Here is a 57,671-nt window from a genome sequence, read left to right on the forward strand (position 1 = left end):
GCACACGGCGACCGCCTCGTCGAAGTCGGCGCGGTCCTTGTCGAGCTTGGTGACGACGACGGCACGCGGCATGCCGACCGCCGCGCACTCCTCCCACAGCAGCTGGGTCGAGGCGTCGAGCCCGTCGACGGCCGAGACGACGAACAGCGCCGCGTCGGCGGCCCGCAGGCCGGCCCGCAGCTCACCGACGAAGTCGGCGTAGCCGGGTGCGTCGAGCAGGTTGACCTTCGTGCCGCGGTGCCACAGCGGCGCCAGCGCCAGCGAGACCGAGCGGTGGGTGCGCAGCTCGACCTCGTCGGAGTCGCACACCGTGGTGCCGTCCTCGACGCGCCCCGCGCGCGGCACCACCCCTGCCGCCGCGAGCAGCGCCTCGGCCAGCGTCGTCTTGCCCGACCCGCTGTGGCCGACCAGCACCACGTTGCGGACCTGCTCGGGACGTTCGGCGACCGGACCGGGTCCGGTCGCCCCAGCGGGGGCGCCTGCTCTGCTCATGACGTCAGAGCCTGCTCCGTCGCACCGCTGCGGTGCAAGGAGCCGGGCCGTCCGGCACCTAGCATGGCGAGCGCGACTGACGGACGACGACGGGACGACATGCTCAACAAGTACGCGCGGGTGGCCATCGCGCGCGTGATGACCCCGCTGGCGCGCCTGCTGGTGCGTGCCGGCATCAGCCCCGACATCGTGACGCTGCTGGGGACCCTCGGCGTCTGCGCCGGCGCGCTCGGGTTCTTCCCCCGCGGCGAGCTGTTCTGGGGCACGATCGTGATCACCTGCTTCGTCTTCAGCGACGTGGTCGACGGCACCATGGCGCGCCTGTCCGGCCGCTCGTCGGTGTGGGGCGCGTGGCTCGACTCCTCGACCGACCGCGCAGGGGACGCGGCGATCTTCGGCGGCATCGCCGTCTGGGGCGCCCACGGTGGCCACGACGACTGGGTCGCCGGCCTCGCGCTCTACGGCCTGGTCGCAGGCTCGCTGGTGTCCTACGTCAAGGCGCGCGCCGAGGGCCTGGGCATGCGGGCGAACGTCGGCATCATGGAGCGCTCCGACCGGCTCGTCACCATCCTGGTCGCCGCCGGGCTCGACGGGCTCGGCGTGCCCTACGTGCTCGCCATCGCGCTGTGGGCGGTGGCGATCGGCGCCACGCTCACCGTCGTGCAGCGCACGATCCTCGTCCGCAGCCAGGCGATCGCCCTGCCCGGGGCCGACGCCGAGCGGGCGGTCTGAGCCGGGTGCCGCCACTGCGCGAGCGCGCGGCGCTGGCCGCCTACTCGCTGGGCTGGGCGGTCACGCGACGGGCGCCGGAACGTGCCGCGTACGCCGTGTTCGACGTCGTCGCGGACCTGGCCACCCGCCGCGGCGGGAAGGGCGTCGAGCGGCTGCGCGCCCACCTGGCGCGCGCCCGGCCGGACGCAGGGCCGGCCGAGCTCGACGCGCTCACTCGCGCCGCGATGCGCTCCTACCTCCGCTACTGGTGCGACGCCTTCCGGCTGCCGGGCTGGGACCGCGCCCGGGTGCTCGACCGGGTCGTCGCCGTCAACCAGGACTTCTTCGTCGACGCGATGCGCTCCGGCGGCGGCTTCGTCGGCGCGCTGCCGCACATGGGCAACTGGGACCACGCGGGCGCCTGGGCGTGCGCTGTCGGCGGGCCGGTCGCGAGCGTCGCCGAGCGGCTGCGCCCCGAGGAGCTCTTCGAGCGGTTCGTCGCCTACCGCGAGCGGCTCGGGCTGCGCATCCTGCCGCTGACGGGCGGGGGCAACGTCGTCGCCGAGCTGCGTACGTGGCTGCGCGCCGGCAACGGCGTCTGCCTGCTCTGCGACCGCGACCTCACCGCCAGCGGGGTGGAGGTCACGCTGCTGGGGGAGCCGGCGCGGCTGGCCCCCGGCCCCGCGCTGCTCGCGCTCCAGACCGGCGCGCCGCTGCACCCGATCACCGTCGCCTACGCCCCTGGCGCCCGGGCCGGTGCGCACGGCATCGTGATCACGTTCCACCCGGAGGTGCCGGTGCCGGCCACCGGGACGACGCGGGAGAAGGTGACGGCGATGACCCAGGGCGTGGCCGACGCCTTCAGCGCGGCGATCCGCGAGCGGCCCGAGGACTGGCACATGCTGCAGCGGGTCTTCAGCGCGGACGCACCGTGAGGGTGGGGCTCGTCTCGCCCTACGCGTGGGACGTCCCCGGCGGCGTGCAGTTCCACATCCGCGACCTCGCCGAGCAGCTGCTCTCGCTCGGCCACGAGGTCTCGGTGCTGACGCCCGCCGACGAGGACACCCCGCTGCCCGACTACGCGGTGTCCGCCGGGCGCGCGGTGCCGGTGCCCTACAACGGCTCGGTGGCGCGGCTCGCGTTCGGGCCGGTCTCGGCCACGCGCGTACGCCGGTGGCTGGGTGCCGGCGACTTCGACGTCGTGCACGTGCACGAGCCCGCTTCGCCGAGCCTGTCGCTGGTCACCTGCTGGGCGGCCTCCGGCCCGCTGGTGGGGACCTTCCACACCGCCAACCTGCGCTCGCGCGCCTACTCGGCGTTCTACCCGCTGCTCTACCCGGCGCTGGAGAAGCTCTCGGCCCGCGTGGCCGTCAGCGAGGACGCGCGCCGCACCGTCGTCGAGCACATCGGCGGCGACGCGGTCGTCATCCCCAACGGCGTCTACGCCGACCGGTTCGCCGACGCGGCGCCGCGGCCCGAGTGGGCGGGCGCCGGGGGCACCGTCGCCTTCCTCGGCCGCCTCGACGAGCCGCGCAAGGGCCTGCCGACCCTGCTCGCCGCGTGGCCGGCGGTCGTCGCAGCGGTGCCGGGTGCCCGGCTGCTGGTCGCCGGTCGCGGCGACGCCGACGAGGCGCGCGCCACGCTGCCCGACGGCGTGCGCGCCTCCGTCAGCTTCCTCGGCCAGGTCAGCGAGGCCGACAAGGCGCAGATGCTGCGCACCGCCGACGTCTACGTCGCCCCCAACACCGGCGGCGAGAGCTTCGGCATCGTGCTGGCCGAGGCGATGGCGGCCGGCGCCGCGGTCGTGGCGAGCGAGCTCGACGCCTTCTCGCGGGTCCTCGACGACGGGCGGGCCGGCGTGCTCGTGCCGGTCGAGGACGCGGCCGCGCTCGCCGCCGCCGTCTGCGGGCTGCTGGTCGACCCGGCCCGGCGCGCGGCGCTGCAGGAGACCGGATCGGCGGTCGTCCGCCGCTACGACTGGTCAGTGGTCACCGGGCAGGTGCTCGCGGTCTACGAGACGGTGACCGCCGGGGCCGGGCACGTGCGGCCCGACGAGCCGCGCGCCGCCGACCGCCGGCGCGGGCGGCGCTGATGCCCGCGCTCGAGGAGCTGGCGGCGCTGGTCGTGCTGGCCGGGGTGCTCGCGTGGTACCTCACCTACACCGCCGGCCGGCTCGACCGGCTGCACGGCCGGGTCGAGGGCGCGCGGGCCGCGCTCGACGCCCAGCTGGTGCGCCGGGCGACCGTGACCCTCGAGCTCGCGGGCTCTGGGCTGCTCGACCCCGCGAGCAGCGTGCTGCTCGCCGACGCCGCGCACTCGGCCCGCGTCGCCGGCGACGCCGAGCGCGAGCTCGCCGAGTCGAACCTGTCCCAGACGCTGCGGGCGGCGCTCGACGACGACGCCGTGCAGGCGCTGCGCGAGGAGGAGGGCGGCGACGAGGTGCTCGCCGACCTCGCGGCCTGCGCCATGCGCGTACGCCTGGCGCGCCGCTTCCTCAACGACGCCGTCCGCGCCACCGGGGTCGTGCGCGCCCAGCGCGTCGTGCGCTGGGCGCGGCTGGCGGGCCGGGCGGCCGCGCCGGCGGGGTTCGAGATGGACGACGAGCCGCCCCCGGCGCTCGAGGTCTGAGCAGGCTGCGGACACCGGCGCGCGGACTACGATGGAGGCCCAGCCCCGTGCCGCCCCACCCCGGAAGGTCGTCGTCGTGACCGAGCTCAACCAGCCCTCCTCCGCCTCTCCTGACGCCGCCGGCGGGAGCGCCGAGAGCGGTGTGGGCACCGCCCGGGTCAAGCGCGGCATGGCCGAGATGCTCAAGGGCGGCGTGATCATGGACGTCGTCACCCCCGAGCAGGCCAAGATCGCCGAGGACGCCGGCGCCGTCGCCGTCATGGCGCTCGAGCGGGTGCCCGCCGACATCCGCAGGCAGGGCGGCATCGCCCGCATGAGCGACCCCGACATGGTCGAGGGCATCATCGGGGCCGTCTCCATCCCGGTCATGGCGAAGGCCCGCATCGGCCACTTCGTCGAGGCCCAGGTGCTCCAGTCGCTCGGCGTCGACTACATCGACGAGTCCGAGGTGCTCAGCCCCGCCGACGAGGCGCACCACATCGACAAGTGGGCGTTCACCGCCCCCTTCGTCTGCGGTGCGACCAACCTCGGCGAGGCGCTGCGCCGCATCACCGAGGGCGCGGCCATGATCCGCAGCAAGGGCGAGGCCGGCACCGGCAACGTCATCGAGGCCACGCGCCACATGCGCCAGATCCGCGCCGACATCCGCCGGCTCGCCACCCTCGACGAGTCCGAGCTCTACCTCGCGGCCAAGGACCTCCAGGCCCCGCACGCGCTGGTCGCCGAGGTGGCGCGGCTGGGCAAGCTGCCGGTCGTGCTGTTCACCGCCGGCGGCATCGCGACCCCCGCCGACGCGGCGATGATGATGCAGCTCGGCGCCGAGGGCGTCTTCGTGGGCTCCGGCATCTTCAAGTCCGGCGACCCGGCCAAGCGCGCCGAGGCGATCGTCAAGGCCACCACGTTCCACGACGACCCCGACGTGATCGCCAAGGTCTCGCGCGGGCTCGGCGAGGCCATGGTCGGCATCAACATCTCCGAGCTGCCGGCGGACCAGCGCTTCGCCGACCGCGGCTGGTGACCGGCGCCTCCACCTCGCGGCCCGAGATCGGCGTCCTGGCACTCCAGGGCGACGTCCGCGAGCACGTGCGCGCGCTCGAGGCGGCCGGTGCGCGGGCGGTGCCCGTGCGGCGGCCCTCCGAGGTCGAGGCCGTCGACGCGCTCGTGCTGCCCGGAGGCGAGTCGACCACCATGTGGCGGCTGGCGCGCACGTTCGACGTGCTCGAGCCGCTGCGCGCCCGCATCGCGGGCGGCATGCCGGCCTACGGCTCCTGCGCGGGCATGATCCTGCTCGCCGACCGGGTGCTCGACGGGGTCGAGGGCCAGGAGACCTTCGGCGGGCTCGACATCACCGTCCGGCGCAACGCGTTCGGCCGCCAGGTCGACTCGTTCGAGGCCGACGTCGAGGTCGACGGCGTCCCCGGCGACGCCGTTCACGCCGTGTTCATCCGGGCGCCGTGGGTCGAGCAGACCGGTCCGGGCGTGCAGGAGCTCGCCCGCGTCAAGGGCGGCGCCGCCGACGGTAGGATCGTCGCCGTCCGCGGCGGGCCCACCCAGGGGCTGGTCGCGACCTCGTTCCACCCGGAGCTGACGGGCGACCTGCGCGTCCACGCGCTGTTCGTCGACGTCGTCCGCCAGAGCCTCTAGTCCAGCAGAAGGGCCGGTGAACCCGCGCGATGAGCGGCCACAGCAAATGGGCGACCACCAAGCACAAGAAGGCCGTCATCGACGCGAAGCGCGGCAAGCTCTTCGCCAAGATGATCAAGAACATCGAGGTGGCGGCCCGCACCGGCGGGGGTGACCCCGCGGGCAACCCCACGCTCTTCGACGCCATCCAGAAGGCCAAGAAGTCCTCGGTCCCCAACGACAACATCGACCGCGCGGTCAAGCGCGGGTCGGGCGCCGAGGCCGGCGGGGCCGACTACGCGACGATCATGTACGAAGGCTACGCCGCCGGCGGGGTCGCGGTGCTCGTCGAGTGCCTCACCGACAACCGCAACCGCGCGGCCGCAGACGTACGCATCGCCTTCACCCGCAACGGCGGGTCCATGGCCGACCCGGGCTCGGTGTCCTTCATGTTCAACCGCAAGGGCCTGGTCGTCGTGCCGAAGGTCGACGGCCTGACCGAGGACGACGTTCTCCTGGCGGTCATCGAGGCCGGCGGCGAGGAGGTCACCGACGACGGCGAGCAGTTCGAGGTCGTCTGCGAGGCCACCGACCTGGTCGCCGTGCGCACCGCGCTGCAGGACGCCGGCATCGACTACGACTCGGCCGACTCGACGTTCCTGCCCACGGTCAAGGTCGAGCTCGACGAGGAGGGCGCCCGCAAGGTGTTCAAGCTCATCGACGCCCTCGAGGACAGCGACGACGTGCAGGACGTCTACGCCAACTACGACGTCTCGGACGAGGTCATGGAGGCCGTGGGCTGAGGCGACACGCCGTGCGTCGCGCGGACGGCCTCGTTCTCGTCGGCGGGCGCGCTAGCGTACGCAGTCGAACAGGCGTTCGGCTGGACGGAGAGATGGCGTGCGTGTGCTGGGCGTCGACCCCGGGCTGACCCGGTGCGGCATCGGCGTCGTCGAGGGCGTGCCCGGACGGCCGCCGGTGCTCGTGGCCGTCGGAGTGGTCCGCACGCCGCCCGACGCCGGCATCGGCGAGCGGCTGGTCCTGCTCGAGCAGGGCATCGAGGCGTGGCTCGAGGCGCAGCAGCCCGAGGCGGTCGCCGTCGAGCGGGTGTTCAGCCAGCACAACGTCCGCACCGTGATGGGCACCGCCCAGGCCAGCGCCGTGGCGATCACCGCCGCCGCCCGCCGCGGGCTGCCGGTCGCGCTGCACACCCCGAGCGAGGTCAAGGCGGCGATCACCGGCTCGGGCCGGGCCGACAAGGAGCAGGTGGCGACGATGGTGACGCGCGTGCTGCGCCTGGCGGCCGCTCCGACGCCCGCCGACGCGAGCGACGCGCTCGCGCTGGCCATCTGCCACCTGTGGCGAGGTCCGGCCCAGGCGCGGCTCGCCGCGGCGCTCGGAGGCCGGCGGTGATCGCCAGCGTCGCCGGTACGGTGTCGCGCCTCACGCTCGACTCCGCGGTCGTCGAGGTGGGCGGGGTGGGCCTCGCCGTGCGCTGCACGCCCGCGACCCTCGCCGACCTGCGGCTGGGGGAGCCTGCGCGGCTGTCCACCCACTTGGTCGTCCGCGAGGACGAGCTCACGCTCTACGGGTTCGCCGACGACGACGAGCGCGCGGTCTTCGAGACGGTGCAGACCGTCTCGGGCGTCGGCCCGCGGCTCGCCCAGGCGATGCTCGCCGTGCACAGCCCCGACACCCTGCGCCGCGCGGTCGCCGCCGAGGACCTCACCACGCTCATGCGCGTCCCGGGCATCGGCAAGAAGGGCGCCCAGCGGCTCGTGCTCGAGCTGCGCGACAAGCTGGGCGCGCCGGCCGACGCTGCCGCCCCCGTCCCCGTCGGCGCCGAGCCGGCGTGGCGGGTCCAGCTCGCCGAGGCGCTGACCGGGCTCGGCTACGCCGCGCGCGACGCCGAGGCTGCCCTCGACGCGGTGGCGCCCCAGGCCGACGAGGCGCTGGCGGAGGGCCGCACGCCCGACACCGCGGCCCTGCTGCGCGCCGCACTGCGCGGGCTGAGCCGGGCGTGAGGCGCCGATGAGCAGCGAGGAGCTGCGCCTGGTCGGCGCCTCGGCCGACGCGGAGGAGCGCGCTGCCGAGATGGCGCTGCGCCCCAAGTCGCTCGACGAGTTCATCGGCCAGGACCGCGTGCGCGAGCAGCTCAGCCTGGTGCTCGACGCCGCGAAGGGCCGCGGGCGCACCGCCGACCACGTGCTGCTCTCGGGCGGTCCGGGGCTGGGGAAGACGACGCTCGCCATGATCATCGCCTCGGAGATGCAGGCGCCGCTGCGGATCACCAGCGGTCCGGCGATCACCCACGCCGGCGACCTCGCCGCGATCCTGTCGAGCCTGGCCGAGGGCGAGGTGCTCTTCCTCGACGAGGTCCACCGCATGGCCCGCCCCGCCGAGGAGCTGCTCTACATGGCCATGGAGGACTTCCGGGTCGACGTCGTGGTCGGCAAGGGGCCCGGGGCCACGGCGATCCCGCTCGAGCTGCCGGCGTTCACCCTGGTCGGCGCCACGACCCGGGCCGGCATGCTGCCCGCGCCGCTGCGCGACCGCTTCGGCTTCACCGCCCACATGGACCTCTACGAGCCCGCCGAGCTCGAGCTGGTCCTGCGCCGCTCGGCCACGCTGCTCGGGGTCGACCTGCGTCCCGACGGCGCGCGCGAGGTGGCGCTGCGCTCGCGCGGCACGCCGCGCATCGCCAACCGGCTGCTGCGCCGGGTGCGCGACTTCGCCGAGGTGCGCGGCAGCGGCGTCGTCACCGGCCCGGTGGCGGCCGCGGCGCTCGAGATCTACGAGGTCGACGCCCTGGGCCTCGACCGGCTCGACCGCGCGGTGCTCGACTCGCTGTGCCGGCTGTTCGGCGGCGGGCCGGTCGGGCTCTCCACGCTCGCGGTGGCCGTGGGGGAGGAGCCGGAGACCGTCGAGGTGGTGGCCGAGCCGTTCCTGGTGCGCGCCGGGATGCTCGCGCGCACGCCGCGCGGCCGCATCGCGACCCCTGCCGCCTGGGCGCACCTCGGCCTGGTCCCGCCGCGGGGCACGTTCGCCGGTGCGCTGACGTTGCCCTTGGAGGAGGACGACGGGTCGCGCTGACCTAGACTCCTCGCCGGCGAGCCGCAGGCCGTCGTCCGATCGCTGCACCTCCCGGAGGCGTCCCCCTCGTGCGTGGCCTGGCCAACCTGCTTCCGCTGCTGCTGATCGCAGGCGTGTTCTGGCTGCTCGTGCTGCGCCCGGCACAGGCCAGGCGCCAGCAGGCCGCGCAGGTGCAGGCCGAGCTCGCGCCCGGCGCGCGCATCGTGACGACCTCGGGGCTGTTCGCCACCGTCCTGGCGGTCGAGGGCGACGTGATGCTGCTCGAGACGGCGCCCGGGGTGACCAGCCGGTGGGCGCGCGGCGCCCTGGGCCGGGTGCTCGACCCTGACGACTCCCTCCACCCCGACGACCGGCTCGACCCCGACGACCCGCCGCCCGACGGCGGCTGACGGCGGCTCAGGGCGCGGCGGCGTACGACGCCCCGGCGCACTGCGTCACACTGTCCTGATGTGCCCACCGGCGAGAGCCGGTGGCGAACGGTCGGCCTCGACGGTCGCGGCCGATCCCGACGACGTGCAAGGAGACGACCGGTGGCGAAGAGCCAGCAGTCGCGCAACATGAGCCCCGGACGGGCTCTCGCGCTCATGGCCCTCGTGGTCGCCGTGCTGTTCGGGGCGATCGGCATCGGGGTCGCCACGAGCGACGACCGCGGCTGGACCCCGAAGCTGGGCCTCGACCTCGAGGGCGGCAGCACGCTGACGCTGACCCCGCTGCCCGGCCAGGGCAGCAAGGTGACGACGGACAACATCAACGAGGCCGTCAGCATCATCAGCCAGCGCATCAACGCCTCGGGCGTCGGCGAGAGCGAGGTCACCAGCCAGGGCACCGGCTCAGGGCGCAGCATCGTCGTCTCGGTCCCCGGCAAGCAGAACAACAAGCTGCTCGAGGACGCCGCGCGCACCGCCCAGCTGCGCATCCGCCAGGTGCTCGTGCAGACCTCGGCCGCCGCGACGCCGGCGACGAGCACGGAGCCCAGCGCCGCGGCGACGCCCGTGCCGAGCTCCTCGGAGACCGCCGGCTCGTCCGCCTCGCCCTCGCCGTCCACCAGCACGCAGGGCCGCACCGTCTCGCAGGGCCTGCTCTCCGCGGCGGCCGCCGCGACGCCGGCGTCCTCCGCCGCAGCGACGCCCGCGTCCTCTGCCGCCGCGACGCCCGCAGCGACCCCTGGCGCGACGCCCGCGCCGTCGCCCGGGGCCACGGTGACCGCCGACGAGGTGCAGAAGGAGCTGTCGGCCTACGCAAAGCAGCTCGCGACGCAGTACGCCGCCGGCACCGACGTGACCGCGCAGCTGCAGGCCGCGCCGTGCCCGCCCGGCAACCGGATCGACCCGACGTACGACTCCGAGAACGACCCGGTCATCGCCTGCGACGGCGCGCAGAAGTACCTCCTGGCCAAGGCCGACCTGGTGGGCCGCGACATCAGCGACGCGTTCGGCGAGCCCGAGACCAACTCCCAGGGCCAGTCGCTGAGCAGCTGGCAGGTGAGCCTCAACTTCACCGGCTCGGGCTCGAAGAAGTGGAGCGCGCTGACCAAGCGCGTGGCCGCGCTCACCGGCACTGCGAAGCCGAACCTGATCTCCATCGAGCTCGACGGCGGCATCATCTCGACCGCGACGGTCGAGCAGCAGCTCTCCGACAACTCGCGCATCACCGGCTCGTTCAGCGCGTCGGAGGCCAAGACCCTCGGCCGCCAGATCAAGTTCGGCGCGCTGCCGATCTCGTTCGCGCCCGGCAACGTCCAGACGATCTCGCCGACCCTCGGCAACGACCAGCTCACCGGCGGCCTGCTCGCGGGCGGCATCGGGCTCGCGCTCGTCGTGCTCTACTCGCTGCTCTACTACCGCGGGCTCGGGCTGGTGAGCGTCGCGAGCCTGGCCTGCTCGGCGCTGGTGACCTACGGGATCATCACCTTCCTGAGCAACCAGCAGGGCCTGGCGCTGAGCCTGTCGAGCATCGCCGGTCTCATCGTGGCCATCGGCATCACCGCCGACTCGTTCATCGTCTACTTCGAACGACTGCGCGACGAGGTCCGCGAGGGCCGCACCCTGCGCGTGGCGGTCGAGACCGGCTGGACCCGCGCCCGGCGCACGATCCTGACGGCCGACTTCGTCTCGTTCCTCGCCGCCGCCGTGCTCTACGTGCTCTCGGTCGGCAGCGTCCGCGGCTTCGCCTACACCCTGGGCCTCACGACGATCGTCGACGTCATCATCGTGTTCCTCTTCACCAAGCCACTGGTCACCCTGGCTGCGCGCAGCTCGTTCTTCACCGGCGGCCACCCGTGGTCCGGGCTCGACCCGCGCAGGCTGGGTGCGAAGCCCAGGCCGGCCGCCCCCGTGCGCACCCGCCCGCGCGCCACCGACCCCAGCACCGTCCGCGGACAGGAGGCCTGACATGTCGAGGCTCGGCAACATCGGCAACGGCCTCTACCGCGGCGAGGTCTCCTACGACTTCGTCGGCAACCAGAAGCGCTGGTACGCGATCAGCGGGCTGATCCTGCTGATCACCGTCGCGGCGCTCGTCTTCCACCCCCTCCAGCTCGGCATCGAGTTCAAGGGCGGCGCGGAGTTCCAGGTCAACGGGACCTCGTCCTGCTCGGTCGCCGACGCGCGAGCCGCTGCCTCCGACGTCACCGGCACCGAGGTCATCGCCCAGCGCATCGGCAGCGGCGGCTCGGCCAGCGTCCGGGTGCAGACCAAGGAGCTCGCGACGCAGGAGCTGCGCGTCGAGGTGCAGGAGGCGATCGCCAAGGCGTGCGGCGTCCAGGCCGACGACGTCAGCAGCAGCCAGGTCAGCGGCAGCTGGGGCGCCGACATCTCCAAGAAGGCGCTGCGCGGCCTGATCGTCTTCCTGGTGCTGGTGGCCCTCTACATGGCCGCCGCCTTCCGCGAGTGGAAGATGTCGGTCGCCGCCCTCGTCGCGCTGGCCCACGACCTCGTGATCACCGCCGGCGTCTACGCGCTCGTCGGCTTCGAGGTCACGCCCGCCACGGTCGTCGGCATCCTGACCATCCTCGGCTACTCGCTCTACGACACCGTCGTCGTCTTCGACAAGGTCCGCGAGAACACCGCCGGCATCCAGGGCGGCAGCCGATACACCTACAGCGGCGCAGCGAACCTCGCGGTCAACCAGACCCTGGTGCGCTCGATCAACACCAGCGTCATCGCCCTGCTCCCCGTCGCGGGCATCCTGTTCGTCGGCGTCGGCATCCTGGGCGCCGGTGCCATGAAGGACATCGCGCTCGCGCTGTTCGTCGGCATCGCGGCCGGCACCTACTCCTCGATCTTCATCGCCACCCCGCTGCTCGCCGACCTCAAGGAGCGCGAGCCGGGGATGCGTGCGCTGGCCAAGCGGGTCGCGGCGCGCAACGCCGCCGTGTCGAAGGGCGCGCCGGCTGCGAGAGGTGGCGCGACGAGCGGCGCGGCCGCGCCGGCCCGCTCGGGCGGTGCCACGGCGCTGCTCGTCGACCCCGACGGCGAGGTGGAGCCGGTCGTGACCGACGCGGAGGCGCCCGTCGCGGAGCCGACCGCTCCGTCCGACGGTGCCGCACGCGTGCGCCGCCCGGCCTCTGCCGGCCAGCGCTCGCAGCCGCGGCGCAACGGCCCGAACCGACCGGGCAAGCGGCGCTGAGCGCGCCGGCGGGGGAGGACGCGGCCCGCCTCGCGTCGCTGGTCGCCGACTTCCCGGACTTCCCGCGCCCCGGCGTGCTGTTCAAGGACATCTCGCCGCTGCTGGCCGACGCCGACGCCTTCGCCCGCGTGGTGGCCGCGATGGCCGCGCTCGCCGAGGACGTCGACCTCGTGGCCGGCGTCGAGGCGCGGGGGTTCGTCGTCGCCGCGCCCGCCGCGCACGCGGCCGGGCGCGGCTTCGTCGCGCTGCGCAAGGCGGGCAAGCTGCCCGGGCGCACGCTGCGGGCGAGCTACGCGCTGGAGTACGCGACGGCCGAGCTCGAGGTGCGCCCCGACGTCGTGCCCGCCGGAGCTCGCGTGCTCCTCGTCGACGACGTGCTGGCGACCGGCGGCACCCTCGTGGCGGGCGCCTCGCTTCTCGAGAGCTGCGGCGCGCAGGTCGTGCGGGTCGCGGTGCTGCTCGAGATCGCGGCCCTCGGCGGGCGCGCGCAGCTGGCCGGCCGCGAGGTGCACGCGCTGCTCCAGGCCTGAGCTGTGCGGCGGTCCGACGGCCGGCTGACGCACGGGTGCAGTACACGCATAGACTGACCGCACCGGGCAGGAGGTGCGAGTGGCGGACGAGCGTGCGGTCGTCGCGGTCGAGGCAGACCGTTCGGGTCCCGCTGCGCCCCTCGAGGTCACCGACGTCCCTGCACCCGCGCCTGAGGCGCCCACGACCACGCGGATGCGCAAGCGGCTGGCCCGCCTCGGCGCCCAGCGCAGCACCAACCCCGTGCTCGAGCCGCTGTTCCGCACCGTGCTCGCCACCCATCCCAAGGCCGACCTGCGCGACCTCGAACGCGCCTACGAGGTGGCCGAGCGCTGCCACCGCGGCCAGCGCCGCCGCAGCGGTGACCCCTACATCACCCATCCGCTGGCCGTGGCGACGATCCTGGCCGAGCTCGGCATGACCACGCCGACCCTGTGCGCGGCGCTGCTCCACGACACCGTCGAGGACACCGACTACACCCTCGAGCAGGTCAGCTCCGACTTCGGGCCCGAGATCGCCGGTCTGGTCGACGGCGTGACCAAGCTCGACAAGGTCAAGTACGGCGACGCGGCGCAGGCCGAGACCGTGCGCAAGATGGTCGTCGCGATGTCGCGCGACATCCGCGTGCTGGTCATCAAGCTGGCCGACCGTCTGCACAACGCCCGCACCTGGCGCTACATCCCCGCGGAGAAGGCCGAGTCGAAGGCGCGCGAGACCCTCGAGATCTACGCCCCGCTGGCCCACCGGCTCGGCATGAACACCATCAAGTGGGAGCTCGAGGACCTCTCGTTCGCGACGCTCTACCCCAAGATGTACGACGAGATCGTGCGCCTGGTCGCCGACCGCGCGCCCAGCCGCGACGACTTCCTCGCCGGCGTGATCGACAGCGTGACCGCCGACCTGCGTGAGGCCAAGATCAAGGCGGTCGTCACCGGCCGGCCCAAGCACTACTACTCCGTCTACCAGAAGATGATCGTGCGCGGCCGCGACTTCGCCGACATCTACGACCTGGTCGGCATCCGCATCCTGGTCGACTCTGTGCGCGACTGCTACGCGGTGCTCGGCTCGGTTCACGCGCGGTGGAACCCGGTGCCCGGCCGGTTCAAGGACTACATCGCGATGCCCAAGTTCAACCTCTACCAGTCGCTGCACACCACGGTGATCGGGCCGGAGGGCAAGCCGGTCGAGCTGCAGATCCGCACGCACGCGATGCACCGGCGGGCCGAGTACGGCGTGGCCGCCCACTGGAAGTACAAGGAGGACGGCACCCGCAGCGGGACGAGCGTCGCGGAGCCCTCCGGCAGCCAGGACATGGCCTGGCTCAAGCAGCTGCTGGACTGGCAGAAGGAGACCTCCGACCCGGGCGAGTTCCTCGACTCGCTGCGCTTCGACCTCTCGAGCGCCGAGGTCTACGTCTTCACCCCCAAGGGCGACGTCGTCTCCCTGCCGGCGGGCTCGACCCCGGTCGACTTCGCCTACGCCGTCCACACCGAGGTAGGCCACCGCACGATCGGTGCGCGGGTCAACGGCCGGCTCGTGCCGCTCGAGAGCAAGCTCGACAACGGCGACGTCGTGGAGATCTTCACCTCCAAGGCGGCGACCGCCGGCCCGTCGCGCGACTGGCTCGGCTTCGTCGCCTCGCCCCGCGCCCGCAACAAGATCCGCCACTGGTTCTCCAAGGAGCGGCGCGAGGAGGCCATCGAGCACGGCAAGGACTCCCTCGCCCGCGCGCTGCGCAAGCAGGGCCTGCCCCTCCAGCGCATGCTCTCGAGCGAGATCCTCACCGCGCTCGCGGCCGAGCTGCGCTACCCCGACATCTCCGGGCTCTACGCCGCGATCGGCGAGGGCCACGTCAGCGCGCAGTCCGTGGTCAGCAAGCTGGTGCAGTCGTTCGGCGGCGAGGAGGGCACCTCCGAGGACCTCGCCGAGGCGACGGTCCCCAGCTCGGCACGGCTGGCCCGCGGGCGGGCCCGCCCGGGCGGCGACCCCGGCGTCATCGTCACCGGAGCGCCTGACGTCTGGGTGAAGCTGGCCCGCTGCTGCACCCCGGTGCCGGGCGACCCCATCGTCGGGTTCGTGACGCGCGGCAACGGCGTCTCGGTGCACCGCGGCGACTGCGTCAACGTGGCTGCGCAGGGCCTCGACCCCGAGCGCATGGTCGGCGTCGAATGGGCGCCCACCGCGTCCAGCGTCTTCCTCGTCGCGATCCAGGTCGAGGCGCTCGACCGCTCGCGGCTGCTCTCCGACGTCACGCGTGCGCTGTCCGACCAGCACGTCAACATCCTCTCGGCCTCGGTCACCACCACCCGCGACCGCGTGGCCGTCTCGCGCTTCACCTTCGAGATGGGCGACACCAAGCACCTGGGCCACGTGCTCAAGGCGGTGCGCAGCGTCGAGGGCGTCTTCGACGTCTACCGGATCACCAGCGCCGCACCCGCCCTGGGCTAGCCTGCAGCTCCCCACCTCCTCGAGCAGGGACGGCCACATGTCCACAGCCCCGACGTCGGCGGCCTCGCGGATCAGCGGTGTCGAGGTGCGCAGCATCGACTACGTGCCGCTCGACGAGCGGCACGGCAAGGTCTGGAGCCAGGGACCGCTGTGGTTCATGAGCAACGCCCAGATCGCGACGCTCGCCGTAGGCGTGACCTCGGTGACGCTGGGCGGCAACCTGATCTGGTCGCTGCTCGCCATCGTGCTGGGTGCCCTGATCGGCACGCTGTTCATGGCCTTCCACAGTGCCCAGGGCCCGCAGCTCGGCCTGCCGCAGATGATCCAGTCGCGCCCGCAGTTCGGCTACGTCGGCGCGCTGCTGGTCTGGGCGTTCGCCTACCTGCAGTACGCCGGGTTCAACATCTTCAACACCATCCTGGCCGGCGACGGGCTGCACAGCACGGTCCACGGCCCGGCCAAGATGTGGATCGTCATCGCCACGGTGCTCGCAGCGGTCGTGGCGCTGGTCGGCTACGACCTCATCCACCGCGTCGAGCGCTACCTCGCCTTCGGCTTCCTGGTCATCTTCGGTCTGCTCACGATCGGCGTGCTGACGTTGAACTACCCGCCGGGGTCGTTCGACCTGGGTGGCTTCAAGTGGACTCCGTTCCTCGCCCAGTTCGGCGTCGTGGCGGGCTACCAGATCAGCTGGGCCATCTACGTCTCCGACTACTCGCGATACCTCCCGCCCGACGTCACGGTGCGCAAGACGTTCTACTGGACCTACGGCGGCTCGGCGCTCGGCGCCATCTGGCTGATGTGCCTCGGCTCGGCACTGGCCGCGTGGGCGGGGGAGCAGTTCGACACGATCAGCTCGCTCAAGGGCGCCGGCAACAACATCTTCGACGGCTTCGGTCCGATAGTGGTGCTGTTCTCGACCCTCGGCCTGGTCGCCGTCACCGCGCTCAACATGTACGGCGGGTCGCTCACAGCGATCAGCGCGGTCGACTCGCTGAAGAAGGTGCGGCCCACCATGACGATCCGCGTCGTCACGGTGCTGGGCACTGCGGTCCTGAGCCTCGTGCCGGCGCTGCTCAGCGGTGAGTCGTTCCAGGAGAACTTCGAGTTCTTCCTGCTCCTGGTGCTCTACCTGTTCATCCCATGGACCGCGGTCAACCTCGTCGACTACTACGTGGTCCGCCGTGGTCACTACGCCATCGCCGAGATCTTCAACCCCGACGGCATCTACGGTCGCTGGGGCTGGAACGGCATCATCGCCTATTGCGTCGGCTTCGCTGCGATGCTGCCGTTCTTCAGCACCAGCAAGTACTCCGGCTGGGTCGCGAATGCGCTCGACGGTGCCGACCTCTCGCTGTTCGTCGGCCTGCCGGTCGCAGGCATCCTCTACTACGTGCTGAGCAAGAACCTCGACCTCGCCGGCGAGGAGCGGCTGTCGCGCGAGGAGGCCGTCGAGCTCGAGGCCGCGGCGCGGGCGCACGGGCGGCCCGAGGGCCACCACGCGTGAGCACCGACGCGTGGGACAAGGCCGCAGACGTACGCGCCGGCCGGGTCTCGTCGGTCGAGCTGGTGACCGCCGCGCTCGAGCGCCTCGAGCAGACCCAGCCGGAGCTCAACGCCTTCACCCAGGTCTTCGCCGAGCAGGCGCTCGACGACGCGCGGGCGGCCGACGACCGCGTACGCAGCGGTCGCGACCACCCGCCGCTGCTGGGGTTGCCGGTCTCGGTCAAGGACCACATCTGGATGGCGGGGGTGCCCGCCACCAACGGATCCGTGGCGCTGCGCGACTTCGTGCCGCCGGAGGACGCGGTGGCGGTCACGCGCCTGCGGGAGGCCGGTGCTGTCGTCGTCGGCAAGACGAACAACCCCGAGTTCTGCTACCGCGCCTACACCGACAACGCGCTCTACGGCCTGACCCGCAACCCGTGGGACCTGTCGCGCACGCCGGGCGGGTCGAGCGGGGGAGCGGGCGCCTCGGTCGCCGCCGGCGTCACCGACGTGGCGCTCGGCACCGACGGCGGCGGGTCGATCCGCATCCCGGCGGCGTTCTGCGGCGTCGTCGGGCACAAGCCGACCTTCGGCCGGGTGCCGAAGGAGCCGGGGTTCAAGGGCTGGAAGACGCTGTCGGTCGACGGGCCGCTCACGCGCTCCGTGCGCGACGCCGCCCTGGCACTGCAGGTGCTCTCGGGTGCAGCGCCAGGCGACGACATGACCTGGCCCAGCGAGGCGGTCGACCTCGCCCGCGTCGACGAGGTCTCGCTCGACCTCCGCGGCCTGCGCGTCGCCTGGTCGGCCGACCTCGGCGTCTCACCCGTCGACGACCAGGTGCGCGACGCCTTCATCGCGGTGCTCGAGGTGCTCGAGGGTCTCGGCGCGCGGCTGGAGGAAGCCGCTCCCGTCACGGAGCACCCGGCTCCGCTGTGGAACTCGCTGGCCCTGGTCGAGGGCTACTCCTCGGAAGGCCCGCTGCTCGAGCGCTTCCGCGACGTCATGACGCCGGGGACGGCCGAGATCATCGAGGCCGGCGCCGCCGCGAGCGGCTGGGAGTACGTCGACGCCCTCCACGCCAAGGGCCGCTTCACCCGTGCCTGGGAGGAGTTCTTCACCCACCACGACCTCGTGCTGACCCCGTCGATGCCGGTCACGGCGTTCGGCGTCGAGCACCAGACGCCGCAGGAGGTGGGCGGCCGCCCGGTCGACCCCTTCTTCGACGACTGGTGCGCGCTCGCCCTGCCCGCCAACCTCGCCGGCCTGCCCGCGACGTCGGTGCCGTGCGGGCTGGCGGCCGACGGGCTGCCCGTCGGCCTGCAGGTGATGGGGCCGCGCTGGGCCGACGGGCTCACCCTCGCCTTCGCCGCTCTGGTCGAGAAGGCCGTGCCCTGGCAGGGCTTCGTCCCGTCCGCGGGCTGAGCGGGGCTCACACCTCGCCGTCTCGCGCCTCCTGGACGGCGCTCGCGGCGTTGACGAGCGCGAGGTGGCTCAGCGCCTGCGGGGTGTTGCCGACCGCCTCGCCCGTCGCCGGGTCGACCATCTCGGCGAGCAGCCCGAACGACCGCGTCCGCTCGAGCGTGCGCTCCATCAGGGAGGCAGCCCGCTCGACCGAGCCGGTGAGGGCGAGCGCCTCCACCGTCCAGAACGAGCAGGCGAGGAACGCCGCCTCCTCCTCGCGCATGCCGGAGTAGCGGTAGACGAACGGGTCCTCGCCGAGCTCGTCGAGCACCGCCTCGACCGTCGAGCGCATCCGCTCGTCGCGGTCGAAGCCGTAGCGGGCGCCGAGCAGCACGCCGGCGTCGAGCGCGTCGCTGCCGGCGTAGAAGGTGTAGGACTGCCGCGCCTCGGACCAGCAGTGCTCCTCGACCCAGGCGCGCACCCGGTCGGCCTCCATCGCCCACCGGCGCGAGTCGCCCTCGAGCTGGCCGAGGTCGGCGAGCCGGCATGCCCGGTCGAGCGCCTGCCAGCAGCTCATCTTCGACAGCGTGTAGTGCTGCTCGTCGTGGAGCTCCCAGATGCCGGCGTCCCGACGCTGCCAGAGGTCGCAGCAGCGGTCGGCGAGGGCGGCGAGGCGCCGGCGCGTGCGCAGGTCGAGCACGTGCCCGCGCTGCACGCAGAGGAACACCATCTGGAACAGGTCGCCGTAGGGGCCGAGCTGCAGCTGCTCGGCGGCGTCGTTGCCGTAGGTGACCGGCCGGCTGTGGAGGTAGCCCGGCACGTCGCGCGTGTGCGAGCCGGAGGGCAGGCTCCCGTCGAGCGCGTAGAACGGGCGCAGCTGCGGGCCGTGCCGGTCGACGGTGGCCAGCAGCCAGGCCAGCGAGGCGTGGATCTCCTCGTCGAGGCCCATGCGCACGAAGGCGTCGAGGGTGTAGGCAGCGTCGCGCACCCAGCTGTAGCGGTAGTCCCAGTTCTTCGTGCCGCCCGGCCGCTCCGGGAGCGAGGTCGTCGCCGCCGCGGCGAGCGCGCCGCTGGGTGCGTAGACCAGCAGCTTGAGCGCGAGGGCGCTGCGGCGTACGTCGGCCTCCCACGGGCCGTCCCAGTGCAGGGTGCGCGACCAGTCGCGCCATCCTTCGGCCGTGCGCTCGATGCGCGCCTCGACGTCCTCGAGCGGCGGCAGCGGCAGCGGCTCTCGCTCGGTCGCCACGACTGCGAGCACGCCGGTCGCGCCGGCCGTCGCGGTCCAGCGGCCCGACACGCTGCGCGGACCGGTGACGGGCTCGCCGACGCCGCGGGTGCGTACGCCGATGGTGAGGTCGTCGAGGTGCAGCAGGCCGTCGGCGTCGCTCCAGGGCGAGAGCGTGCCGAGCGCGGTGCCGGGCGCCACCTCCCACGCCATCTCGACCTCGCCGTCGAGCCCCTCGACGCGGCGGGCGAGCTCCGACCACGGCAGCCGGCCGGCGACACCGGTGCAGACGGCGTCGGTCACCCGCACCGAGCCGCTCGGCGTCGTGAAGACGGTCTCGACCACGTTGGTGCCCTCGAGGTAGCGCCGCTCGACCTCGAACTCGCCCACCGGGTGCAGCAGCACCGCGCCGCCCTCGGCGGGGTCGAGCAGCGCGGCGAACGCCGGCGGCGAGTTGAGGTCGGGAAGCGGCCACCAGTCGACCGCGCCGTCGAGGGCCACCAGGGCGACCGAGCGCCCGTCGCCGATGCCGGAGTAGTCGCCGACCGGCGCGTAGCCCTCGACCCGGCGCGGTCGTCGCCTGTCGCTCACGGGGTCGGCATGCCCCCGGTGACCGAGAGGGTCTCGCCGACGACGTAGCTCGACTCCTGGCTGGCGAGGAAGACGTACGGCGCGGCCAGCTCGGCGGGCTGGCCGGCCCGGCCGAGCGGGGTCTGCGCACCGAACTCCGGCAGCTTGTCCGGCGGCTGGCCGCCGGCGGTCTGCAGCGGGGTCCACACCGGCCCGGGCGCGACCACGTTGACGCGGATGCCCTTCGGGCCGAGCTGCTGTGCCAGCGCCTTGCTGAAGGTGTTGATCGCCGACTTCGTCGAGGCGTAGTCGACCAGCGTGGGCGACGGGGAGTACGCCTGCACGGAGGAGGTGTTGATGATCGAGGAGCCCGCCGGCAGGTGCGGCAGCGCGGCCTTGATGATCCAGAACATCGCGTAGACGTTGGTCTTGTAGGTCTCGTCGAACTGCTCGGTCGTGATGTCGGTGAGCGACTCGGCGAACTGCTGCTTGCCGCCCACGTTGACCACGACGTCGAGGCCGCCGAGCGCCTCGACCGCCTGCGCCACCAGCGACGTGCAGTAGGCCTCGTCGACCAGGTCGCCCGGCAGCGCGACCGCCTTGCGGCCCGCGGCCTCGATGAGCGCGACCACCTCGTCGGCGTCGGCCTGCTCCTCGGGCAGGTAGGACAGCACCACGTCGGCGCCCTCGCGCGCGTAGGCGATCGCCACCGCCCGCCCGATGCCGCTGTCGGCGCCGGTCACCAGCGCCTTGCGCCCCTCGAGCCGGCCGGTGCCGCGGTAGGTCTGCTCGCCGTGGTCGGGCTCGGGGTCCATCTTCAGGGCGAGCCCAGGGCCGTCCTGGGTCTGCTCCTCGAAGGTGGGCTGGGCGTACTGCGTCGTCGGGTCCTGGAAGGTGTACTGGTCGCTCACGGGCGTGCTCCACTGGCAGGTCGGGGTCCGGTGAGGACTCCCTGCCCCGCGGCGCACCGCAGCATGCAGCGGGGGACTAGCGGGTGAACTCAGCCAGCGCCCGCTCGGCCTCGGCCAGCCACGAGCGGCGGGCCTCCAGCGAGGCCTCGGCGTCGGCGAGCTCGCGCTCCTTGCCCGCGGCGCGCGCCTTCTCGGCCTTGGTCTCGAGCTGCGAGATCGCCTGCTGCAGCATGCTCACCGCGGCCTCGGCACGAGCCCGCGCCTCGGGGTTGGTGCGCCGCCACTCGTCCTGCTCGGCGTCGCGCACGGCGTCCTCGACCCGGCGCAGCCGGCCCTCCACGCGGTCGCGGTCGCCGCGGGGCACGTGCCCGACCGACTCCCAGCGCTCGGCGATGCCGCGCAGCGCGCGCCGCGCCGCCTTGTGGTCGGTGATCGGCAGCAGCGCCTCGGCCTCGGCCGCCAGCGCCTCCTTCTGCTCGAGGTTGACCTTCTGGTCCGAGTCGCGCTCGTCGAACACCGCGTTGCGGGCTGCGAAGAACGCGTCCTGCGCCGCGCGGAACCGCTGCCACAGCGACTCCTCGTCGTCGCGGCCGGCCCGCCCGGCCGCCTTCCAGCGGCTCATCAGGTCGCGGTAGGCACCGGCGGTCGGGCCCCACTCCGTGGACCCGGAGAGCTCCTCGGCCTGCCGGACCAGCTCCTCCTTGCGCGCCTTGGCCTCGCCGCGCTCGGCGTCGAGGGTCGCGAAGTGCTGGCGGCGCACCTTGTCGAACGCCGAGCGCGCGGCGCTGAAGCGCTTCCAGAGCTCGTCGTCGGTGCGGCGGTCGAGCCGCGGCGCCTTCTTCCACTCCTCGAGCAGCGCGCGGAAGCGGTCGCCGGTGGCCTTCCACGCCGTCGAGGTCGCGAGCGACTCCGACTCGGCGACGATGCGCTCCTTGTCGACGCGAGCGGCTTCACGGGCCTGGGCCTTGGCCGCATCGGCCTCGACCTGCTTCTCCGCGGCCGTGGCGGCCAGCGCGTCGAGCCGGGTGCCGAGGCCGGCGAGGTCGCCGACGGCGTTGGCGGTGGACACGGAGGTGCGCAGCCGCTCGACCGAGCTCGCGACGTCCTTGGCGGGCACCTCGGCCTTGCGGACGCGCTGCTCGAGCAGCGAGACCTCGGCGGCGAGCGCGTCGTACTTGCGGGAGAAGTAGGCGAGCGCCTCCTCCGGCGTCGCGCCGGGGTAGGAGCCGACGGCGCGCTCGTCGTCGCCGACGCGTACGTAGACGGTGCCGTCCTCGGCGACGCGCCCGAACTCGCTGGTGGCCATGGCTAGCCCGCCTTCTTCACGGTGACCGTCTGGAGCACGACCGGCTGGTTCGGCTTGCCGTCGCCCTCGCCGTTGGAGCTGTCGCTGCCGGCGCCGGCGACCTTGGTGAGGACGTCGAGGCCCTTGGTGATCGTGCCGAAGACGGAGTAGTTGGGCCCCAGCGTGGAGTCCTTGTAGACCAGGAAGAACTGGCTGCCGTTGGTGCCGGGGCCGCTGTTGGCCATCGCCACCGTGCCGGCCTTGTAGACGGTGCTCGTCTTGGCCGGGAGGTTCTCGTCGGGGAAGGAGTAGCCGGGCGTGCCGCTGCCGGTCGCGCTCGGGTCGCCGCACTGCAGGACGTAGATGCCCGAGGTCGTGAGCCGGTGGCAGGCGGTGCCGTCGAAGTACTTCTTGCCCGCGAGGAACGCGAAGGAGTTGACCGTGCGCGGCGCCTTGGCGCCGTCGAGGGTCAGCACGACGTCGCCGCAGTTGGTGGCGAGCGTGGCGGTGTAGGAGGTCTTGGCGACCGTGAGCGCCGGCTCCTTCGAGAAGCTGGGCTTCTCGACCGCCTTGGCCGTCGCGTCGGTGCAGCCCGCGACCGGGATGGCCACCGGCGGCGCCGAGGACTCGGTGCTGGTGCTGGCCTGGGGGCTGCTGACCGCGCCGGCCGCACCGGTGTCGTCGTCGCCGCCGTCGCGGACGAGGAAGCCGATGAAGGCGACGCCCGCCAGCACGGCCACGACCGCGACCACCGCGCCGAGCACCTGCTGGCGCTGGCGCCGCCGGGCCCGCTGCTGGGCGCGGCGCTGCTGCTGACGCACGTAGCGCTCGCGGGCGAGCTGGCGTTCCCTCTTGCTGCTCCCGGCCAAGGCCAGGCCTCCTCGCGGGGTGAGGTCCGTCGTCGACGGCCCGCGGGGTCGACCCCACGGGCCCGGACAGTCTAGGCAGGGCCGGTAGGCTCGTCGGCGCCCAGGTCAGGACTCCACCCCGTCTGATCCTCTCTCGCCCGCACACACCGCCGGAGGCTCGCGTGCTCGTCGCCGGTCTCCCGGCCGCGGCCTTCGGCACCAACTGCTGGGTCCTGGCCCCCGCGCCGGGCGAGCAGTGCCTCGTGGTCGACCCGGGCGTCGGGGTCGTGCCCGGGCTCGAGGACGTGCTGGCCGAGCACCGGCTGCGCCCGGCCGCCGTGCTGCTGACCCACGGCCACGTCGACCACACGTTCTCGGTACGCCCGGTCTGCGGGGCGCGCGGCATCCCCGCCTACCTCGACCCGGCCGACACCTACCTGCTCGAGGACCCGTTCGGGTCCATCAGCGCCGGCACCCTCGAGGCCTTCCGCGCCGCAGGGCTCGAGTGGTCCGAGCCCGACGACGTGCGCCCGCTCGAGGACGGCGGGGTCCTGGAGCTGGCCGGCCTGCGCCTGACCGTCACGTCCGCGCCGGGCCACACACCGGGCTCCGTGCTCTTCTCGGCCACCAGCGAGGCCGGCGAGCCGCTCACTCTGACCGGTGACGTCCTCTTCAAGGGCTCCATCGGGCGCACGGACCTGGCCGGTGGCAGCGGCGAGCAGATGTCCCTCACCCTGCGACATCGGGTGCTGAGCCTGCCCGACGAGACGCTCGTGCTGCCGGGCCACGGCCCCACCACGAGCATCGGCGACGAGCGCCGCACCAACCCCTACCTGCGAGAGCTCCAGGAGCACCCAGCCTGATGTCCACCCTGCAAGCCCCCAAGGGCGTGGCGGAGTACGTCCCGCCCGCCTCCAGCACGTGGCTGGCGGTCCGCGAGGCGCTGGCCGAGCCGGCCCGTCGCGCCGGCTACGGCTACGTCGAGCTGCCCGTCTTCGAGGACACCGCGCTGTTCGTGCGCGGCGTCGGCGAGTCCACAGACGTCGTCAGCAAGGAGATGTACACCTTCGACGACCGCGGCGGCCGCTCGATCAGCCTGCGGCCCGAGGGCACCGCGGGCGTCATCCGCGCGGTCATCGAGCACGGGCTCGACCGCGGCCAGCTGCCGGTCAAGCTGCGCTACGCCGGCCCGTTCTTCCGCGCCGAGCGCCCGCAGGCCGGGCGCTACCGCCAGTTCTCCCAGGTCGGTGTCGAGGCCGTCGGCAGCGACGACCCCGCACTGGACGCCGAGGTCGTGGCCATCGGCGACGAGGCCTTCCGCTCGCTGGGGCTGACCGGCTACCGGCTCGAGCTCACCAGCCTCGGCGACGCGCGCTGCCGCCCGGCCTACCGCGAGGCGCTGCTCGGCTTCCTGCGCGGGCTGCCGCTCGACGAGGCGACCCGGGCGCGCGCCGAGGCCAACCCGCTGCGCGTCCTCGACGACAAGCGCCCCGAGGTGCAGGCGCTGGTGGCCGACGCCCCGATCATGCTCGACGCCCTGTGCGACGACTGCGCCGCGCACTTCGCGCAGGTGCGGGCCCACCTCGACGCTCTCGGCGTCGCCTACGTCGTCAACCCCCGCATGGTCCGCGGGCTCGACTACTACACCCGCACGACCTTCGAGTTCGTCCACCCCGGTCTCGGCTCGCAGTCGGGCATCGGCGGCGGCGGGCGCTACGACGGGCTGATGCAGGAGCTCGGCGGCCAGCCGCTCTCGGGCATCGGCTTCGGGCTCGGGGTGGACCGCGCCCTGCTGGCCTGCCAGGCCGAGGGGCTCGCCGTCGGCGACGAGGCGCGCGTCGACGCCTTCGTCGTGCCGCTCGGCGCCGAGGCCAAGCGCACCGCCGTCGTGCTCGCCGGGCGCCTGCGCGCCGCCGGCGTCCGCGTCGACCTCGCCTACGGCGACCGCGGCCTGAAGGGCGCCATGAAGGCCGCCGACCGCAGCGGCGCCCGGCTCGCCGTCGTGCTGGGCGAGCGCGACCTCGCCGCCGGGGAGGCGCAGGTCAAGGACCTCGGCACCGGCGACCAGACCGCGGTCGCGCTCGACGAGCTCGCCGAACGCGTACGCGACGCGCTCTCGCGCCCCAGCAGCAGCACCGCACCCCGCACCACCGAGGAAGGCACCCAGTGATCCGCACCCACGAGGCAGGCACGCTCCGCGCCGAGCACGCCGGCACCACCGTCACGCTGGCCGGCTGGGTCGCCCGCCGGCGCGACCACGGCGGCGTCGCGTTCCTCGACCTGCGCGACGCCTCGGGCATCGTGCAGGTCGTCGTGCGCGAGTCCGAGGTCGCCCACGACCTGCGCGCCGAGTACTGCGTCAAGGTCGTCGGCGAGGTGCGCCTGCGCCCCGGCGGCAACGAGAACCCCGACCTGCCGACCGGCGCCGTCGAGGTGGTCACCAGCTCGCTCGAGGTGCTCTCCGCCGCGGCGCCGCTGCCGTTCCAGCTCGACGACCAGCTCAACGTCAACGACGAGACCCGGCTGCGCTACCGCTACCTCGACCTGCGCCGCAAGGGCCCTGCCCACGCCCTGCGGCTGCGCAGCGAGATGAGCCGGCTCGCCCGCGAGCTGCTCGCCGAGCGCCGCTTCGTCGAGGTCGAGACCCCGACGCTCACCCGCTCGACGCCCGAGGGTGCGCGCGACTTCCTGGTGCCCGTACGCCTGCAGCCCGGCAGCTGGTACGCCCTGCCGCAGTCGCCGCAGCTGTTCAAGCAGTTGCTCATGGTCGGCGGGCTCGAGCGCTACTACCAGATCGCGCGGTGCTACCGCGACGAGGACTTCCGCGCCGACCGGCAGCCGGAGTTCACCCAGCTCGACATCGAGATGAGCTTCGTCGAGCAGGACGACGTCCTCGAGCTGGGCGAGGCGATCGTCCGTGCGCTGTGGAAGGGCACGCTCGGCGTCGAGCTCGGCGACATCCCGCACATGACCTACGCCGACGCCATGACCCGCTACGGCACCGACAAGCCCGACCTGCGCTTCGGGCTCGAGCTGGTCGACCTCACCTCCTACTTCGCCGAGACGCCGTTCCGGGTCTTCCAGGCCGAGCACGTCGGCGCGGTCGTGATGCCGGGCGGCGGCTCGCAGCCCCGCAAGACCTTCGACGCGTGGCAGGAGTGGGCCAAGCAGCGCGGCGCGCGGGGCCTGGCCTACGTCACCTTCGGCCCCGACGGCGAGCTCGGCGGCCCGGTGGCCAAGAACCTCTCGGAGAGCGAGCGCGACGGCCTGCGCGAGGCCGTCGGCGCGGAGCCGGGCGACTGCGCCTTCTTCGGCGCCGGTGCGCGCCCCGACGCGCTGGCCCTGCTGGGCGCCGCGCGCCTCGAGATCGCGCGCCGCGGCGGGCTCGTCGACGACTCGCTGGCGCCCGAGGACCAGACCTGGAAGTTCCTGTGGGTCGTCGACGCGCCGATGTTCGAGAAGACCGACGAAGGCGGGTGGACCGCGGTGCACCACCCGTTCACCTCGCCCAACGCCGAGTGGCTCGACCGGTTCGAGGACGCGCCCGACCAGGCGCTCGCCTACGCCTACGACATCGTCTGCAACGGCAACGAGATCGGCGGCGGCTCGATCCGCATCCACCGCGGCGACGTCCAGCGCCGGGTCTTCGACCTGCTGGGCATCTCGAGCGAGGAGGCCGACGACAAGTTCGGCTTCCTGCTGCAGGCCTTCGCCTTCGGCCCGCCGCCGCACGGCGGCATCGCCTTCGGCTGGGACCGCATCGCCATGCTGCTCGCCGGGGCCGAGTCGCTGCGCGAGGTCATCGCCTTCCCCAAGACCGGAGCCGGCTACGACCCGCTCACGAGCGCGCCCACTCCCATCACGCCGCAGCAGCGCAAGGAGGCCGGCATCGACGCCGTGCCCGGGGGTGAGGCTGCAGCCGCGCGCGGGTAGGAGCCGAAGAGGTCGAGACGACGGAGACGAGACCAGGCGAAGGGCGGGTGGTGGCGGCGTGGGGTGGAGCAGGTCCGGCTTACGCGTCACGCGCGCGCTCGGAGCTGCTCACCGGGGCCGTCGCCGTGCTCGGCACGATCGTGGCGACGGCGGTGGCCCTGCTCGTCGCGTTCCGCGTCGACCGGCCGCACCCCGACGGCCCGCTCGCGACGGTGCTGTTCACCTTCGCGGTGCTGGGCTCGCTGGTCTCGGGTGGCCTGCTGTGGTGGCGGGCCGCGGTCGTCGACAGCGGCCGGCTGGGCTGGCTGGCCGCCGTCTACCTCGCTGACGGGCTGCTCCTGGCGGTCCGCACCTTCTCCTCGACCGGCGGCAGCGAACGCTTCCCGATCCCGACGGGCGGCCAGGCGCTGAGCAGCGTGCTCACCGCGTACGCGCTGGCCGGCGGCACGCTGCTGGCAGGCCGCTCGGCACCCTTCCGGGCGCTCCCGCGCGCGCTCGCCGTCGCCGGCGTGGTCGGCCTGGGCGCGCTGCTGCTCGCCAGCCGCAACGGGCTGGTGACGGCGTACTCCGCGAGCGGGCACATGGACGCTCTGCTGCGGCTGCTGTGGGTCGCCGGGACGGTGCTCATGGTCGTGGCCGTGTGGCGCTTCTGGACGGTGGTCGGCAGCCAGGTGGCGGTCGACTGGACGCTGCGCTGGCCGCTGGTCAGCCTGGTGGTGGCGCTGGTCTCGGTCGTCACGCGCGCAGTCTCCCTGCGCCTCTACGACGCAGCGTGGTGGACCGCGGCCGCGATGCAGGCCACCACCGGCGTGGTCCTGCTCGTCGGCCTGGTCATCGGGTCGACGCGCCTGCTGCACCAGCTCGAAGGCTTCACCGAGGGGCTCGCCGTGGGCCTGGAGAACGAGGTCCGGCGGGCAGGGTCGGGCGACGCGGTGCTGCTCCAGGACGTCGACGAGCTCGCCGACCAGCCCGCCGGTGAGCGGCCCCTGCGCCGGTCCGACGATGCGGTCGCCGACCTGCTTTCCGGTCGCGAGCTCGAGGTCGTGCTCCAGGCGGTCGTCGACCTGCGCACGGGCGGGGTCACCGGCGTCGAGGCCCTCTCGCGCATCAGCGGGCCCGCGAGCTCACCGGCGCAGTTCTTCGCCGACGCCGCAGCCGCCGGGGTCAGCCGCGAGGCGGAGCTCCTGGCGGTGCGCCGCGCGCTCGACCTGCTGCCCGAGCTGCCGGGCACCGCGTGGCTGGCGCTCAACGTCTCGCCCGCCACGGCGGCGAGCCCCGAGCTGGCCGCGGTGCTGCGCGGCCACGACCGGCGCCGCATCGTCCTCGAGCTGACCGAGCACGCCGAGGTGGCCGAGTACGACGCGCTCGTCGACGCGCTCACCCGGCTGCGCGACGCCGGTGTGCGCGTCGCCGTCGACGACGCGGGCGCGGGGTTCTCGAGCTTCCGCCACGTCGTCCGGCTGCGCCCCCACATCGTCAAGCTGGACATGAGCCTGATCGCCGGCATCGACACCGACCCGGTGCGCCGGGCGCTGGTCGCCTCGCTGATCGGCTTCGTCAGCACCATCGGCTCGACCGTCATCGCCGAGGGCATCGAGACCCGCGCCGAGCTCGAGGTGCTCACGGCGCTGGGTGTGCGCCTCGGCCAGGGCTACCTGCTCGGGCGCCCCCGCCCGGCGCCCGAGGCGCTCGTCGTGACCCTGCCCGACACCGACGCGGCCCGACGGCTGGTCCGCCGGCCCTGAGGCGCTCGGTCCGGGGCTGTCGGCGCGCCGGGATACGGTCGCTGCCGTGAGCGGCATGGACCTCTTCAGCAGCGCCGGCGAGGACGTCGCGCGCGCCAACGCCCCGCTGGCGGTGCGCATGCGGCCGCGCTCGCTCGACGAGGTCGTCGGCCAGCAGGCGCTGGTGGGGCCGGGCACGCCGCTGCGGCGGCTGGCCGAGGGCGGTCAGGCGCCGTCGAGCCTGATCCTGTGGGGGCCGCCCGGCACCGGCAAGACCACCCTGGCCACGCTCGTCGCCCAGGCCGGCGGGCGCCACTTCGTGGAGCTCTCCGCGGTCATGGCGGGGGTCAAGGAGGTGCGGGCCGTCGTCGAGGACGCGCGCCGGCGTCTCGGCTCGAGCGGCCAGGAGACCGTGCTGTTCGTCGACGAGGTGCACCGCTTCTCGCGCACCCAGCAGGACGCGCTGCTGCCGAGCGTCGAGAACCGCTGGGTCGTGCTCGTGGCCGCGACGACCGAGAACCCCTACTTCAGCGTGGTGAGCCCGTTGCTCTCGCGCAGCCTCCTGCTGACGCTGCAGCCTCTGGGCGAGGACGACGTGCGCACGCTGGTGCGCCGCGCGGTCGACGACGAGCGCGGGCTCGGCGGCTCGGTGTCGCTCGACGAGGAGGCCGAGGAGCACCTGCTGCGGATCGCCGGCGGCGACGCCCGGCGCGCGCTGACCGCCCTGGAGGCGGCGGCCGCCTCGGTCACCGACGGCGCGCGGCGGGCCGGCGGCCGGCCCGTCATCGACGTCGCGACGCTGAGCCGCGCGGTCGACAAGGCGGCCGTGCGCTACGACAAGGCGGGCGACCAGCACTACGACGTCACCAGCGCGTTCATCAAGTCGATGCGCGGCTCCGACGTCGACGCCGCCCTGCACTACCTCGCCCGGATGATCGAGGCGGGGGAGGACCCCCGCTTCATCGCCCGGCGCATCGTCGTGCACGCCAGCGAGGACGTCGGCATGGCCGACCCCACCGTCATGCTCACCGCCGCCGCGGCGGCCGACGCGGTGCAGCTGCTCGGCATGCCCGAGGCGCGCATCCCGCTCGCCCAGGCGGTGATCGCGATCGCGACGGCCCCGAAGTCCAACGCCGTCGTGGTGGCCGTCGACGCCGCGCTGGCCGACGTGCGCAAGGGCCTCGCCGGCCCGGTGCCGCCGCACCTGCGCGACGCGCACTACGCGGGTGCCTCCCGGCTCGAGCACGGGTCGGGCTACCGCTACGCCCACGACTTCCCGCACGGCGTCGTCGAGCAGCAGTACCCCCCGGACCCGCTCGTGGGCCGCGACTACTACCGGCCCGGCACCACCGGCGCGGAGCGGGCGCTCGGGGAGCGGCTCGACCGGCTGCGCCGCGTCGTGCGCGGGCTGCCGCCGGCCGTCCCCAGCGAGCCCGCAGCGAGCGCCGGCGACGAGGGCTGACCGGGTAGGGTCGGGCACGACCCGGCGGCCGGCCGGGCCCGCCGTCTGAGGGGTTGTCGCACGTGGAGTCCGCCGAGATCGCGCGCCGCTGGCTGAGGTTCTTCGAGGAGCGCGGCCACACCGTGGTCCCCTCGGCCTCCCTCATCGCCGACGACCCCACGCTGCTGCTCGTCAACGCCGGCATGGTGCCGTTCAAGCCGTTCTTCCTCGGCGAGCAGGCGCCGCCCTACCCGCGTGCGACCAGCATCCAGAAGTGCGTGCGCACCCTCGACATCGACGAGGTCGGCAAGACCACCCGGCACGCCTCGTTCTTCCAGATGTGCGGCAACTTCTCCTTCGGCGACTACTTCAAGGAGCAGGCCATCCCCATGGCCTGGGAGCTGCTGACGCGCTCCCAGTCCGAGGGCGGCTTCGGGTTCCCCGAGGACCGGCTGTGGGTCACGGTGCTCCACGAGGACGACGAGTCGGCCGACCTGTGGCAGAAGACCGTCGGCGTCTCGCCCGAGCGCATCCAGCGCCGCGGCCCCAAGGACAACTACTGGCACATGGGCGTGCCCGGCCCCGGCGGCCCCTGCTCGGAGATCTACTTCGACCGCGGCCCCGAGCACGGCCGCGAGGGCGGTCCCGAGGCCGACGAGGAGCGCTACCTCGAGGTCTGGAACCTCGTCTTCATGCAGTACGAGCTCAGCTCGGTGCGCTCGAAGGTCGACTTCGACGTCCGCGGCGAGCTGCCGGCGCGCAACGTCGACACCGGCATGGGCCTCGAGCGCATGGCCACGCTGCTCCAGGGCGTCGACAACCTCTACGAGATCGACACGACCTGGCAGGTGCTCGACCGCGCGGCCGAGCTCGCCGGCAAGAAGTACGGCTCCGACACCCGCACCGACGTCGCGCTGCGCGTGGTCGCCGACCACGCGCGTACCGCGGTCATGCTCATCGGCGACGGCGTCGCGCCCGGCAACGAGGGCCGCGGCTACGTCCTGCGCCGCATGATGCGCCGCACCATCCGCAACATGCGCCTGCTCGGGGCGCCCGAGACGAGCATGGCCGAGCTGGTCGACGCCTCGATCGGCGCGATGGCGCCGCAGTACCCCGAGCTCGAGCGCGACCGCCAGCGCATCACGCAGCTCGCCGTGGCCGAGGAGGGCAGCTTCAACGCGACGCTGCGCTCGGGCACCGCGCGCTTCGAGAGCGCCGCCGTCGAGACCAAGGGCTCCGGGGCCGGCGTGCTGCCCGGGCACGAGGCGTTCCGCCTGCACGACACCTACGGCTTCCCGATCGACCTGACCCTCGAGATGGCCGAGGAGGAGGGGCTCACGGTCGACACCGAGGGCTTCCGCCGCCTCATGCAGGAGCAGCGCGAGCGGGCCCGGGCCGACGCGAAGGCCAAGAAGACCGGCCACGGCGACGTCAGCGTCTACCGCGAGGTGGCCGACCGCATCGGTCGCGCGGTCACCTTCACCGGCTACGACGAGGTCGTGGGCGAGGGCGTCGTCCGCGGCGTGCTGCGCGACGGCGTGTCCGTCCGCTCCGCCGACGAGGGCGACGTCGTCGAGATCGTGCTCGACCGCACGCCCTTCTACGCCGAGGGCGGCGGCCAGCTCGCCGACGCCGGCTACCTCCAGCTCGCCAACGGCGCGCAGGTCGAGGTCTACGACGTGCAGCAGCCGGTGCCCGGCGTCATCGTCCACCGCGGCAAGGTCATGGCCGGCGAGGCGCTCGTCGACATCGCCGCGCAGTCGACGGTCGACATCGAGCGCCGGCGGGCGATCTCGCGCGCCCACACGGCGACCCACATGGTCCACAAGGCGATCCGCGAGGCGCTCGGCGAGACCGCCACCCAGGCGGGCTCCGAGAACGCGCCGGGCCGCTTCCGCTTCGACTTCAGCGCCGCGGGCGCAGTGCCGCCCAGCGTCCTGCGCGACGTCGAGCAGCGGGTCAACGCGCTGCTCGCCGAGGACCTCCCCGTCTCCGCGGAGGTCATGACCCAGTCCGAGGCGGTCGCGAGCGGCGCGATGGCGCTCTTCGGCGAGAAGTACGGCGACGCCGTGCGCGTGGTCTCGGTCGGCGACTGGGCCCGGGAGCTCTGCGGCGGCACCCACGCCCAGCGCTCGGGCCAGCTCGGCCTCGTGACCCTGCTCGGCGAGTCCTCGATCGGCGCGGGCGTGCGGCGCATCGAGGCGCTGGTCGGTGCCGACGCCTACGACTTCCTCTCGCGCGAGCACGTGCTGCTCGCGCAGGTCTCCGAGATCGTCAAGGCCCGCCCCGAGGAGGCGCCCGAGCGCATCTCGGCCCTGGTCGAGCGGCTGCGCGACGCCGAGAAGGAGCTCGAGAAGATCCGCTCGGCGGCGGTCCTGCAGGCCGCGGGCTCGCTCGCCGCCAGCCCGACCGAGGTCTTCGGCGTCTCGGTCGTCACCAGCCGCGCCCCCGACGGCACGGGCGCCGACGACCTGCGCAAGCTGGTGCTCGACGTGCGCTCACGCCTCGGCGACGACCGCCCGGCCGTCGTCGCGGTGGCCGCGGTCAACGCCGGGCGCCCGGTCGTCGTCGTCGCGGTCAATGCGCGAGGGCGCGAGTGGCGCCTCAAGGCCGGCGCGCTGGTGCGCGTGGCGGCGCAGGTGCTCGGCGGCAACGGCGGCGGCAAGGACGACGTGGCCCAGGGCGGCGGCACCGACGCGAGCAAGGTGGCCGAGGCGCTCGCCGCGCTCGAGCACACCGTCGGCGCGACGGTGACGGGCTGAGCGGCGGGTCCGCCCCGGGCGTGCGCCTGGGGGTCGACGTCGGCAGCGTACGCATCGGCGTGGCGGTCAGCGACCCGCGCGGCACCGTCGCGGTGCCGCTCGAGACGGTCGCGCGGGCCAGCCGGCGCTCCGGCGCCGACCTCGCCCGCCTGCGCGAGCTGGTGCAGGAGTACGACGCGGTCGAGGTGGTCGTCGGGCTCCCGCTCTCGCTCTCGGGCGCCGAGGGCGCGGCGGCCGAGGCGGCCCGCGCGTTCGCGGTGCGGCTCGCGCGGGCGGTCGCACCCGTGCCCCTGCGGATGGTCGACGAGCGGCTCTCGACCGTCGCGGCGCACCGCGGGCTGCGCGCCGCTGGCGTGACCGAGCGCCAGGGACGTGGCAGAGTGGATGCTTCTGCGGCCGCGTTCCTCTTGCAGGCCGCCCTGGACGCCGGGCCGGCGCCCGCGCCCGACGATCCCGAGGTGGAGGCATGAGCACGACTCGAGAGGTCGGCCCCAGCCGACGCGACGACTCGTCGCGCAGCCGGCGCCCGGCCGAGGGCTACGACGGTCCGAGCGCGGGCGACCGCGTCAAGAACCTCGTCGCGGTGCTCGTCGCCGTGGCCATGCTGGCCGGCCTCGGCGGCGGTGCCTGGTACGCCGTGCACCGCACCTTCGGCGGCATCGGCAGCGTCACCAACGACTACGCCGGCGAGGGCACCAGCTCGACGGTCGTCATCAAGATCACCAAGGGCAACACCGCCGCCGACGTCGGGCGCACGCTGAAGGCCAAGGGCGTCACCAAGAGCGTGCAGGCCTTCGTCGACGCCGCCCGCGCCGACGACCGCTCCTCCGAGCTCCAACCGGGCAGCTACAAGCTGCACAAGCAGATGTCGGGCGCCGCCGCGTTCGCCGCGCTGCTCGACCCCAGCAGCAAGGCCGAGGTCAAGGTCGTCATCCCCGAGGGCCTGACCGTCGCCGAGATCGAGGCCAAGCTGGTCAAGCAGACCGGCATCGCCAAGAAGCAGTTCGACACCGCCCTCGCCAGCCCGAAGCTCGGCCTGCCCGACTACGCCAAGGGCAAGCCCGAGGGCTTGCTCTTCCCCGCCACCTACCTGTTCGACCCTGACTCGACCGCCCTGCAGGTGCTGCAGAAGATGGTCGGCCGGATGAAGCAGGAGGTCACCGCGCTCAAGCTCGACGCCGACGGCAAGGACCCCTACCGCACGATCACCATCGCCAGCATGCTGGAGAAGGAGGTCAACAACACCTCCGACTACGGCAAGGCGGCGCGGGTGGCGGAGAACCGGCTCGACCAGGGCATCGCCCTCGGCTTCGACTCGGCGCTGCACTACGACCTCGGCCAGGACGTGCAGCTGACGACCGACGTGATCGAGAACAAGGAACGGGACAACCCCTACAACCTGCGCCGTCGCGCCGGACTGCCGCCGACGCCCATCAGCAACCCCGGAGCAGCGACGCTCAAGGCCGCGCAGAACCCGACGCCGGGCGACTGGACCTACTTCCTGACGATCGACCCGAAGTCCGGCAAGACGCTGTTCTTCGACAACAACCGCGACTTCGTCAACGCCAAGATCAAGTACGGCATCGACTACTGATGCCGCGGGCCGCGGTCCTCGGGTCCCCGATCCGGCACTCGCTCTCCCCGGTGCTGCACCGCGCCGCCTACGCGGCGCTCGGGCTCGAGGGCTGGTCCTACGACGCCTGCGAGGTCGACGAGGCGAGGCTGCCCGGCTTCGTGGCGTCGCTCGGCGCCGAGTGGGCGGGGCTCTCGCTCACCATGCCGCTCAAGCGCGCCGTGCTGCCGCTGCTCGACGAGGCGAGCGAGGTCGTGCGCCAGACCGGGGCGGCCAACACGCTGGTGCTGCGCGGCGGACGCCGGGTCGGGGACAACACCGACGTGGCGGGCATCGCCGCAGCGCTCGCCGAGCGGGGCGCCGGCGTCCCCCAGCGTGCCGTCGTGCTCGGCGGGGGAGCGACCGCGGCGTCGGCGCTGGCGGCGCTCGCCGCGATGGGCGCCGGCCAGGTGACGCTGGTGACCCGGCGCCCGGCGTCGGCGCACGAGCTGGCCCCTGTGGCGGCGGCCGCGGGCGTACGCGCCGCCCCCGCCGCCTGGGACCCGCCCTCGGTCGCGACCCTCCTGGGCGGTGCCGACGTCGTCGTCGCCGCAGCGACGGCGGGTGCCGCCGACGGCGTCGCGGCGGCGCTGCGCGCGCCGGTCCGGGGGGTGCTCCTCGACGTCGTCTACGACCCGTGGCCGACCGCCCTGGCGGCAGCCTGGGAGCGCGCCGGGGGAGAGGTCGCGAGCGGGCTCGACCTGCTCGTGCACCAGGCGACGCACCAGGTGCTGGCGATGACCGGCGCGCAGGCCTCCACCGCCGCGCTCGTCGAGCCGATGCGTACGGCGGGGCTGGCAGCGCTCGCAGCCCGCGCGGGCTGACTGCTCAAGCCGGCGCCCCACCTGCCGATGCGGACGGTAGTCGCAGGAGCAGCGTGCCCTGTGCCCGACGCCAGGGAGGGACCTCGTGGAGCAGAGCCAGCCGGCCTCGGACCCCTCGGCGTACTCGTTCTTCGACGCTGCGCCCGCTGCGCCGTCGCTCGCACCGATCGCGCTCGAGCCGCTCGGCCTGGCACCGGCCACCACGCCCGTGCCCGCAGCCCGGCTCGCCGAGCCGGCGAGCGGTGCAGCTCAGCCCAGCGGCGGGCCGCTCGACCTGCACGAGCTGCTCGACCTCATGCTCGCCGCCGGCGCCTCGGACCTCCACCTGACCTCCGGCGCCTCCCCGGCGCTGCGCGTGCACGGCGTGCTCGAGCAGCGGCGCGACCTGCCGATGATGACGCCGCCCGTGCTCCAGCAGATGGTCTACAGCATGCTGACGCAGCGCCAGCGCGAGCGCTTCGAGCAGGTGTGGGAGCTCGACATGTCCTACAGCCTGCCGGGCCGGGCGCGGTTCCGCGTCAACGTCTACCGCCAGCGCGACTCCATCGGCGCGGCCTTCCGCCTCATCCCGTTCGAGATCCAGCGGCTCGAGACCCTCGGCGTGCCGCAGTCGATCGCCGAGTTCGCCGGCCTGCCCCGCGGCTTCGTCCTGGTGACCGGTCCGACCGGCTCCGGCAAGTCGACGACGCTGGCCTCGCTGGTCGACCTGGCCAACCGCACCCGCGAGGACCACATCCTCACCGTCGAGGACCCGATCGAGTTCCTCCACCGCCACCAGCGCTGCATCGTCAACCAGCGCGAGGTCGGCTCCGACACCCAGAGCTTCACCGCCGCGCTGAAGCACGCGCTGCGCCAGGACCCCGACATCGTCCTCGTGGGCGAGCTGCGCGACCTCGAGACCATCAGCGTCGCGCTCACGGCCGCCGAGACCGGCCACCTCGTCTTCGCCACCCTGCACACCCAGGACGCCGCGCAGACGATCGACCGCGTCATCGACGTCTTCCCGCCGCACCAGCAGCAGCAGGTGCGCGTCCAGCTCGCCGGTGCGCTGCAGGGCGTGGTGTCCCAGACGCTCGTGCCGCGCAGCGACGGCTCCGGCCGTGTGGTCGCCGCCGAGGTGCTGACCGTGACGCCTGCGATCCGCAACCTGATCCGCGAGGGCAAGACCCACCAGATCTACTCGGCCATGCAGGCGGGCGCCGCCCACGGCATGCAGACGATGGACCAGGCGCTCGCCGAGCTGGTGCGCCACAACGTCGTCAGCTACGAGACGGCGCTCACGAAGTGCCACCACGCGCAGGACTTCCAGCGGCTGACCGGCCGGGCCTGAGGGACGGGACCATGTCAACTCTCACCTTCGAGTACGTCGGCCGCGACACCGCCGGCAAGGCGGTCAAGGGCAAGGTCGAGGCGGACTCCGCCTCGTCCGCCGCCGGGCAGGTGCGCCAGCTCGGCGTCACCGCGTCGAGCATCACCGAGGCCAGCAGGACCGGGCTCAGCCGCGAGGTCAAGCTGCCGTCCTTCGGCGCCAAGGTGAAGCTCAAGGACCTCGCCGTCTTCTCACGGCAGTTCTCCACGATGATCAATTCGGGCCTCTCGCTGCTGCGTGCCCTGGTGATCCTCGAGAACCAGACCGAGAACGAGGAGCTGGCGAAGGTCCTCGGTCAGGTGCGCGCCGACGTCGAGACCGGTGTCTCGCTCTCGAGCGCGATGGGCAAGCACGTACGCATCTTCCCGCCGCTGATGGTCAACATGATCCGCGCCGGCGAGGTCGGCGGCTTCCTCGACTCCGTGCTCCTGCAGATCGCCGAGAACTTCGAGTCCGAGGTCAAGCTGCGGGGCAAGGTCAAGGCCGCGATGACCTACCCGGTCGTCGTCTTCGTCCTCTCGATCGTCATGTCGATCGGCATGCTGCTCTTCATCGTGCCGACCTTCTCGGGCATGTTCGCCTCGCTGGGCGGCACCCTGCCGCTCCCGACGCGCGTCCTCATGGCGATGAGCGCCTTCCTCAAGGTCGGCATCATCCCGCTGACGCTGCTGGCCGTCGGGTTCGCCGTCTTCATCGGCAAGGTGAAGCACACCGACCGCTTCCACGCCATCGTCGACCCGGTCAAGCTCAAGATGCCGGTGTTCGGGCCGCTGTTCCACAAGATCGCGCTGTCGCGGTTCTCGCGCAACCTCGGCACCATGCTGCGCTCCGGAGTGCCGATCCTGCAGGCGCTCGACATCGTCGCCGACACCACGGGCAACGTCGTCATCGGCGCCGGCGTGCGCGGCATCCAGGAGTCGGTGCGCCGTGGCGACTCGATCGCGAAGCCGCTCGAGCAGCACCCGGCGTTCCCCTCGATGATCGTGCAGATGCTCGCCGTCGGCGAGGACACCGGCGCGCTCGACTCGATGCTGCTGAAGATCAGCGACTTCTACGACCAGGAGGTCGAGGCGACCACCGAGTCGCTGACCGCCCTCATCGAGCCGCTGATGATCGCCTTCCTCGGCGCGGTGGTCGGCAGCATGATCGTGGGCCTCTACATGCCGATCTTCAAGATCTTCGACCTGGTGGGCAAGCAGGCCTGACGGGGGAGCGGGACAGGCGACAGGCCTGTTCCAGCGGGACGTCAAGCGACTCCCAAGCCGCTCGCAAGTCCCTGGTCCCAGGATCGCAGCGCACCCGGTCAGAGCGGCCGGGACGATGCCGAACTGGAGAAGACCATGCGTTCCCTGCCCGCCCGCCTCTCTGCTGTCGCGATCACCGCCGCGGCCCTGCTCAGCGTCGCCGGCCCGGCCTCCGCCCACGGTGGCGAGGGCACCGACGGTCCCGCGCCCGGCGAGCACCTGACCAACGCCCAGCGCCACGCCATCGTCGAGGCCACCCGCCAGTTCAAGGACCTGCACGCCGCCGAGGCGGCGGGGTACGTGCCGGCGAGCGAGTGCACGGAGCTGCCCGGCGTGGGTGGCATGGGTGTGCACTACCTGAACCCGGCCTACGCCTCCGACGCGGTCGTCGACCCCCTCAAGCCCGAGGTGCTCGTCTACTACCCGACCAAGCACGGTCGCCTGCGCCTCGGCGCGGTCGAGTACTTCGTCGCCGATGCCGACCAGGACCTGGCCACCGACGACGACCGGCCCAGCCTGCTGGGCCACGAGTTCAACGGCCCCATGCCCGGCCACTCCGCGGACATGCCCATCCACTACGACCTGCACATCTGGCTCTACGAGAAGAACCCGCTGGGCCAGCTGCAGCCGTGGAACCCGGACGTCTCCTGCGCCGGGAGCTGACCTGCCAGCCCGCCGACGCCCCTGAGGGAGCGGCCCCGTTCCTCGGGGCCGCTCCCTCAGGTCTTTTTGCTAAAGCCCCGGTTCCCGACGCCGATGAGGAGTGTGTCAACGAGCAGTGCGGTCGACTACCCGGCGCGCAGCTCACTACGTAGAGAAGGGTTCACCGCAATGCTCGCTCGCATCCGCAAGAGCATGGAGAACAAGGAGCAGGGCTTCACCCTCATCGAGCTCCTCGTTGTCATGATCATCATCGGCATCCTCGCCGCGATCGCCATCCCGACGTTCCTCAACCAGCGCAAGAACGGCTACCGCACCGCGCTGAAGAGCGACCTCAAGAACGCTGCGACCGCATTCGAGACCAAGGCCGTCGACAACTCTGGCGACTACTCCGGTCTGACCATCACCGCGGGCGCCACCGGCGACTACCAGGTCTCCAACGGCGACACCATCAGCGTCCAGAAGACCGGCACCACCGGCTACTGCCTCAAGGGCGTCTCGCCGAAGCTCGACACGACCGACGTCCTCTACTTCGACAAGAAGACCGGTCTGATCACTGCGACCGACTGCAGCGCCTTCACCTACTAGGCCTCGATCAGTCGTCAGAGAGGGAGTGGGAGCGCCTGTCGCTCCCGCTCCCTCTCTGCGCAGCACCACCGACCACGCAGTGCCACACCGGGAGGAGGAGCCATGAAGCTCGCAGCGACCAGGTCCGACGACGGCTTCTCCCTCGTCGAGGTGCTCTGGGCGATGGTCATCTTCGGGGTCGTCTCGACCGCCGTCATCTCGACCGTGCTGGTCACGCAGACCCGCACCCTCGACAACACCCGGCGCAGCCAGGCCTCCAGCGTCGCCTCGACGACAGTCGACACGCTGCGGGCGCAGGCTGCCGGCAACGGGTTCCGCGACACCCTGCGCACCACAGGGCGCACGACGAAGGACGTCACCGTCAACGGCTCCGTCTACCACGTGGTCACCGACACGGTCTGGCAGACGCGGTCGCAGGCTGCCAGCGGCTGCGGCGCGGCCGTCGACCGCTCCTACGTCCAGGCCCACGTGCAGGTCACCTGGGACCGCATGGGCTCCACCCAGCCCGTCCGCGCGGACACGATCCTCACGCCGCTCGCCGGCACCTACGACGACACGCTCGGCTCGATCTGCCTGAAGGTCACTGACCACAACGGCGCGCCGGTCGCCGGTGCGACGGCCGTGCTCGACGGCAGCGCGACGCAGGTCACGACCGCCCAGGGCGTGACGCTGTTCCCCTACCTCACCGCAGGCAACCACAGCGTCTCCGTGTCGGGCTCCGACCTGGTGACCCGCCAGGGCGCCACCGCCACCGCCGCCACGGCAGCGGTCACGGCCGGCGCCACGACGAGCATCCCGCTCGACATGGACCACGCCGCAGCCGTGCAGCTCGTCGGCACGAACTTGCTGCCTGCCAGTGTCAACGTCGCCCTGACCGCCTCGAACAGCGGCATGAGCCCGACGTGGCGCGCCATGGGCACGCTGACCCGCACTCCCGGTGACAGCACGCTGCTGACGGGCCTCTACCCGTTCGCCAACGGCTACGCGCTGAGCGTCGGCGCCTGCACGACGCCGTCGGTGCCCGCGGCCCAGACGCCCGCCGGTGCGATCGGCTCGGTCGCCCTGCCCAAGGTGACGCTGACGACGACCGCGTCCGTCGTCACGGCGACCTACTGCCCCGGTCCCGGCCCCGGCCCTGGTCCCGGGCAGACCGTCGTGTCCATCCCCGTGACGCCGAACGTCCCCACGACCGTCGCGCTCTGGCCCGGCAGCTGGACGCTGGCCGGTGCGACGAGCAAGCCGGTCACGCTGGCCGCGGGCGACACGACGTCGGTGCAGCTGTGAACCTCAGCTGTCCTCGGCAGACCGACGACGAGGGCACGACCCTGGTCGAGCTGATGGTGACGATGATGCTCGCGGTCCTGATCCTGCTGGTGGCAGGCACCTTCGCCACGCAGATGCTGGGCTTCTCGACGGTCAACACCGCGCGCAACGCCAACACCGCCGCTGCGCAGACCGGCATGGAGTACGTCACCCGGGCCCTGCGCTCGGGCGACGGAACGGCGTTCACCTCGGCGACCGACAGCGACGCGCAGTTCTCCACCTACGCGACGACGGGCGGTGTCGCCGCCGCTCCCGTGCGGATCCACTTCTGGGTCGACACCACAGGGACGCCGGCACGGCTGCTGCAGCAGACCACGAACACCTCCACCGGCGTCTCCTCGCCGGTGCGGGCCATCGTCACGGGCTGGGTCGCGTGCACGACGAGCACCGGCACGCCGCTGCCGCTGTTCACCTACACCAACTCCGCGGGCGCTCCGGTCACCACCGCGACGTCGGCGGGCACCGCGTACGTGCGTGTGCAGCTCTGTGCGCAGCCGCAGACCGCTGCGCGTCCCGCGGCCGTCGACGCGACCGTCCGCCTCCCGAACGCGAACCTGTGACCGGAGAGACCATGTCGTTGCAGCAGCGCATCCGAGCCGCCCGGCAGGGCGACGGCGGGTTCGTCCTCGTCACCGTGCTGATCACCGCTGCGATCCTGTCGGTGCTGGTGACCATCTCGCTCGACACCGCGATCGCGCAGACCCGGATCTCGCGCAGCGACCAGGACTACTCGCTCGCCCTCTCGGCGGCGGAGGCCGGTGTCGACGACTACCTGTCCTACCTCAACAACAACGACAGCTACTACGAGGCCGCCCACCCGGAGAACACCGCGCTCTACACCACGACGGCTCCGGCGCTGGCGGCGTGGCCGCGCGTGCCTGGCTCCAGCGGTGCGGGCGGCCCACGCTTCGTCTACCAGGTCGGCGACGGCATCCCCGCCCACGCCGTCGACGCGGTCAACCAGACGGGCTCGTTCACGCTGACGGTCAAGGGGTTCGCCGGCGGCACGCTCAAGTCCGACGGGACGCTGAGCGGCGGGCGCACGCGTACGCTGCGCATCCAGCTGCGGCGCCCTCACTTCACCGACTACGTCTACTTCTCCGACGTCGAGGTCAACGACCCCTACAGCCCCTACAAGTACCGCACCAACAGCGACGCGCAGCGCGCGACGACGGCGAGCAACTGCGCGCACTACGCGTGGGTGACCCCGGCGCAGGCGGTGCCGAACGACCCGCACGTGCAGGTGCGCAACGCCGCCCCGAGCTGCGCCACCATCGGCTGGACCAACAACGACATCGTGCGAGGTCCGTTCCACACCAACGACCTGCCGCAGGTCGCAGGCGGCATCTTCCAGGACCGCGCCGAGGCAGGCTGCCCCGGAACGGCGACGGACGCGTCCGGCGCCACGGTGACCTCCGGCTGCGGCACCAAGAACAGCAGCGGCGTCTGGACGAACTACAGCGGGAGCGGCGGCACCTTCGCCCAGGGCGGCATGATCGCCAAGGGCACGCTGCCCCTGCCGTTGAGCAACACCGACATCCTCAAGCAGGCGCAGCAGCCCAACCAGGGCTGCCTCTACACCGGCCCGACCCGCATCATCCTGCACGGCTCCACCTACGACGCCTACACCAGCACGGCTGTCGGGAGCGACGGCGTGGAGCGCCCGCTGTCCAGGGCCACCAACGGGCCTGCGTGCGGCACGTTCACCAAGACCTCGCAGGGCTACTGGGCCGCGCTCAACGTCCCGATCCCGGCCAACGGCGTCGTCTACGTGCAGAACCTGCCCGCGGCGCCGTCCGACCCGAACTACACCGACCCGAGCACGCTGCGCACCGCGTACCCCTACCTCACCGCGCCGCACCCCCTCGCGGTGCCGCAGGGGTCGACCTACCGGGTCTCGAACTCGCCGCCGGTGAACGGCACCTACAGCGACACGCAGGGCAACCAGTGGCCGCTCCCGGGCGACCAGACGAAGTACTCGGCCAGCGCTGGTGACGCCTTCGTCGAGGGCACGCTCGACGGCAGGCTGACGATCGCCACGGCCGGGGACATCATCATCACCGGCGACACGGTCTACAACGACGCCTCGGCGACGTCGGACGACCTGCTCGGGCTCGTGGCCCAGAACAGCGTCTGGAACTACCACCCGGTGAACACCGCCAACCCGCCCTCGGGCGCGACGCTGGCCGGCGAGCAGTACGAGATGTGCCCGGCGTCGCTCAAGTGCATGAAGAACGTCACGATCAACGGTGCCGTCATGTCGGTCACCCACGGCTACGGCACCCAGTGGCCGGACAACGGGTCCGACCTCGGCATCATCCACCTCACCGGCTCGCTCACCCAGGAGTGGCGCAACAACGTGGGTGGCGGCGACTCGACCAAGGCGGGGGCGTTCACCTCGGCGCACCAGGGCTACGGCAAGGACTACCGCTACGACACGCGTCTCAACTTCCGCCAGCCGCCGTTCTTCCTCAAGCCGACCGTGTCGCAGTGGACCGTAAGGTCGTGGTCCGAACTTGTCGGTTCATAGGCATGGACTCGCCGACGGTCGCCCTCGAGCGCTGCCGCGCCTGCTCCGCCCTGCTCGCGGCCGGCGCGGACTGGTGCGGGCAGTGCTACGCGCCCACAGCCGTACCCGTCAGCGTCAGCGCCCCTGAGCCGGCGCCCGCGACGCCCGCCGAGCTGACCGACGACGACATCGCCGCGATGCTCGCGGTTCCCGAGAGCCTGCGCGCCGCTGACCCGTCGTTCCTCGACACCCTGCGCTCGCGCAACTACGGCGTCGGCGCGATCGTCGGCGTCACCCTGCTGCTCACCGCGCTGCTGTGCGGCGCGCTGGTGCTGCCGCGCGTCGTCGCGGCGCACCCGACCCGCACCCCCGCGAGCACCAGCGGCCCCCTCGCCGGCATCCCGGCGACGCCCGCCGACGGGCAGGGCTCGCGGTGACCGCGCTGCTCGCCGCCGAGTGCGGCGTCCTCGGCCTGCTGATCGGCTCGTTCCTCAACGTCGTGGTCTGGCGCGTGCCCCGCGGGGAGTCGGTCGTGAGCCCCGGGTCGCACTGCCCGTCGTGCGGCGACCCCGTGCGCCCGCGGGACAACATCCCCGTGCTGAGCTGGCTGCTGCTGCGCGGGCGCTGCCGCTCCTGCGCGCAGCCGATCAGCGTGCGCTACCCGCTCGTCGAGGCAGGCACCGGCGCGCTGTTCGCGCTGACCGCCGCCTGGGCGGGGCTCGACTGGACCCTGCCCGCGTTCCTCTACCTCGCGGCGATCACGGTCGCGCTCGCGCTCATCGACCTCGACGTGCGCCGACTGCCCAACGCGATCGTGCTGCCGTCCTACCCGGTCGCCCTCCTGCTCCTGCTGCTCCCGGCCGCGCTCGACGGGCGCTGGGACGACCTGCTGCGGGCCGTGCTCGCCGCGGTCGTGCTCTACGCGCTGTTCTTCGCGCTCGCCGTGGCCAAGCCCGGCGGCATGGGCTTCGGCGACGTGAAGCTCGCCGGCGTGGTCGGGCTCTACCTCGGCTGGCTCGGCTGGCCGCAGGTCGCGGTCGGCGCCTTCCTCGGCTTCGTGCTCGGGGGAGTGGCCGGCGGCGTGATGATCGCCGCGCGGCGCGCCACGCGCCGCAGCGCCCTGCCCTACGGGCCCTTCATGCTGCTCGGCGCCGCCCTGGCCGTGGGCGCCGGCGGGTCGCTGTTCGACGGCTACCTCAGCCTGCTCGGCGCCTGACGCCGAACGGCTCAAGCGCACCCCCCGACCGGCCGATGGGCTCTCGAGACGATCGCCGGGCCGCAGCGCCGGGCCGACACAACCGGAGGCACTCCTTGGCACGCAGCACCGCGGTAGGCCTCGACATCGGCACCTCCTGCGTACGCGCCGCCGAGCTCTCGTTCGGGTCCGGCCGCGTGACGCTGGCGCGGGCCGGCGAGGTCGCGCTGCCACCCGGGGCCGTGCGCGCCGGTGAGGTGGCCGCGCCCGAGGCCGTGACCGCCGCTCTGCGCGAGCTCTGGTCGCAGCACCGCTTCAGCTCGAAGAAGGTCATGCTCGGTCTCGCCAACTCGCGCGTCGTGGTCCGCCAGGTCGACCTGCCGTGGATGCCGGTCGCCGAGCTGCGCGCCTCGCTCGCCCTGCACGTCCAGGACTTCGTCCCGATGCCGGTCGCGTCGGCGCTGCTCGACTTCCACCCGCTCGAGGAGATCGACACGGGTACCGCGCGGCTCTGGCGCGGGCTGCTCGTCGCCGCCTCCCGCGAGACGGTCGAGGCCCAGCTCGACGCCGTGCGCGCCGCCGGCCTCACCCCGGTCGGCGTCGACCTCGCTCCGTTCGCCAGCCTGCGCTCGCTGGGCTGGGAGGAGCCGGCGCTCGACGCCGTCGCCCCCGTGCAGGCCATCGTCGACATCGGCGCCGGCGTCACCAGCATGGTGGTCCACCAGGCCGGCGCACCCAAGTTCGTCCGCATCCTGCTCATCGGCGGCAACCACGTCTCGGAGGCGCTCGCCGGCCTGCTCGGGGTGCCGTTCGACGCTGCAGAGCAGCTCAAGCAGGACCTGCGCAACTTCGACGGCGACGAGCGGGCCCTCCAGGTGGCGAGCAGCTCGATGGGCATGTTCGTCGACGAGATCCGCGGCTCGCTCGACTACTACCGCAGCGCCCACGCCGCAGCCCCGGTCACGCAGATCGTGCTCACGGGCGGCGGCTCGCGCCTCGGCGGCCTGGCCGTCGCGCTCGGCGCCGCCACCCGCGTACCCGTCGTCCTGGGCGACCCGACCGTGGGCATCGCGCTCGGCAAGGCCGTGCGCACCGAGTCCTTCGACCCCCGCTCCGCCGCAGTTCCGGTGGGGCTCGCCCTGGGAGCCGCGTCATGAGCACCGTCGTCCTGTCGAAGGAGCGCGCGCCGCAGACGCTCGACCGCGCCCGCGTCGCGACCTTCCCCCGCGTCGACCTCCTGCCGCCGGAGATCCAGCAGGCGCAGGCGTTCCGGCGGGCACAGGGCGGCATGGCCGCGGTCCTCGTCGCGGCCGTCGCACTCGTCGCCGCCGGCTACGTCACGTCCTCGCACGGCGTCTCGAGCGCGCAGGAGCAGCTCGACGCCGAGCAGGCCCGCTCGACCGCGCTGCTCGCCCAGCAGGCGAAGTACGCGCAGGTGCCCAAGACCTACGAGGCCCGTGACACCGCCCGTCAGCAGCTCGCGACCGCGATGGGGTCGGAGGTGCGCTGGTCGCACCTGCTCAGCGACCTCGCCACCACGACCCCGGCCCACGTCTGGCTCACCGACGTGCGCGTGAGCCAGTCGGTCGACGTGCCCGCGCCCACCGACGCCTCCGTCATCGGCTCGATCACCTTCGCCGGCCAGGCGCTCAGCACCGACGACGTGGCCACCTGGCTCGACACCCTGCGCGCCACGCCGGGGTTCACCGGCGAGCTGCTGAGCAGCACCACCGCCGGCCAGACGTCCGCGGGCGGCCGTCCGGTCTACGCCTTCACGACCACCGTGTCGGTCACCGCCGAGATGCTGAGCCACCGCTACGACCGCGAGAAGAGCTGACATGACGAAGATCCGTACGTGGTCGGTCGGCACCGCGGTCGCCGCGCTCGCCGTCCTCGCCCTGGGCTGGGTGCTGGTCGTCTCGCCCCAGCGCTCGTCGGCCGCCTCGCTGCGCGAGGACACGGCCACGGCCAAGGCCCTCAACGACGCCAACGCAGCCAAGGTGGAGGAGCAGAAGGCGCTCGTCGCCGGTGCCGCCGCCGCCCAGGCCGAGACCGACCGGGTCCACCAGCGCATCCCGGTCGGCGACGCGAAGGTCTCCGAGCTCGTCCGCTCGCTGACCGCCCTCGCGAAGTCCACCCACGTCACGCTGCTGGCCGTCACGCCCCAGCCGCTGGCGCCGCTGTCCCCGTCCACGGGGAGCGCCTCGGGCCTCACCGGAGCCGCTGCAGCCGGAGCCGCGGCTGCCGCCGGTGCCGCCGGCGCTGGCGCCCCTGCCGCTGCCGCGGCTGCTGCGGCTGCTGGTGCGGCCGCCTCGAGCGCCGCGACCGCAGGGCTATCGCAGATGACCGTCACGGTCAACGCGACCGGCGACTACTTCGCCGTGCAGAGCTTCGTCGACGGGCTCGAGACGCTCGACCGCGTCTTCCTCGTCACCGGCACCACCCTGGCGCCGACCACGGCGGACGCCGGCTCGGTCACCCTGACGCTGAGCGGGCGGGTCTTCGCCCTCGACGCCACCGGCACCTCCGCGACCCCCTCGGCCGCGACCGCCGCCGCAGCCGCGGCGCTCGCCGCGGTCGGCGGCGCCACCACCACCGCCACCACGGGAGCCACCCGATGAGCAGCGCCACCCGCCCCAGCCCGAGGTTCCTCGCGGTCGCCGCCGGCTCCACCGTCCTGGCGCTCGCGGTCGGCGGCTACGCCCTGACGCAGGTCGGCGGCGCGCCGGAGGCCTCGGCGGCCGTCGCACTGCCCAGCTCGCTCACCGGCGGCGCCGGGGCAGCGACCGCCAGCCCGAGCGCGACGCCGTCGCTGGCCGTGGTCACGCACCGCGCGCGCAACCCGTTCGCGCCGCTCGTCAAGGCCGACCCGTCGGCCTCCGCGACGCCGACCGGCGTCGCCACGCCGAGCGCCACGCCCTCCCCGGCCGCACCTGCCGCCGGCACGGGCAGCACTGGCGGCACGGGCGGCACGGCCGGCACGGACGGCACGGGCGGCACGTCGCCCGGCGCGGCACCGTCCGCCTCGCCGTCGGCGAGCCCGAGCGCCCCGGCGACGGTCGTCGTCACGCTGATGTCGGTCAAGCCCGACGACTCGAGCGCCGTCTTCTCCGTCGGCGGCACGCGCAGCACCGTGGCGCCGGGCGCGGTCTTCGCCGGCGACTACACGCTGGTCCGCCTCGAGGGCGGCAGCTGCGGCACGGTGCAGCACGCCAAGGCGTTCTTCGACATCTGCGCCGGCAGCTCGGTGACGGTGCCGGTGGCCGCCGGGTCCTAGACCCGGCTGTGGGAGGATCCACCGTGTGCTGCGCTGGATCACCGCCGGAGAGTCGCACGGCCCTGCCCTGACCGCCGTGCTCGAGGGCCTGCCCGCAGGCGTCGAGGTGACCACGGGCGACCTGGCGGCCGACCTCGCCCGCCGCCGCCTCGGCTACGGCCGCGGGGCGCGGATGAGCTTCGAGCAGGACGACGTCCAGCTGCTCGGAGGGGTCCGCCACGGGCTCACCCAGGGCGGCCCCGTCGCGGTCCAGGTCGGCAACACCGAGTGGCCCAAGTGGCAGCAGGTGATGTCGGCAGACCCGGTCGACGCCGACGTGCTCGCGGGGCTCGCGCGCAACGCACCCCTGACCCGCCCGCGACCCGGCCACGCCGACCTGGTCGGCATGCAGAAGTACGCGTTCGACGACGCCCGCCCGATCCTCGAGCGCGCCTCGGCGCGCGAGACCGCCGCGCGCGTCGCGCTCGGCACAGTCGCCCGCGCCTTCCTGCGCCAGGCCCTCGGCGCCGAGGTCCTCAGCCACGTCGTACGCATCGGTGCCGCCACCGCGCCCGAGGGCTCGGTCCCCGGGCCGGGCGACCTGGCCGCGATCGACGCCGACCCCGTGCGCGCGTTCTCGCCGGAGGCCAGCGCGGCGATGGTCGAGCAGATCGACCAGGCCCACAAGGACGGCGACACCCTCGGCGGGGTCGTCGAGGTCGTCGTCCACGGCCTGCCGCCGGGCCTCGGCAGCCACGTGCACTGGGACCGGCGCATCGACGCCCGGCTGGCCGCCGCCCTCATGGGCATCCAGGCGATCAAGGGCGTCGAGGTGGGCGACGGGTTCCTCACCGCGGCGACGCCGGGCTCGCTGGCCCACGACGAGATCGAGCACGGTCCCGACGGGCGCGTGCGCCGGCGCACCGGCCACTCGGGCGGCACCGAGGGCGGCATGACCACGGGCGAGGTGCTCCGCGTGCGTGCGGCGATGAAGCCGATCTCGACCGTGCCGCGCGCCCTGGCCACGATCGACACCGCGACCGGCGAGCCCACCCGGGCCCACCACCAGCGCAGCGACGTCTGCGCCGTGCCGGCAGCCGGTGTGGTCGCCGAGGCGATGGTGGCGCTCGTGCTCGCCGACGCCGCGCTCGAGAAGTTCGGCGGTGACTCGCTGGGCGAGACCCGTCGCAATGCCACTGCCTACCTCGAGACCCTCCGCGTCAAGTGAGTCCCCTCGCGGTGCTGACCGGCCCGCCCGGCGCCGGCAAGACCACGGTCGGCACGCTGCTGGCAGAGTCGCTGGCGGTGGGCTTCCGCGACACCGACGCCGACGTCGAGGCCGTCGCCGGCACCACCGTCGCCGAGATCTTCTTCGACAAGGGTGAGCCCGCCTTCCGCGAGCTCGAGCGCGAGGCCGTCGCGGTGGCGCTGCGCGAGCACGACGGCGTGCTGGCGGTCGGCGGGGGAGCGGTGCTCGACGAGCAGACGCGCGCCGCGCTGCGCGAGTCCGGCAGCCCGGTCGTCCTGCTCGAGGTCGGCATCTCCGACGCGGCCACCCGCGTCGGCTTCAACCGCGACCGCCCGCTGCTGCTCGGCAACCCGCGCCAGCAGTGGCAGAAGCTCCTGGCGGCGAGGCTGCCCGTCTACGTCGAGGTGGCCACGCACCGCGTCGTCACCGACGGCCGCACCCCGGCCGAGGTCGTCGACGAGGTAGTGCAAGCCCTGGGCGTGACGCGATGACCCCCACCCGCATCCGGGTCGAGGGCGAGTCGCCCTACGACGTGGTGGTCGGCTCTGGTCTGCTCGGCGAGCTGCCAGGACTGCTCGGCAGCGGGGTGCAGCGGGTGGCCGTCATCCACCCGCACGCGCTGGCCGCCACGGGCGAGGCCGTGCGCGACGACCTGGCCGCCCAGGGCTACGACGCCATCGCCATCGACACGCCCGACGCCGAAGAGGCGAAGACGGCTGAGGTCACGGCGTTCTGCTGGTCGGTGCTCGGGCAGGCCGGCTTCACGCGCTCCGACGCCGTCGTCGGCGTCGGCGGGGGAGCGACCACCGACCTCGCGGGCTTCGTGGCAGCCACCTGGCTGCGCGGCGTACGCGTCGTGCACGTCCCGACCACGCTGCTCGGCATGGTCGACGCCGCCGTCGGCGGCAAGACCGGCATCAACACCTCCGAGGGCAAGAACCTCGTCGGCTCGTTCCACCCGCCGGCCGGCGTCCTGTGCGACCTCAGCACCCTGGACACCCTGCCGCGCAACGACTACGTCGCCGGCCTGGCCGAGGTGGTCAAGGCCGGGTTCATCGCCGACCCCCGCATCCTCGAGCTCGTCGAGGCCGACCCCGAGGGTGCGGCGTCACCGCAGGGCCAGCACGCGCGCGAGCTGGTCGAGCGCGCCATCGCCGTCAAGGCGCGCGTCGTCTCGGCCGACCTGCGCGAGGCCGGCGACCGCGAGTTCCTCAACTACGGCCACACGCTGGCGCACGCCATCGAGAAGGCCGAGCGATACCAGTGGCGGCACGGCGCGGCCGTCTCGATCGGCATGGTCTTCGCCGCCGAGCTGGCCCGCCTGGCCGGCCGGCTCGACGACGAGCTCGCCGACCGGCACCGCTCGATCCTCACCTCGGTCGGGCTGCCGGTGGTCTACCCGAAGGGTGCGGCCGCCTGGCCCAAGCTGCTCGACACGATGAAGGTCGACAAGAAGTCGCGGGGCAACCTGCTGCGCTTCATCGTGCTCGACGGGCTCGCCCGGCCCGGGCGGCTCGAGGGTCCCGACCCCGCGCTGCTGGCCGCGGCCTACGCGGAGGTGTCCGAGTGAAGGTGCTGGTGCTCAACGGCCCCAACCTCGGCCGGCTCGGCTCCCGCGAGCCGGAGGTCTACGGCTCGACGACGTTCGCCGACCTGGTCGCGCTGTGCGAGGGCTGGGCGGCCGAGCTCGGGATCGAGGCCGACGTGCGGCAGACCGACGACGAGGCCACCCTGGTCCACTGGCTGCACGAGGCCGCTGACTCAGGCACGCCGGTCGTGCTCAACCCGGCGGCCTTCACGCACTACTCCTACGCCCTGCGCGACGCCTGCGCCCAGCTCGACGGCCGGGCGCCGCTGGTCGAGGTGCACATCACCAACCCCGCACGCCGCGAGGAGTTCCGCCACACCAGCGTGGTCGCCGGTGTCGCCACCGGCACGGTGGCCGGGTTCGGTGTCCGCTCCTACGAGCTGGCGCTGCGCGCGGTCGCCCCGCAGGGCTGACCGCGCGCAGCGCTCTCCTCGACTGGCTCAGCGGGTGGTGACCGCGTCGATCCCGACGACGGTGCCGGCGGAGCGGCGGTCCTTGGCAGCGAGCGCCGTCAGCGACACGGCGTGGGCACCGCTCTTCGTCGCCTTGGACCACACCAGACCACAACCGCTCCAGCCGCGGTAGAGGTCGACGACCGCTACCTGCTTGCGGTCGAGGGCGATGCGTACGGTGCCGCCGCGCGGGCTGCGGCACGCGTACACCGCGACGTTCGTGCCGACCACGGTCGTCGCGAGCGACGCCTTGCCCGAGGTCACCAGGAACGACTTGCCGACGGCGTCGGAGGCAGTGCGGGAGCGCCAGGCCTTCGACGCCCGGCCGGCCGAGAGGGCCGGCGTGCCGGCGTCGGCGGTGGTCGCCGCGCGAAGCGTGGCGGTGACCGGAGCCGCGACGTTGCCGGCCGGGTCCGAGCCGCCGGTGGCGGTCAGCACGTAGCTCTGCCCCGTCACCCACGGCTTGGCGGGGGTGAACGTCCAGCTGCTCGTGCCCGAGCCGCCCACGGTGCCGGCGACCGCGCGCCCGGCCGCGGTCACCGTGACACTGGCCTTCACCACCGGCTCGGTGAACGAGACGGCGAGGGGCGCGGTCTGCGCGAATCCTGCCGTGGTGGCGACGACCGCCTTGGGCACCGAGACGTCGCGGTAGACCGGCTCGCCGAGCGACCACGGGTAGGCGCCGCCGCCCTCGTCGAGCGCCCGGACCCGCCAGCTGTAGCTGCCGTCCGCCAGCGACGACACGTCGATCGACGCGCGGCTCGTCGTCAGCGGCTCACCGGGCAGCCCGACGCGGTCGACGGTGGTGTCGACGGCCGGCTTCGACCAGTCCGGGCCGGCGGTGCCGTTGAGCGCGACCTGCACCTGGTAGGCCTTCGCCTCGCTGTCGGTCGCCGGCACCACCGCGTCGGCAGCGCGGCTGTCGGACTGCGTGCGCCAGTGCAGCGTCCACTGCGCGGGAGTCGCGTCGAGCGACTGCGCCTTCACCGGCGAGGTCGCCCGCTTGACGAACGACATCGGCGTGACCTGGCCGCAGATGCGCCAGCCGCAGGCCTGCACGCCCCAGTAGAGGCGCGGCGCGTCGGCGAGCGAGCCGTAGGGCGACAGGCTGGTGCCGTTGGTCTCCCACACGTGGTCGGCCGAGCGCAGGTCACGGGTGCGCGAGACGTAGACGCGGTACTTCGCGGCACCGTCGACCGGCGCCCACGAGAAGTACGGCGTGGCCGTCAGGCTGCCGGAGGCGCCGAGCGGCGACACGCCGGCCCCGGTCACGCTCGCGGTCACGACCTCGTCGGCCGGCGTGGGCTGGACGAAGAACGAGCCGACTGCCGACCAGGAGCCGCACTCGGGCGTCGGTGCGTACTTCGGCACCGACGACGGGATCGGCATCGTCACCTTGCCCTGCGAGTCGCGCGTGCCGCCCGCACCGTTCCAGACGCCCGTGCACGACAGGGCCGCAGGGTCGAACGGCGAGGCGGTGGTGTCGGGGGAGCCGTTGCGACCGCGTACGCGCCAGTACCACGGCAGCGGGGTGCCGGTGCCGAGGTCGACCAGGGGGAAGAACTTGTGGGCGGCCATCGGGCTCGTGGCGTTGGCCTTGTCGACCGCGGCCCGGCGGCAGGTGAGGTAGGCCGGGCTCGTCACGCCTGCGGCGTCGGTGACCTGCGCGTCACAGGCGTCGTAGTCCTTGCGCAGGGTCTCGAGCCTGGGGTCCTCGCCCGCAGAGGCGAACGTGCAGTTCCCTTCGTCACCGGGCAGGCGCTCGGTGCCGGCGGCCGCGCCGTAGGGCGAGAGCACGGTGTGCTGGGTGTAGCAGGTCCAGCGCCGGTCGTCCTCGCGGCCCTCCATGGCCGAGGGGTTCTGGTCGTAGGGCTCGCTGCTGAACTCGACCTCGTAGAACGAGGCGCCCGGCAGCGGGTCCCACGCCACGGTGGGCGTGTCGGCCGCCTGCAGCACGCGGGTGCCGCTGGGGGCGGAGTCCCAGCTGCGGGTGAAGGTCTCGGTGTCGCTCCACGCGCCCGGGCCGTCGGCCGTGGTCGCGCGGACGCGCCAGTCGTAGTCGCCGGCGGGCACCGTCGTCGGCACGGGCCACGCCGTGGTGGCCGCCGTGCCCGAGAGCACCTTGTCGTCGAAGTCAGGGGTGTTGGCCACCTGCACCTCGTAGCCCACCGCACCGGGGACGGCGCCCCAGGTCAGCGCGGTGTCGGTCAACCCGGTGCCGCCCGTGGCCGTCGGCACCGGCGCCGGGGCCGAGGCGGCGCCCGCGGAGGGCACCCCCACCGCCACACCGCCCACCACGGCCAGGACGGCCGAGAGCGTGACGGCGCGCAGCGCTCGCGACGTGTTCATGCGTACTCCCCTCGCGGGCGCCGATGCACCCGTGTCGAGAGCCCGTTCGGCCTGCCGGCGCCCCGTCGTAGCGCGCAATCGGGTGAACCCGTCCCGGGACGTGCGTGGTCTCGCCCTGTCCTGGCTGGCCGAGGCGTGCGTGGTCCGCTCGCGCCCAAGCCGGTGCAGACGACGCATGCTGCAACTCTGGGCGCGGGACCCCACCCGAGCGCCCGGGACGCGCGTGACTTCCTGCTGTCCTGGCCGGTGGAAGTCACGCAGGTCTCGCGACGTGGAGGGGGCGGGCTAGCCTGCGACGCATGCCGCCGCTGGACCGCCGCAACGCCCTGCGCGAGCTGCTCGCGAGCGCGGGGCTCGATGCCGCGCTGGTGACCTCGCACTCGAACGTCCGCTACCTCACCGGCTTCACGGGCTCGAACGGCGCCGTGCTCGTCAGCGCCGACGGGACCGACCTGCTGGCCTCCGACGGCCGCTACGTCGAGCAGGCCCGCGAGGAGGCGCCCGACGCGGAGTTCGTGCTCGACCGCGCGGTCGCCGCCGGGCTGCTGGGCCGCGCCGCCCGGGCCGGCCTCACCACGGTGGGCTTCGAGGCCCACGAGGTGAGCGTCGAGCTGCACGGCGAGCTGGTCGGGCTCGGGCCGGTGCTGCGCCCGCTGGGTCGCGCGGTCGAGGGCCTGCGCACGACCAAGGACGACGAGGAGCTCGCGCTGCTGCGCACGGCGTGCGAGCTGACCGACGCCGCGCTCGACGAGCTGCGCGACGGCGTACGCGTCGGTGCCACCGAGCGCGAGCTGGCCCGCCGCCTCGAGACCCGGTTCCACGAGCTGGGCGCCGACGGCGCCGCGTTCGAGACCATCGTCGCCGGCGGCCCGAACTCCGCCGTGCCGCACCACGTGCCGACCGACCGCCCGCTCGAGGCGGGCGACCTGCTCAAGGTCGACTGCGGCGCCCGCTACCGCGGCTACTGCGCCGACACGACGCGCACGTGGGTGGTGGGCGCGCCGCCCGCCGACTGGCAGCGCGAGCTGCACGCGCTGGTGGCCGCCGCCCAGCGCGCCGGGATCGCCGCGCTGCGCCCGGGGGCCGACGTCCGCGACGTCGACGCCGCCGCCCGCTCGGTGGTCGAGGCGGCCGGTCACGGCGAGCACTTCGGCCACGGGCTGGGCCACGGCGTGGGCCTCGACATCCACGAGGCGCCGCTGCTGGCGGCCACCAGCGAGGGTAGGCTGTCGCCCCGTGTTCCTGTGACCGTGGAGCCCGGGGTCTACCTGCCGGGCCGGGGCGGCGTGCGGATCGAGGACGTGCTCCTCGTGCGCGAGCGCCCGGCTGGCACCACGGACGAGGAGCCGCTGCCGCTCACGCGCACCGAGAGGGACCTCCTCTCCGTGGGCTGAGCACGTCGGTCCCCCTACCTGCAGAGCGAGGCGTCAACTCCCGTGGCAACGTCGAACGATCTCAAGAACGGCCTGGTGCTGAACATCGACGGCCAGCTGTGGACGGTCATCGAGTTCCAGCACGTCAAGCCGGGCAAGGGCGGCGCCTTCGTTCGCAGCAAGCTCAAGAACGTGATGTCCGGCAAGGTGGTCGACCGCACGTTCAACGCGGGCGTGAAGGTCGAGACCGCGACCGTCGACAAGCGCGACATGCAGTACCTCTACAAGGACGGCGCCGACTTCGTCTTCATGGACACCGACTCCTACGAGCAGCTGCACATCCCCGCAGCCACCGTGGGCGGCTCGGCCGACTACCTGCTGGAGAACCAGGAGGCGATGGTCGCGATCCACGAGGGCACGCCGCTCTACGTCGAGCTGCCCGCCTCGGTCGAGCTCGTGATCGAGTACACCGAGCCCGGTCTGCAGGGCGACCGCTCCACCGGCGGCACCAAGCCCGCGCGCCTCGAGACCGGCGCCGAGATCGCTGTCCCGCTGTTCATCACCTCCGGCGAGAAGGTCAAGGTGGACACGCGCGACGGGTCCTACCTGGGCCGCGTCAGCTCCTGAGGCTCCGGCGATGTCCGCCCGCCACAAGGCCCGCAAGCGGGCGCTCGACGTGCTCTACGAGTCCGAGGCCCGCTCGCGCGACCCGCTCACCACGCTGACCGAGCGCCGGGCGCGCAACACCGACCTCGGGCCCGAGGACGAGGACTACGCGGTCGAGCTCGTACGCGGCGTCGTGGGCGCCCGCGACCGCATCGACGCGCTGCTCGGGGAGCACGCGGTCGGCTGGGAGCTCGACCGCATGCCCGCGGTCGACCGCGCCATCCTGCGGATCGGCGCCTACGAGGTGCTCGAGCGCGACGACGTGCCCGACGAGGTCGCCCTCGCCGAGGCGGTCGCGCTCGCCGAGGAGCTCTCCACCGAGGACTCGCCGCAGTTCGTCAACGGGCTGCTCGGCAAGCTCGCGCGCGTCAAGCCCTAGCCGCACGACGAGAGGCCGGCCCCCCGAGCGCGGGGGACCGGCCTCTCGTCGTCTGCCAGGCTCAGTCGTCGCTGACGGCGCGCCGCGCCTCCGGGTTGAGCACGCCCCAGGTGATGAGCTGCTCGGTCAGGACGCTGGGCGACTGGTCGTAGATCACCGCGAGCGTGCGCAGGTCGTCCTGGCGGATCGAGAGGACGCGTCCGTTGTAGTCGCCGCGCTGGCTCTGGATCGTCGCCGCGTAGCGCGCGAGCGGGCCGGCCTTCTCGGCCGGCACCGACCCGAGGCGCTCGAGGTCGATGACCAGCCGGGGCGGGGGCTCCGCGGCGCCGCCGGGCGCGCTCTCGGGCAGCAGCTCGCTGACCGGCACGCTGTAGAAGTCGGCCAGCTCGGCGAGCCGCTGGACGGTGACCGCCCGGTCGCCGCGCTCGTACGAGCCCACGACGACCGCCTTCCAGCGCCCGTCGCTCTTCTCCTCCACCCCGTGCAGCGACAGCCCCTGCTGAGTGCGGATCGCCCTCAGCCGTGCACCCAGTGCACGCCCGTAGTCACTCGCCATGGAATCGTCCCTCCGTCTGCCTCGACGGCGCCTGCCCTGCCCGTCACCCTCAGTGACGTTACGGAGCGTGAGTATGGCGGTCAAGCGGAACCCGACACGTTACCCCTGAACGGGTCATCGCACGTACCGAGAGCGACGACCCGGTACCGGAGCTGCGCGCAGGATGTCGCGTTTGCCCACGTCACGGTGGGTCTGCGGACTCCGGTGCCGACGAGCTCCGGGTCCTGCACAGCCCGCGACGGCGGACCAGGGACGGGTACGCGGCGGCCGCGCACCGGACCAGGCCGACCTGCCCCGGTGGTTACGGAAGGCAGCCGCCCGGCGACGGCAGGCCACCCCGCCGCCGGCCGCCGGACGCCGGGCACCCACCTGGTAGCGTGCGTCCCGCAAGACGTCCTTTAAGACCCGTCCAGCGAGGCGGGGAAGGGGGTCACGTGTCCACCGTGCTCGACGCAGGTGACATCGACCGCGCGCTCTCGCGCATCGCCCACGAGGTCATCGAGCGCACCAGAGGCGCCGACGACCTGGTCCTGCTCGGCATCCCCACGCGCGGGGTCGAGCTGGCCCGCCGCCTCGGCGAGCGGATCGCCGCCTTCTCCGGTTCCCCGGTGCCGGTCGGCAGCCTCGACATCACGATGTACCGCGACGACCTGCGCCTGCGCGCGGCCCGCGCCCTCGAGCACACCGACATCCCCGCGGGCGGCGTCGGCGGTCGGCTGGTGCTGCTGGTCGACGACGTGCTCTTCTCCGGCCGCACGGTCCGCGCCGCGCTCACCGCGCTCGACGACGTCGGCCGCCCCCGAGCGGTGCAGCTGGCCGTGCTGGTCGACCGGGGCCACCGCGAGCTGCCGATCCGCGCCGACTACGTCGGCAAGAACCTGCCCACCTCGCTGCGCGAGCGCGTCCTGGTGCGGGTGGCCGGCACCGACGGCGCCGACGAGGTCGTGATCGCCCCGTCGGGCGGGTCGGAGGAGCCCGGCGAGGCACCGGCGGGGGAGGCCTCGGCATGAGGCACCTCGTCTCCGCCGGCGACCTCAGCCGCGACCAGGCGCTGCTGGTGCTCGACACCGCGCGCGAGATGGCGGCGCTGCAGCAGCGCGAGATCAAGAAGCTGCCGACGCTGCGCGGGCGGACCGTCGTCAACCTGTTCTACGAGGACTCCACCCGCACGCGCATCTCGTTCGAGGCGGCCGCCAAGCGGCTCTCGGCCGACGTCATCAACTTCAGCGCCAAGGGCTCGAGCGTCTCCAAGGGCGAGAGCCTCAAGGACACCGCGCTGACCCTGCAGGCGATGGGCGCCGACGCCGTCGTGGTGCGCCACAGCGCCAGCGGGGCGGCCCACCGCCTGGCCGCGACCGGCTGGGTCGACGGCGCCATCGTCAACGCCGGCGACGGGACCCACGAGCACCCCACGCAGGCGCTGCTCGACGCCTACACCATGCGCGAGCGCCTCGGCGGAGACCTGGCCGGGCGCCGCGTCCTGATCGTCGGCGACGTCCTGCACAGCCGCGTCGCCCGCTCCAACGTGCTGCTGCTCGCGACGCTGGGCGCGCAGGTCGTGCTCGCCGCCCCGCCGACGCTGCTGCCCGTCGGGGTGGAGCAGTGGCCGTGCGAGACGACCTACGACCTCGACCCGCAGCTCGCCAAGGCCGACGTCGTGATGGCGCTGCGCGTGCAGCGCGAGCGCATGACCGAGGCGTTCTTCCCCTCGGCGCGTGAGTACTCCCGACGCTACGGCCTC

At 73.5% G+C, this 57,671-nt stretch carries 55 protein-coding genes (2 of these 55 cut by a window edge); 48 read left to right on the plus strand and 7 right to left on the minus strand.

The genetic code is table 11. The annotated features are described in order from the left end of the window. Positions 1-492: the beginning of an elongation factor G-like protein EF-G2 gene (locus CLV35_RS06960; protein WP_121192724.1), read on the minus strand. 1,686 nt of this gene lie to the left of the window's left edge; the window shows 492 of its 2,178 coding nt (coding positions 1-492); it begins with the start codon at positions 490-492; its stop codon lies beyond the left edge, outside the window. Positions 493-591: 99 nt separating this feature from the next. Between CLV35_RS06960 and pgsA the strand changes: the two genes are divergently transcribed. The 17 genes from pgsA to CLV35_RS07045 all read left to right on the plus strand — a co-directional run bounded on the left by pgsA (position 592) and on the right by CLV35_RS07045 (position 18,060). Then, positions 592-1,224 carry a phosphatidylinositol phosphate synthase gene (gene pgsA, locus CLV35_RS06965; RefSeq protein ID WP_121192725.1) on the plus strand — a complete coding sequence of 211 codons (633 nt, stop codon included), beginning with the start codon at positions 592-594 and terminating at the stop codon, positions 1,222-1,224. 5 nt (positions 1,225-1,229) lie between these two features. Beyond that, the gene (locus CLV35_RS06970) at positions 1,230-2,138 is read left to right on the plus strand and encodes a phosphatidylinositol mannoside acyltransferase (protein ID WP_121192726.1); all 909 of its coding nucleotides are present in this window, start codon (positions 1,230-1,232) and stop codon (positions 2,136-2,138) included. Further along, entirely contained in the window at positions 2,135-3,295 is a 1,161-nt protein-coding gene (locus CLV35_RS06975; protein ID WP_121192727.1) for a glycosyltransferase family 4 protein, read from the plus strand. Before CLV35_RS06970 ends, CLV35_RS06975 begins: the two co-directional genes overlap by 4 nt. Further along, complete coding sequence (locus CLV35_RS06980) at positions 3,295-3,831, plus strand: LemA family protein (protein ID WP_121192728.1); 537 nt, start codon at positions 3,295-3,297, stop codon at positions 3,829-3,831. Before CLV35_RS06975 ends, CLV35_RS06980 begins: the two co-directional genes overlap by 1 nt. Before the next feature lie 76 nt (positions 3,832-3,907). Further along, positions 3,908-4,849 carry a pyridoxal 5'-phosphate synthase lyase subunit PdxS gene (pdxS, locus tag CLV35_RS06985; RefSeq protein WP_407938190.1) on the plus strand — a complete coding sequence of 314 codons (942 nt, stop codon included), beginning with the start codon at positions 3,908-3,910 and terminating at the stop codon, positions 4,847-4,849. After that, positions 4,846-5,475: a pyridoxal 5'-phosphate synthase glutaminase subunit PdxT gene (gene pdxT / locus CLV35_RS06990; RefSeq protein WP_183061855.1), complete on the plus strand. Its 630-nt coding sequence runs from the start codon at positions 4,846-4,848 to the stop codon at positions 5,473-5,475. Before pdxS ends, pdxT begins: the two co-directional genes overlap by 4 nt. Before the next feature lie 29 nt (positions 5,476-5,504). Beyond that, complete coding sequence (locus CLV35_RS06995) at positions 5,505-6,257, plus strand: YebC/PmpR family DNA-binding transcriptional regulator (protein WP_121192729.1); 753 nt, start codon at positions 5,505-5,507, stop codon at positions 6,255-6,257. A gap of 97 nt (positions 6,258-6,354) precedes the next feature. Beyond that, the gene (gene ruvC, locus CLV35_RS07000; RefSeq protein WP_121192730.1) at positions 6,355-6,867 is read left to right on the plus strand and encodes a crossover junction endodeoxyribonuclease RuvC; all 513 of its coding nucleotides are present in this window, start codon (positions 6,355-6,357) and stop codon (positions 6,865-6,867) included. After that, complete coding sequence (gene ruvA, locus CLV35_RS07005) at positions 6,864-7,478, plus strand: Holliday junction branch migration protein RuvA (RefSeq protein WP_121192731.1); 615 nt, start codon at positions 6,864-6,866, stop codon at positions 7,476-7,478. Before ruvC ends, ruvA begins: the two co-directional genes overlap by 4 nt. Positions 7,479-7,485: 7 nt before the next feature. Continuing rightward, complete coding sequence (gene ruvB, locus CLV35_RS07010; RefSeq protein ID WP_121192732.1) at positions 7,486-8,547, plus strand: Holliday junction branch migration DNA helicase RuvB; 1,062 nt, start codon at positions 7,486-7,488, stop codon at positions 8,545-8,547. A 68-nt stretch (positions 8,548-8,615) separates the two neighbouring features. Then, positions 8,616-8,936, plus strand: coding sequence for a preprotein translocase subunit YajC (yajC, locus tag CLV35_RS07015; protein WP_183061856.1), 321 nt, complete (start codon positions 8,616-8,618; stop codon positions 8,934-8,936). A 141-nt stretch (positions 8,937-9,077) separates the two neighbouring features. Further along, positions 9,078-10,937 carry a protein translocase subunit SecD gene (secD, locus tag CLV35_RS07020; RefSeq protein ID WP_231121567.1) on the plus strand — a complete coding sequence of 620 codons (1,860 nt, stop codon included), beginning with the start codon at positions 9,078-9,080 and terminating at the stop codon, positions 10,935-10,937. 1 nt (position 10,938) lies between these two features. Beyond that, positions 10,939-12,174 (plus strand): protein translocase subunit SecF, encoded by a 1,236-nt coding sequence (secF, locus tag CLV35_RS07025; protein ID WP_121192734.1) that lies wholly within the window; start codon positions 10,939-10,941, stop codon positions 12,172-12,174. Next, a complete protein-coding gene (locus tag CLV35_RS07030; protein ID WP_121192998.1) occupies positions 12,171-12,704 on the plus strand; it encodes an adenine phosphoribosyltransferase in 534 nt (177 codons plus the stop codon). Before secF ends, CLV35_RS07030 begins: the two co-directional genes overlap by 4 nt. A 193-nt stretch (positions 12,705-12,897) precedes the next feature. Beyond that, positions 12,898-15,150, plus strand: coding sequence for a RelA/SpoT family protein (locus CLV35_RS07035; protein ID WP_121192997.1), 2,253 nt, complete (start codon positions 12,898-12,900; stop codon positions 15,148-15,150). Positions 15,151-15,187: 37 nt separating this feature from the next. Continuing rightward, positions 15,188-16,657: a purine-cytosine permease family protein gene (locus CLV35_RS07040; protein ID WP_183061857.1), complete on the plus strand. Its 1,470-nt coding sequence runs from the start codon at positions 15,188-15,190 to the stop codon at positions 16,655-16,657. Further along, the gene (locus tag CLV35_RS07045; protein WP_121192735.1) at positions 16,654-18,060 is read left to right on the plus strand and encodes an amidase; all 1,407 of its coding nucleotides are present in this window, start codon (positions 16,654-16,656) and stop codon (positions 18,058-18,060) included. The genes CLV35_RS07040 and CLV35_RS07045 overlap by 4 nt, the downstream gene beginning before the upstream one ends. A 7-nt stretch (positions 18,061-18,067) precedes the next feature. Here the strand turns inward: CLV35_RS07045 and CLV35_RS07050 are convergent, their stop codons facing one another. The 4 genes from CLV35_RS07050 to CLV35_RS07065 all read right to left on the minus strand — a co-directional run bounded on the left by CLV35_RS07050 (position 18,068) and on the right by CLV35_RS07065 (position 22,899). Next, a complete protein-coding gene (locus CLV35_RS07050; protein WP_121192736.1) occupies positions 18,068-19,855 on the minus strand; it encodes a glycoside hydrolase family 15 protein in 1,788 nt (595 codons plus the stop codon). Next, positions 19,852-20,745: an SDR family oxidoreductase gene (locus CLV35_RS07055; protein WP_121192737.1), complete on the minus strand. Its 894-nt coding sequence runs from the start codon at positions 20,743-20,745 to the stop codon at positions 19,852-19,854. The genes CLV35_RS07050 and CLV35_RS07055 overlap by 4 nt, the downstream gene beginning before the upstream one ends. A gap of 76 nt (positions 20,746-20,821) precedes the next feature. Then, positions 20,822-22,051, minus strand: coding sequence for a DUF349 domain-containing protein (locus CLV35_RS07060; protein WP_121192738.1), 1,230 nt, complete (start codon positions 22,049-22,051; stop codon positions 20,822-20,824). 2 nt (positions 22,052-22,053) lie between these two features. Next, the gene (locus CLV35_RS07065) at positions 22,054-22,899 is read right to left on the minus strand and encodes a peptidylprolyl isomerase (RefSeq protein WP_121192739.1); all 846 of its coding nucleotides are present in this window, start codon (positions 22,897-22,899) and stop codon (positions 22,054-22,056) included. Between the two features lie 161 nt (positions 22,900-23,060). Between CLV35_RS07065 and CLV35_RS07070 the strand changes: the two genes are divergently transcribed. From CLV35_RS07070 to aroQ, 26 genes are all read left to right on the plus strand, one after another. Continuing rightward, positions 23,061-23,741 carry an MBL fold metallo-hydrolase gene (locus CLV35_RS07070; protein ID WP_121192740.1) on the plus strand — a complete coding sequence of 227 codons (681 nt, stop codon included), beginning with the start codon at positions 23,061-23,063 and terminating at the stop codon, positions 23,739-23,741. Next, on the plus strand, positions 23,741-25,048 hold the full coding sequence (gene hisS / locus CLV35_RS07075) for a histidine--tRNA ligase (protein ID WP_121192741.1): 1,308 nt from the start codon (positions 23,741-23,743) through the stop codon (positions 25,046-25,048). The genes CLV35_RS07070 and hisS overlap by 1 nt, the downstream gene beginning before the upstream one ends. Next, on the plus strand, positions 25,045-26,811 hold the full coding sequence (gene aspS, locus CLV35_RS07080; protein WP_121192742.1) for an aspartate--tRNA ligase: 1,767 nt from the start codon (positions 25,045-25,047) through the stop codon (positions 26,809-26,811). The genes hisS and aspS overlap by 4 nt, the downstream gene beginning before the upstream one ends. 125 nt (positions 26,812-26,936) lie before the next feature. Beyond that, positions 26,937-28,556 carry an EAL domain-containing protein gene (locus tag CLV35_RS07085; RefSeq protein ID WP_147431903.1) on the plus strand — a complete coding sequence of 540 codons (1,620 nt, stop codon included), beginning with the start codon at positions 26,937-26,939 and terminating at the stop codon, positions 28,554-28,556. A gap of 55 nt (positions 28,557-28,611) precedes the next feature. After that, positions 28,612-29,997: a replication-associated recombination protein A gene (locus CLV35_RS07090; RefSeq protein WP_121192744.1), complete on the plus strand. Its 1,386-nt coding sequence runs from the start codon at positions 28,612-28,614 to the stop codon at positions 29,995-29,997. A 62-nt stretch (positions 29,998-30,059) separates the two neighbouring features. Continuing rightward, positions 30,060-32,738, plus strand: coding sequence for an alanine--tRNA ligase (gene alaS / locus CLV35_RS07095; protein ID WP_121192745.1), 2,679 nt, complete (start codon positions 30,060-30,062; stop codon positions 32,736-32,738). A gap of 20 nt (positions 32,739-32,758) precedes the next feature. After that, positions 32,759-33,208 (plus strand): Holliday junction resolvase RuvX, encoded by a 450-nt coding sequence (ruvX, locus tag CLV35_RS07100; protein WP_231121569.1) that lies wholly within the window; start codon positions 32,759-32,761, stop codon positions 33,206-33,208. Next, a complete protein-coding gene (gene mltG, locus CLV35_RS07105; protein ID WP_121192746.1) occupies positions 33,205-34,332 on the plus strand; it encodes an endolytic transglycosylase MltG in 1,128 nt (375 codons plus the stop codon). Before ruvX ends, mltG begins: the two co-directional genes overlap by 4 nt. Then, the gene (locus CLV35_RS07110) at positions 34,332-35,174 is read left to right on the plus strand and encodes a shikimate dehydrogenase (RefSeq protein ID WP_121192747.1); all 843 of its coding nucleotides are present in this window, start codon (positions 34,332-34,334) and stop codon (positions 35,172-35,174) included. Before mltG ends, CLV35_RS07110 begins: the two co-directional genes overlap by 1 nt. Before the next feature lie 85 nt (positions 35,175-35,259). Continuing rightward, on the plus strand, positions 35,260-36,504 hold the full coding sequence (locus tag CLV35_RS07115) for a type IV pilus twitching motility protein PilT (RefSeq protein WP_269203889.1): 1,245 nt from the start codon (positions 35,260-35,262) through the stop codon (positions 36,502-36,504). Positions 36,505-36,515: 11 nt separating this feature from the next. Further along, on the plus strand, positions 36,516-37,748 hold the full coding sequence (locus CLV35_RS07120) for a type II secretion system F family protein (RefSeq protein ID WP_183061858.1): 1,233 nt from the start codon (positions 36,516-36,518) through the stop codon (positions 37,746-37,748). A 135-nt stretch (positions 37,749-37,883) separates the two neighbouring features. Beyond that, positions 37,884-38,450 carry a DUF4148 domain-containing protein gene (locus tag CLV35_RS07125; RefSeq protein WP_121192748.1) on the plus strand — a complete coding sequence of 189 codons (567 nt, stop codon included), beginning with the start codon at positions 37,884-37,886 and terminating at the stop codon, positions 38,448-38,450. Between the two features lie 168 nt (positions 38,451-38,618). Beyond that, positions 38,619-39,035, plus strand: a complete 417-nt coding sequence (locus CLV35_RS07130; RefSeq protein WP_121192749.1) for a type IV pilin protein — start codon at positions 38,619-38,621, stop codon at positions 39,033-39,035. A 102-nt stretch (positions 39,036-39,137) separates the two neighbouring features. Beyond that, positions 39,138-40,319, plus strand: a complete 1,182-nt coding sequence (locus CLV35_RS07135) for a type IV pilus modification PilV family protein (protein WP_121192750.1) — start codon at positions 39,138-39,140, stop codon at positions 40,317-40,319. After that, on the plus strand, positions 40,316-40,918 hold the full coding sequence (locus tag CLV35_RS07140; protein WP_121192751.1) for a hypothetical protein: 603 nt from the start codon (positions 40,316-40,318) through the stop codon (positions 40,916-40,918). Before CLV35_RS07135 ends, CLV35_RS07140 begins: the two co-directional genes overlap by 4 nt. Positions 40,919-40,929: 11 nt before the next feature. Further along, entirely contained in the window at positions 40,930-42,888 is a 1,959-nt protein-coding gene (locus CLV35_RS07145; RefSeq protein ID WP_147431904.1) for a pilus assembly PilX family protein, read from the plus strand. Between the two features lie 2 nt (positions 42,889-42,890). Further along, positions 42,891-43,304, plus strand: coding sequence for a hypothetical protein (locus CLV35_RS07150; protein ID WP_121192753.1), 414 nt, complete (start codon positions 42,891-42,893; stop codon positions 43,302-43,304). Continuing rightward, positions 43,301-44,083, plus strand: coding sequence for a prepilin peptidase (locus CLV35_RS07155; protein WP_121192754.1), 783 nt, complete (start codon positions 43,301-43,303; stop codon positions 44,081-44,083). Before CLV35_RS07150 ends, CLV35_RS07155 begins: the two co-directional genes overlap by 4 nt. A 95-nt stretch (positions 44,084-44,178) precedes the next feature. Next, entirely contained in the window at positions 44,179-45,219 is a 1,041-nt protein-coding gene (gene pilM / locus CLV35_RS07160; RefSeq protein WP_183061859.1) for a type IV pilus assembly protein PilM, read from the plus strand. After that, positions 45,216-45,899 carry a PilN domain-containing protein gene (locus tag CLV35_RS07165; protein ID WP_121192756.1) on the plus strand — a complete coding sequence of 228 codons (684 nt, stop codon included), beginning with the start codon at positions 45,216-45,218 and terminating at the stop codon, positions 45,897-45,899. The genes pilM and CLV35_RS07165 overlap by 4 nt, the downstream gene beginning before the upstream one ends. A 1-nt stretch (position 45,900) precedes the next feature. Beyond that, positions 45,901-46,683 (plus strand): hypothetical protein, encoded by a 783-nt coding sequence (locus tag CLV35_RS19970; protein ID WP_183061860.1) that lies wholly within the window; start codon positions 45,901-45,903, stop codon positions 46,681-46,683. Beyond that, positions 46,680-47,339 (plus strand): hypothetical protein, encoded by a 660-nt coding sequence (locus tag CLV35_RS07175; protein WP_121192757.1) that lies wholly within the window; start codon positions 46,680-46,682, stop codon positions 47,337-47,339. Before CLV35_RS19970 ends, CLV35_RS07175 begins: the two co-directional genes overlap by 4 nt. Before the next feature lie 25 nt (positions 47,340-47,364). Then, complete coding sequence (gene aroC, locus CLV35_RS07180; protein WP_231121570.1) at positions 47,365-48,546, plus strand: chorismate synthase; 1,182 nt, start codon at positions 47,365-47,367, stop codon at positions 48,544-48,546. Continuing rightward, positions 48,543-49,058: a shikimate kinase gene (locus CLV35_RS07185; protein WP_121192758.1), complete on the plus strand. Its 516-nt coding sequence runs from the start codon at positions 48,543-48,545 to the stop codon at positions 49,056-49,058. The genes aroC and CLV35_RS07185 overlap by 4 nt, the downstream gene beginning before the upstream one ends. Then, complete coding sequence (gene aroB, locus CLV35_RS07190; protein WP_121192759.1) at positions 49,055-50,137, plus strand: 3-dehydroquinate synthase; 1,083 nt, start codon at positions 49,055-49,057, stop codon at positions 50,135-50,137. Before CLV35_RS07185 ends, aroB begins: the two co-directional genes overlap by 4 nt. Then, positions 50,134-50,568, plus strand: coding sequence for a type II 3-dehydroquinate dehydratase (gene aroQ / locus CLV35_RS07195; protein WP_231121571.1), 435 nt, complete (start codon positions 50,134-50,136; stop codon positions 50,566-50,568). The genes aroB and aroQ overlap by 4 nt, the downstream gene beginning before the upstream one ends. Before the next feature lie 27 nt (positions 50,569-50,595). On the opposite strand, the gene CLV35_RS07200 is transcribed toward aroQ, so the two are convergent. Further along, entirely contained in the window at positions 50,596-52,956 is a 2,361-nt protein-coding gene (locus CLV35_RS07200; protein WP_121192760.1) for an Ig-like domain-containing protein, read from the minus strand. A 299-nt stretch (positions 52,957-53,255) separates the two neighbouring features. Here CLV35_RS07200 and CLV35_RS07205 point away from each other — a divergent pair, with 299 nt between their 5' ends. The 3 genes from CLV35_RS07205 to nusB are packed head-to-tail and all read left to right on the plus strand — an operon-like array spanning position 53,256 to position 55,374. Beyond that, the gene (locus tag CLV35_RS07205) at positions 53,256-54,350 is read left to right on the plus strand and encodes a M24 family metallopeptidase (protein ID WP_121192761.1); all 1,095 of its coding nucleotides are present in this window, start codon (positions 53,256-53,258) and stop codon (positions 54,348-54,350) included. 42 nt (positions 54,351-54,392) lie between these two features. Further along, positions 54,393-54,956, plus strand: a complete 564-nt coding sequence (gene efp, locus CLV35_RS07210; RefSeq protein ID WP_121192762.1) for an elongation factor P — start codon at positions 54,393-54,395, stop codon at positions 54,954-54,956. Between the two features lie 10 nt (positions 54,957-54,966). Further along, positions 54,967-55,374, plus strand: coding sequence for a transcription antitermination factor NusB (gene nusB, locus CLV35_RS07215; RefSeq protein WP_121192763.1), 408 nt, complete (start codon positions 54,967-54,969; stop codon positions 55,372-55,374). A gap of 61 nt (positions 55,375-55,435) precedes the next feature. On the opposite strand, the gene bldD is transcribed toward nusB, so the two are convergent. Then, positions 55,436-55,930, minus strand: coding sequence for a transcriptional regulator BldD (gene bldD / locus CLV35_RS07220; protein ID WP_121192764.1), 495 nt, complete (start codon positions 55,928-55,930; stop codon positions 55,436-55,438). A gap of 434 nt (positions 55,931-56,364) precedes the next feature. Here bldD and pyrR point away from each other — a divergent pair, with 434 nt between their 5' ends. Together pyrR and CLV35_RS07230 are read left to right on the plus strand one after the other, a co-directional pair. Continuing rightward, positions 56,365-56,940, plus strand: coding sequence for a bifunctional pyr operon transcriptional regulator/uracil phosphoribosyltransferase PyrR (gene pyrR, locus CLV35_RS07225; RefSeq protein WP_121192765.1), 576 nt, complete (start codon positions 56,365-56,367; stop codon positions 56,938-56,940). Next, on the plus strand, positions 56,937-57,671 hold the 5' portion of the coding sequence (locus CLV35_RS07230; protein WP_121192766.1) for an aspartate carbamoyltransferase catalytic subunit. The gene runs 210 nt beyond the window's last position; the window shows 735 of its 945 coding nt (coding positions 1-735); it begins with the start codon at positions 56,937-56,939; its stop codon lies off the right edge, out of view. The genes pyrR and CLV35_RS07230 overlap by 4 nt, the downstream gene beginning before the upstream one ends.

Origin of the sequence: Motilibacter peucedani (assembly GCF_003634695.1) — a bacterium.
In the GTDB taxonomy this organism is placed as follows: Bacteria; Actinomycetota; Actinomycetes; order Motilibacterales; family Motilibacteraceae; genus Motilibacter; species Motilibacter peucedani.

Coding starts and splice junctions, on each gene's coding strand:
- pgsA (WP_121192725.1), top strand. CDS start 592: ATGCTCAACAAGTACGCGCGGGTGGCCATCGCGCGCGTGATGACCCCG.
- CLV35_RS06980 (WP_121192728.1), top strand. CDS start 3,295: ATGCCCGCGCTCGAGGAGCTGGCGGCGCTGGTCGTGCTGGCCGGGGTG.
- CLV35_RS06995 (WP_121192729.1), top strand. CDS start 5,505: ATGAGCGGCCACAGCAAATGGGCGACCACCAAGCACAAGAAGGCCGTC.
- ruvB (WP_121192732.1), top strand. CDS start 7,486: ATGAGCAGCGAGGAGCTGCGCCTGGTCGGCGCCTCGGCCGACGCGGAG.
- secF (WP_121192734.1), top strand. CDS start 10,939: ATGTCGAGGCTCGGCAACATCGGCAACGGCCTCTACCGCGGCGAGGTC.
- CLV35_RS07035 (WP_121192997.1), top strand. CDS start 12,898: ATGCGCAAGCGGCTGGCCCGCCTCGGCGCCCAGCGCAGCACCAACCCC.
- CLV35_RS07040 (WP_183061857.1), top strand. CDS start 15,188: ATGTCCACAGCCCCGACGTCGGCGGCCTCGCGGATCAGCGGTGTCGAG.
- CLV35_RS07060 (WP_121192738.1), bottom strand. CDS start 22,051: ATGGCCACCAGCGAGTTCGGGCGCGTCGCCGAGGACGGCACCGTCTAC.
- hisS (WP_121192741.1), top strand. CDS start 23,741: ATGTCCACCCTGCAAGCCCCCAAGGGCGTGGCGGAGTACGTCCCGCCC.
- CLV35_RS07090 (WP_121192744.1), top strand. CDS start 28,612: ATGGACCTCTTCAGCAGCGCCGGCGAGGACGTCGCGCGCGCCAACGCC.
- mltG (WP_121192746.1), top strand. CDS start 33,205: ATGAGCACGACTCGAGAGGTCGGCCCCAGCCGACGCGACGACTCGTCG.
- CLV35_RS07110 (WP_121192747.1), top strand. CDS start 34,332: ATGCCGCGGGCCGCGGTCCTCGGGTCCCCGATCCGGCACTCGCTCTCC.
- CLV35_RS07120 (WP_183061858.1), top strand. CDS start 36,516: ATGTCAACTCTCACCTTCGAGTACGTCGGCCGCGACACCGCCGGCAAG.
- CLV35_RS07125 (WP_121192748.1), top strand. CDS start 37,884: ATGCGTTCCCTGCCCGCCCGCCTCTCTGCTGTCGCGATCACCGCCGCG.
- CLV35_RS07130 (WP_121192749.1), top strand. CDS start 38,619: ATGCTCGCTCGCATCCGCAAGAGCATGGAGAACAAGGAGCAGGGCTTC.
- CLV35_RS07135 (WP_121192750.1), top strand. CDS start 39,138: ATGAAGCTCGCAGCGACCAGGTCCGACGACGGCTTCTCCCTCGTCGAG.
- CLV35_RS07145 (WP_147431904.1), top strand. CDS start 40,930: ATGTCGTTGCAGCAGCGCATCCGAGCCGCCCGGCAGGGCGACGGCGGG.
- CLV35_RS07150 (WP_121192753.1), top strand. CDS start 42,891: ATGGACTCGCCGACGGTCGCCCTCGAGCGCTGCCGCGCCTGCTCCGCC.
- CLV35_RS07165 (WP_121192756.1), top strand. CDS start 45,216: ATGAGCACCGTCGTCCTGTCGAAGGAGCGCGCGCCGCAGACGCTCGAC.
- CLV35_RS19970 (WP_183061860.1), top strand. CDS start 45,901: ATGACGAAGATCCGTACGTGGTCGGTCGGCACCGCGGTCGCCGCGCTC.
- CLV35_RS07175 (WP_121192757.1), top strand. CDS start 46,680: ATGAGCAGCGCCACCCGCCCCAGCCCGAGGTTCCTCGCGGTCGCCGCC.
- aroB (WP_121192759.1), top strand. CDS start 49,055: ATGACCCCCACCCGCATCCGGGTCGAGGGCGAGTCGCCCTACGACGTG.
- CLV35_RS07200 (WP_121192760.1), bottom strand. CDS start 52,956: ATGAACACGTCGCGAGCGCTGCGCGCCGTCACGCTCTCGGCCGTCCTG.
- CLV35_RS07205 (WP_121192761.1), top strand. CDS start 53,256: ATGCCGCCGCTGGACCGCCGCAACGCCCTGCGCGAGCTGCTCGCGAGC.
- nusB (WP_121192763.1), top strand. CDS start 54,967: ATGTCCGCCCGCCACAAGGCCCGCAAGCGGGCGCTCGACGTGCTCTAC.
- bldD (WP_121192764.1), bottom strand. CDS start 55,930: ATGGCGAGTGACTACGGGCGTGCACTGGGTGCACGGCTGAGGGCGATC.